The following is a 57,671-nucleotide window of genomic DNA, read 5'->3' as shown; positions in this document are numbered from 1 at the left end:
AGAGAAGTTGAGCATCAGAAAAAAGTTATAGAAAAACTCAGACAGTTTAACCGCGAAAAATCCATAAAGCGGGCGGAAAGTCGCGAGAAAATGTTAGATAAAATGGAAGTTGTAGAGCGAATTGATGATTCTGTAAATACTATTAACTTCAAACTCACTCCCGCTAAGATTAGTGGAAATGACGTACTGCACGTAGAAGATTTTTCTAAGTCATTTGACGATGTCAGACTATTTTCACAAGTCAACTTTGATATCAGACGCGGAGAAAAAGTTGCTATAATCGGCAAAAATGGTACAGGTAAGACTACGCTTCTAAAGATTTTATCACAACAAATACTCCCCGATGAGGGATATGCCAAGTTTGGCGCCAACGTAGAGATTGGATACTACGACCAGGAACACAATACTCTGAGTGACCACAAGAGCATTTTTGATGAGATACATGATGCATTTCCGGATTTGGATAATTCGAAAATCAGAAATGTTTTAGCTTCATTTTTGTTTACAGGGGACGATGTTTTCAAGACGATTGACCAACTCTCAGGCGGAGAAAAGGGACGCGTGTCACTTGCCAAGCTAATGTTGTCAAGTGCTAACTTTCTTCTTCTCGACGAGCCTACTAACCACTTGGACATCGACTCCAAGGAAATCCTTGAAAATGTTCTCAAAGAGTACGAGGGAACTCTACTCTTCGTCTCTCATGACAGATATTTTGTTGACAAGGTAGCTACGCGAATCCTTGACTTGACTGAAAATCGCATATTAAATTACGATGGAAACTATTCTTATTATCTCGCCAAAAAAGATGTGGTTGAAAACCGCTATCTAGGCGATACAAGGGGAAATGAGACAAAAAAGGTTTCTGCCGCAAAACTGGATTGGGCCGAGCAAAAAGAGAGAGATTCCAAACTCAGAAAACTTGAAAATAGCTATAAAAAGGTGGAAAAAGAGATCGAAAAACTCGAAGCTGAAATCGAAAAAATAGACGAGGAACTTGCTCTTCCGGAAAATGCATATAATTCCGCAAAGCTCAACGAGCTCAGCGAGAAACGAAGCAGCTTAGAAAACTCGCTGGAAACAGCCATGGAAGAATGGGAAGAAAGTGCCGAAAAAATAGAAATATTCAAAGCAGAATATGGGTTATAAGTTTTCTGTCGAAAAAAGGAGATGTCGCACTAAGACAGTCTAAAAACAGGAAGAGTCCAACCGACTCGAGACGCAATGCATGCGCATTGAAGTCTCTCTCTGGTTGGTCTCTTCCTGTTTTATTGGAAACGCATATTGCTGGTCTTACAAGCTTTGCTTGTAAGACAATTATTATACTTATCTAGTGCTGACATTCCTCCCAAAGACATTAGCAGGATATGCAATTTAGAAGATATCTGACAAAAGGTGCTGCCAGCATAAATTTTGAAAATACAAAATCCTCAAAATTGCTTTTTGATAAGGCTTTTATTAGTGTGCTTATTTTTAGATTTGATGTGAATCTCTCTCCCCCTCTCGGGGCATGCCAAATCCTTCTTTTTCAAATAGGCATGCCCCTCATGCCTTATCAATCGAGTCTTTTCCCCTCTCGGGGCATGCCAAATCCTTCTTTTTCAAATAGGCATGCCCCTCAAGCCTTATCAATCAAGTCTCTCCCCATCTCGGGGCATGCCAAATCCTTCTTTTTCAAATAGGCATGCCCCTCACGCCTTATCAATCAAGTTTTTTCCCCTCTCGGGGCATGCCAAATCCTTTTTTTTCAAATAGGCATGCCCCTCAAGCCTTATCAATCAAGTCTCTCCCCATCTCGGGGCATGCCAAATCTTCTTTTTTCAAATAGGCATGCCCCTCAAGCCTTCTCAATTAACAAAGAATATTAACAAAATTTCCCTAATTTAGTAGACATAAAAAAGGAGCTGCACACTAACGATTTTTAATCGTTAATGCGACAGCCCCTTTTGGAATCGCATATTGCTGGTCTTACTCACGTCGTTCGTAAGACAATTATCGGAATCGCATATTGCTGGTCTTACTCACGTCGTTCGTAAGACAATTCATTAATTAAAATTACATATCATCAATAATTGCTCCGCTGACATCTTCCACTGGTGCAAAGTTGAACAATGGAATATCTGTCTCATCAGATGCAATAGGAGTCTCCTCAACTGCCATATTCTCTACAGCCTTAACCACAATATTCTTAAATGTAGGTGACATCTTCTCTCCTACTTCAGTAACCTCCATATGATTAAGAGGAGTCTTGCTGATTCCACATGCCATATTAGTAATGCATGACAATCCGCAAACTTTCATTCCCATATGTCTTCCGGCGATAGCTTCAACTGCAGTACTCATACCAACAGCGTCACCACCGAGAACCTGACACATCTTAACTTCCGCTGCAGTCTCATACATTGGTCCCTTCATCTGAACATATACGCCCTCACGAAGTGGCACATTGCAAGCTCTGGCTGCATTACGAATGCAATCACAAAGATGTGTATCATAAATATTATCTAGACTAGGGAATCTCTTGCCCCATTCATCGTTATTCTCGCCTCTAAGTGGAGATGGCATGAAACTTCCGATGTGATCGGCAATCATCATAAAATCTCCCGGACGATACATAGTATTAACACCACCGGCTGAATTAGTGAGGAACAATATCTCTGCACCTAACTTCTTCATAACTCGAATTGGAAGAACTACATCATCAATATCATATCCCTCATAGTAATGAACTCTTCCCTGCATAATAACAACTGGAACCTTATTGATGTTTCCGAAAACAAATCTTCCGGTATGTCCGTCTACAGTTGAAACTGGGAATCCATCGATGTCTCCGTAATTGACAGTATCAACTACGTCAATTGTCTCTGCCAATGAACCAAGACCACTTCCCAAAACAAGAGCTACTTTCGGCTTAAAACTTACCTTATCTGCTATCTGATTATAACAACTTTCAACCTTTTCAAAAACTGAACTCAATATCTTCACATCCTTTTACTTATTCTCAAATTATGCATTAAATATGCATGCCTATACATTATTATTTTACAATCTTTTTCGACAATTGTCTACTATATATTTCAAATTTTCTGATTTTTTTTCCAACTCACAGAAATTCTGCAAATATCACATTGCATATATCAAGTCCCCGGTCATTTAATGATATCCTATCTCCTGTCACAGAAAAATATTCCGCGGAATATTTTTCAAAAACACCTGAATATACCTTCTCCGGATAATTCCCAAATCTCCTGAGAAAATCACTTCTGGATATACCATCACACTTTCGAAGACCAAGGAACATATACTCTGACATCATATCTTTCTTTGACAAATGCTCCTCTAGACGGGTAATTGAACTAAAATCTAATGCCTCAAGGTACTCCTGCATATTATCTGTCACCTTCAATCTATCTCGACCTATCAGAGAACTGGCACCGAGGCCAAGCCCCAGATAATCATCTAGATTCCAGTACTTTAGATTGTGCCTTGACCTGAAACCGGGTTTAGAGTAGTTGGATATTTCATATCTTTCATATCCATAATCCCCGAGAAATTGCTTGGTAAAGGCATAAATCTCTCGGTCAGTGTCCTCGTCAACAGGCGGTTCATCCTTATATAGATTATAAAACTCAGTTCCCTCTTCTATGATAAGGCTATATGCTGAGATATGTTCCGGACCAAGATTACAAGCCTTTTTGAGTGTCTTTTCAAAGGTGGACATAGTTTGCCCCGGGATTCCCGACATCAAATCAATATTTATATTCTCAAATCCAGCTTTTCTTGCATCATTAAAGCAAGCTCCCCCCCGATTGGCATCGTGAATTCTCCCCAAGCTGACAAGTTCTGAGTCAATAAAGGACTGTATTCCCATACTAATTCTATTAAAGCCGGCTTGCCTTAGAGCTTTCAATCCATCTCTATTTACAGTTCCCGGATTGCACTCAAGAGTTATCTCCGCATCATCGCTCACGTTATAGCCTGAGAATATATTATCCATGATCTCAATGAGCATCACGACAGGTAATCTCGTAGGTGTCCCACCGCCAAAAAATACTGTATCAACTGTCCTATTCCCATACTTGTGACTCTCATTTTTAATCTGACAGTTCAAGGAATCAACGTATCTACGCATCTGTTCGTCAGTTGTAGAAAACGATAAAAAGTCACAATAAGCGCACTTTTTTACGCAAAATGGTATATGGACATATAATCCGAGTTTATTATTATTCATATTCTATTCTTCATCAAGCTTCAAAACACTCATAAATGCCTTCTGCGGAATCTCTACGTTTCCAACTTGACGCATTCTCTTCTTACCTTCTTTTTGCTTTTCAAGAAGCTTCTTCTTTCTTGAAATATCGCCACCATAACATTTTGCCAAAACATCTTTTCTCACGGCTTTGACAGTTTCACGCGCTATAATCTTGTTGCCGATTGCCGCCTGAATAGGAATCTCGAACAAATGTCTTGGTATCTCAGCTTTGAGCTTCTCGCACATCTTTCTTCCTCGCTCATAAGCAGTACTCTCATGAACAATAAAGGACAGGGCATCCACTTCTTCCTTGTTAATCAACATATTGAGCTTAACGAGAGTAGATGGCTCATATCCCTTGAGTTCGTAGTCAAAGGAAGCATATCCTCTGGAGCGAGATTTTAATGAATCAAAGAAGTCATATATTATTTCATTGAGAGGAAGAATATACTTGAGCATTGCTCTGGTCTCCTCCATGTATTCCATGCCGAGATAGATTCCTCGTCTCTCTTGGCAGAGTGTCATTATAGCTCCCACAAACTCCGTTGTAACCATAATCTCAGCCTCAACTACAGGTTCTTCCATATGTTCAATTTCAGATGGATCCGGAAGGTTCGACGGATTTGTAACTTCAACCATCTCGCCATTGGTCTTATATACGTGATAGACAACGCCCGGTGCAGTTGTCACCAAGTCTAGGTTATACTCACGTTCCAATCGCTCTTGAATAACTTCCAAGTGAAGAAGTCCCAAGAAGCCACATCTAAATCCAAAGCCGAGAGCAATACTTGTCTCCGCCTCAAATTGCAAAGCCGCATCGTTGAGCTGCAACTTTTCCAAGGCATCTCTCAAATCCTGGTACTTGGCACCATCTGCCGGATAAAGTCCACAATAAACCATCGGCTGAACTTTCTTATATCCGGGGAGAGCTTCATCACATGGATTGTCGGCATTGGTAACTGTGTCACCTACTCTAGTTCCCTCTACATTTTTGAGGCTGGCTGTAATATATCCAACCATTCCGGCACTTAGCTCATCACATGGGATAAATTGTCCCGCGCCAAATGTTCCTACCTCAACGACTTCTTCTTCCATTCCCGTCGCCATCATATGGATTCTGTCGCCCTTCTTGACAGTTCCATCGAAAATTCTACAAAAAATGATAACTCCCTTGTATGAATCATAGATAGAGTCAAAAATCAAGGCCTTGAGCGGATTTTCATCATCACCTGTAGGCGCTGGAATTTTCTTCACAATCTGCTCCAACACGTCCTCGATATTGGTTCCGAGCTTGGCACTAATCCTAGGAGCATCCTCAGCTTCGATTCCAATTACATCCTCAATCTCCTTAATTACTCTCTCCGGATCTGCACTAGGTAAATCAATCTTATTGATAACTGGCATGATTTCCAAATCATGATCTATGGCAAGATAACAATTGGCTAAAGTCTGAGCCTCGATACCCTGAGCTGCATCTACGATTAGAATTGCCCCCTCACAGGCCGCAAGGCTTCTGGACACCTCATAGTTAAAATCCACATGTCCCGGCGTGTCGATAAGGTTAAAGATATATTCTTCTCCATCCTGTGCCTTATATACAATACGCACAGTCTGAGCTTTGATAGTTATACCACGCTCACGCTCCAAATCCATGTTGTCAAGGACCTGAGCTTGCATCTCTCTCTCGGTCAAAAGTCCGGTCTTCTCGATAATTCTATCTGCCAACGTAGACTTTCCGTGATCAATATGAGCAATGATACAAAAATTTCTAATTTTACTTTTATCTATATTTGACATATTTTTGTTGATTCCTTCCATTAAAATATTAAATGGTGGCGCGAAATGCACCTAGGTAACATTGTATCATAAAAATTTCAAATTGTTAATATTTTTATGTAGATTACTTTTGTAAATATTTAACAATTGAAAAATTATGGAGAATAAGTTACAATATCTCTTGTAGTATAGAAATTGGAGGTCATCATGAAAAAATCAAGATTAGCACTTATGATTTGCACTTTTGGTGCAGTTTGTTCCATTGCACTTGCAACACAGTCTGCAGATGCAAAAGTTAGAATTAACAAGAAAGCAGTTAAGCTTTCAGTAGGTCGTTCCGTCAAGCTCAAATTGCGTGGAACCAAGAAGAAAGCCAAGTGGAGTTCGTCCAAAAAATCAGTTGCGAAAGTCTACTCTTCTGGTAAGGTTGTAGCCAAGAAAGCAGGAACGGCAAAGATTTATGCCAAGGTAGGAAGCAAAAAGTACACTTGCAAGATTACTGTTACAAGTTCAGGCAAGAGAGGCAGTATCAAAAATCCTATATCAGCTTATAACAAGAATACCATCACATATTACAATGGTCCAACCAAGATTGGTAAGTTCCAGATTCAGCTATTAGATTTCAAATCGGGATCTAAGGCCAATAAATTGGTTGCCAAACAGGCAAGCAATCCAAAGCCTACAATGAACCAAGAGTATTTGTACTTTAAATTCAAAATCAAGTACATCTCCGGCTCTCAGGTAACACCGGCTAAGGAGTTGTTCGACTATTATCACAATATCTTCAACTCAAGCGGAACTACTTCAGTAACTAATATTGACTGGGGATTTTTCTTCGACACAACCGAAGATTTGAGCAATGTCAAGCTTGCGCCTAACAATACAATTGAGTGTTCCAAGGCAATTCTTGTCAACAAGGGCTATACACCGGTTATATATAGAATTCCAACAGGACCAACTTCATATACTTGGTTTACTACAAGCAAATAAATGAATATTAAAGGGGCTGTCGCACTAAGACAGTCTAAAAACAGGAAGAGTCCAACCGACTCGAGACGCAATGCATGCGCATTGAAGTCTCTCTCTGGTTGGCCTCTTCCTGTTTTATTATACTTATCTAGTGCTGACATTCCTCCCAAAGAAATTGTCTTACAAGCAAAGCTTGTAAGACATTAGCAGGATATGCAATTTAGAAGATATCTGACAAAAGGTGCTGCCAATGTTCTTGCAGAAAGTAAATTCAAAATCCTCAAAATTGCTTTTTGATAAGGCTTGTATTAGTGTGCTTATTTTTAGATTTGATGCAATCATCTCGGGGCATGCCAAATTCTTCTTTTTCAAATAGGCATGCCCCTCATGCCTTCTCAATCGAGTCTTTTTCCCTCTCGGGGCATGCCAAATCCTTCTTTTTCGAATAGGCATGCCCCCTCACGCCTTCTCAATCAAGTCTCTCCCCATCTCGGGGCATGCCAAATCTTCTTTTTTCAAATAGGCATGCCCCTTACGCCTTCTCAATCAAGTCTCTCCCCATCTCGGGGCATGCCAAATCTTCTTTTTTCAAATAGGCATGCCCCTCACGCCTTCTCAATTAACAAAGAATTTTAATAAAATCTCCTAATTTAGATCATAGCGCTGGTCTTACTCACGTCGTTCGTAAGACAATTCACAATCAAACTTTCTTTGAAAGAATATATAATCTGTCATATATGGAGCCCGCATACCCATCGCCTTTGGTTGCAAACTTGATATTGATTTTATCTTTTCCCTTAGTAAATTTCTCAGGAATCTCATAATACTCATCATAAAACTCACCGGGAATTCTATTCTCAATTTTGGCTTCAACAAAAGGTTTGCCGTCAATCAAGATATCAAATACTCTTCCATGATCATTGCTTATATACTTAACCAACAAGAAATTAGGTCCATCTCCATCGACCTTCATATCATATGAAAACCAACCCTCTTTTCCCCAAGCATGGCGAAACATAAGTCCATTAAATGTATATGCGCCGGTATCCTTGCCCTGGATGTTATGGGTGAGCTCATACTGATCATTTCCGATTGGAATAGAATCAATCTGCAAACTCTCGAACAAAGCACGTTTGGCAAGTCTCTCTCTATGAGCTTTAAGAGTATCAGAATCTTCTGTGCACAATTGCCAATATATTCCATACCTCTCCGTATGCTGTCTATAATGCGGACTAAATACCAATGGCTTATCTGTTCCCTTTAAGATAAACGTCATGTCATCTTTTTTTTCAAAATATTCATTGGCATTTGATACAAATTCGGCAACTATCGCCTCTTCACTTCTCGTATCATCGGAACATTTATCTATAATCAAGAAGTCATCTATATCAAAGTTTTTGGTGGCAATAGTTACATCGACTCCCGTCTTACTTGGATTCATATCCTCCTTACCAAGGGCTGCACTTAATACAACCGGTCCGTATTTGAATGCCACAGCCCCCTTATTATCAGGAAGCGTATGGCCAATCACTCTCATATTAGGGCGATATATTAACTCTTCACCCGGATTTAAATCAACTATATAATAGCCATTCTGAGGCTTGATATCAAGGAGATTATCTTCTATCATAATCTCATCTTCAAAGGCCCAATCAGGTTTTCTAAGTCGAAGTTTTGCGGGATAATCCGCTGTAATTCTTGCTTCTCCTCCTTCTATTATGCTGCTGTTTATACTTATTTTTCCATCTTCTGTCTCAAGGTCAGATGAAAAATAACAATTAATATATATACTTTCATCATCATGCAAATAGAAAGTATCTCCCAGCTTTGTAAAGTTCTCCATACCCGTTCCGGTGCAGCACCAGAATGAATCAAAAGGAGTGGAATATACCTTAAAATATCCTGTCGCCATTGGCTGAAAATACATTGTCATGCCTGTCTCAGGATTCTGAGATGACAAAATAGCATTGATAAATGTATTTTCATAGAAATCCATATACTTCTTATCCAGTGTAATTGCAAATAGATTTCTCGAGAGCTTGAGCATATTATAGGTATTACAAGTCTCACAATTGCAATTTGTTCTCTCTCTGTCCAACACAAATGGTTCACCAAAGTGCTCCCACTCGCTGTTTCCACCAGTGATATAGGTGTGATGTTCAACAACCATATCCCAAAAGGCCATTGCCGTCTCAAGGTAAAACTTCTCTGATTCCTTTTGCCCCATTGCAATATAACGCTCTAATGCTCCGACAATCTTAGGAATAGTTGTATTGGCATGCTTACCATTGAGAATATCTTCACCATTATGTATAGGCTCAAGCAATGTTTCCTCATCAAAGGCATGGGCAGCAGCTAGGTGGTTTCCCTTGCCTGTCAACTCATATACTTGATACATGGCTAGATTCATTCCACCATACTCAACTGCAAGGACTGTAGCTCTTGTATCTTCATCCCATTTACTTGTTCTTGAGTAAACCCAATCTCCAAGCTTGTCAAGAATCTCATAGGCGTCCTTGTTGTCAGCCAAAGTGGCACAACCATATAATCCATTTAAAATCTTATCCATTGTATACCAAGGAACCCAGCATGGTTTCTTTTGTTCTACATTGTCGAATAAGGTCTCATCAAATGCAGACAAATATCCACTCTCAAGCTGAGCTTCCTTAAGCCCCAAAACCATGGAGTCGATTTTGGTCTTAATTATTTTATCTTTTGATTTTTTGTACGCTTGGGCGATTGCCATTAGATAGTGTCCTATGCTATGTCCACGGATCTCCGAACTCTCCCAACCTGGATATTTAAGCGCCTTAGGCTTTAATCCCGCAGTCTCATAAAAGCCTGCAAGAAGCCTGTCTGTGTCAAAATCTCTCAGGTAATCTAACTCCTTTTCAAATGCATTTTCCAAATATGCGTCCCTTACAATAACCCTGTCTAAATCATATTCCCTTAACATAAATATCTCCTTTTTTTACCTTCCATATCCTAACAAAGATTAACAGAAAGATTTATTGTATTATTATTCAATTGTATGTTTCCCTTAGCCCCATTGATTATGGTAAACTGCGGGGATTTATGTCCGATATCGGCATCGAGAATTATCGGAGCATTTTTCTCTTCCAAAATAGTCAGCACTGATTCTGCATAAGTATGATCCGTATAGGCTTCACACATGCACGGTCTACCAAAGATAAATCCTTTGCAGTGCTCAAACCACCCTGCCTCATCAAGTTGCCACAGTCCTCTGGCAACAGAATCTGTATCTAACGAAAAGCTCTCAAGATAGAATATAAATCCATCTTGTTTGTATGAATCCACATACTCTCTGGTTCGGTCATACCTGGTTCCGCATATGTTCAAGAGCACGTCCATACATCCGCCAATCAGACGACCTGACATTTCTACAGATTGACTGTAATCTTTCTCTGTCTTACAGATAGTCTTTCCGTCAGTTAACAGTATTGGCTTTGACTTCTTATCGGTTATATATCCATCTGTCACCTTCTCTTTGTCATAAAAACCATCTTCATACATATCGAAGGTCTTCTGGATTATATTTTCACCTGTAATAATTGACCAATTATTCTTGACGGCATCATGCCAAGGCTCCATAGCATAGTCATTAAAGTGATTTCCATAAATCGTTGCTATGTGATAATTGGTGGCAATTATATATGTTAAAAATGTATTGTCAGAAAATCCCTGAAACCACGTTGGATTCGCCTCAATAGCAGACCAATCAAGGAGCGGCATGACTTCCATCAAAAAGTCTCCGCCCTTTGCGGAATGAATAAACTTCACTTCCGGGTCGATAAATCCTTGCATGAGTTGCCTAGCTCTGTCTTCTTTGGAGCTACTTCTTCCGCGGCCGTCATTCTGCTTGACATTTTCAGTAAACTCAACTCTAAATCCCTTGTTTTCGAGGGTTTCCTTGGCTCTATCAACTCGCAACAAATCCATTTCTTTGTAATTCCCACCCGATGGGGCTGTTACGAGTATCTTATCATTATTCTTCAAAAAATCAGGATAAATCATCTTACTTATATACCTTATTTATCTTCTTGCTATTAGCTGTCCAATCAACTAATACTTTCTTTTTCTTGCCATTAAATGAATAACTGACAACTCTCTGCTTAGGAATCTTCCCAGCCTTATACTCCATGGCAAGAATCTTCTTTTTCTTTATTTTGATGGAAAGAGCTTTTCCCAAAACTTTTCCATTTTTTCCGAGTTTGCCATAGACATATATATTAGTATTGCTAGGCTCATTCTTGGCACCAAGTGCAAATACATGTCCGGATTGATAAATAATATCATCAACATTATTTACGATATTAGTCTTGGCACGAGTTTTCACATTGTAACAAAATGCATTTAATCCAGTTCCCGTCTCGTAATCCTTGTTATATATGCCATAATAAATTATTCCATTGCCATATCCACATATAGCAGCTTTGGCTTCTTTGAAAATCTTATCTCTCTTGCCTGTTTTTATATTATATCTATAAAAAGCATTCTTGGCACCTCTGACCTGTGAATAATAAATATACTCCTTATTAGTAACAAATACACCTGTTGTATTCTTGGCGATCTTCTTGACAATCACTTTTTTCTTCTTTTTATATGTTACATTTAGATTATATAATACTATTCTAAGTTTCTGTTTTCCAACATTTCTCTGTCCGAGAATAGATGCATAGTATCTTTTTTTTCCAACCTTTTGGGACATTGTGCTCTTGTACTTCGCCGCATCAGCAGTATTTTCCATTATGAGCGGACAAGCAAGCATCAACATAAATACTATAATTGCAGTTGAAAATATCTTTTTCATTATGATAACCCTCCATTCATCAATTATTCGGATATTTTATTAATACAATTATTTACTCTATTATATACATATTCCGGATCAACACCTATGTTAAATTTTCCGTCTTCATACAAGATGCGACCATTTACCATTGTGAGTTTTACATTGTCCTTACTACCGCTGTAGACAATGCTCTTTGCAGGATTGATTCCAGGAGTCATATTAGGCTTATGTACATCTAGCATTACCAAATCTGCAAGCTTTCCAGGTGCCAATACATCAGCATCATCAAGTCCCATTGCCTTTGCACCTCCCACAGTGGCCATCTTCAATACATCGAATGCATCCAAAACATCAGCTTTTTCTGTGATTGCCTTCTGAAGTCCTGTCACGAGGAACATTTCTCTAAAAATATCCAATGCATTGTTTCCCGCTGGTCCATCAGTTCCAATTGCAACATTAATTCCATAGGATCTAATCTTTTCTATTGGGGCAATTCCACTTGCAAGCTTGAGATTGGCAGCAGGATTCGTCACAACATTGAAATCCTTCTTTCCGAGAACCTCCATCTCTTCTTCTGTGAGATGTACACAATGAAAACCGCCTCCGCCATAATCAAACATTCCAAGATCGTTGAGAAATATTCCGGGAGTTTTGCCATATCTCTCTACGCACTCGTCAACTTCCTTTTTAGTCTCAGAAAGATGAGTAAAGATTGGCGCTTTGTACTTGTGCGCAAGGTTAACAATGCCCTGAAGTGTTTCTTTTTTTGTTGTATACTCAGCGTGAAAACCAAGTTTAAAACTAAGTAACTCGTCATATTCATTGTATTTCAAATAGTCTTCTTCGAGCTGCTCTAGAGTTCCTCCAAAGTCATTTATGCTATCAACCATAACTGTTCTGAACATAGAATCTCTTGACGCTTTTGCAGAAACTTCATTGAAAATATACATATCAAAGTTGGCAGTTATACCACTAGATAAGTACTCCATATTACCAAGAATATTACACCAATATAGCTCCTCAGGATAGTTTTTTATCTTTGCTTCCAAAGGAAATACCTTGTCAAACAACCATTCATTTAAAGGGAGATCATCTGCATAGGATCGCAAAAATGTCATTCCCGAATGTGAATGAGCATTTTTAAATCCTGGAAGAATCAGATTTCCATTGGCATCAATCTGTCTATCCCACTTAACTCTTTCATTGTCACTATTTAATCCATAATTACCATAATCTAAGTAACTCGAATTCTCTCCGTACTCTATGATATTCTGGATTTTGTTGTTTTCAATAATTATCTCACCGAAGATGATCTTGTCATCTTTCATGGTAAGAATATTGGCGTTAAATATTCTTATTCTCATAAGCTACTATGCCTCCGTCTTCTTTGAACTCTGTAAATCCTTTACAATCTGCGTGATTCTCTCACGCTGAAGTTTCATACTTGCTTCATTTACAATTACTCTTGCCGATAATGGGCATATCTCCTCTAACACTTCAAGACCATTTTCTTTGAGTGTGGAGCCTGTCTCAACAATATCTACAATCACTTCTGACAATCCAACGATAGGAGCAAGCTCTACTGAACCATTGAGCTTGATAATCTCCACTGTTTGATGCTTCTGATTGTAAAAATAATTCTTTGCTATATTGGGATACTTTGAAGCAACGCGTATAATCTCATTTTTCTCAAGACACTCTCTGGCAGAAGCAGGGCCGGCAACACACATGCGGCATTTACCAAGTTCAAGGTCGAGAACCTCTAAAACTTTTCTTCCCTCTTCTAAGATAGTATCACTTCCGACAACTCCAATATCAGCCGCACCATATTCCACATATGTAGGCACATCTGAAGTCTTTGACAAGAAGAATTTGAGTTTTAATTCTTCATTGACAAATATGAGTTTTCTAGTATCCTTATCCTTCATTTCCTCGCATGTTATACCTGATTGCTCAAGCAAAGCGAGAGTTTGTTTGGCAAGTCTTCCCTTAGCCAATGCAATAGTAATATATTTCATCTTACACCGTTTCCTTTATTATATATTGATAATCTCGTCATCATTAACAAGAACAACTTCTGCCAAATTTCTCTTTTCTGCATATTTCTTATAATCTTCATTATCAAAATCAGCAGCTTTTCGCATAAGAACAACTTTCTTTCCCTGATTCCTATATTCATTGCTGATGCTTATCGCCTTCTGACGATTATTGGAACGGAACAAGATAAGTATGCCATCTTTTTCTATGGCTTTATTCTTGTTCTGATTGTCAATCGCCTTCATGAGCTGATCGAGAAGCAATGCAAGCCCAACCGCATTAGCTTTCTTGCCAAACTGCTCGATTAGATTGTCATAACGTCCACCGCTAACGATGGCTTCACCGGCTCCATAGGTATATGCCTTGAAAACAATTCCGGTATAATAATCATAATTACTGAGTGTGCTCAAGTCGAATGTGACATTTCCTTCAACACCATAAATAGTCAGAATTTGATAAACTGTCTTCAATCTCTCAAGTGCATCTATTGCCTCTTTGTCATTAACTCTTTCAAGTGCATAATCTATAGTCTCAATTCCGCCAAACAAGTCAGGAAGTTTAATCAAGAGTTCTTTCAACGAAGCCGATATGTCTTTATCAGAGACAAATCTTTCAACCGCAAAAATATTCTTATTGGAAAGCATATCCTTGTATTCTTTTACTTCAGCGACATCGAATCCGGCCTCATTCATTATTCCCTTGATAAAACCGGCATGTCCAACATCTACTGTAAATTCATCTAATCCGGCATTTTTCAATATCTCAACAGTAAGTGCAATCATCTCAGCGTCTGCATCAGAGCTTCCGTCATTTATCAACTCTGCTCCCAGTTGATAAACCTCTGCCAATTTACCATGATATCCATGAATCTGCTTAAATGTGCTTCCACCATAAGAGAGTCTAATTGGCATTTCCTCTTTGCTATAGTACTTGGCAACACATCTGGCAATCGAAGGAGTGATATCAGGGCGCAAAACCAAGGTATTGTTATATCTATCAAAGAACTTAAACATGTCCTTAGAGCCCACAGTTCCTCTCTCTCGATTGAAAATATCAAAAAATTCAAATGTTGGGGTCTGAATATCTTCAAAACCATAATTGTTCATAAGAACTCTAGCGTTGTGCTCAACGATATTTCTGTTCTCACAATCAATGCCATAAGTATCTCTCACACCTTCCGGTGTAAACAATAAATTTTCTTCGTAATTCATCTCTTCCTCCAACAAATTTATCTATAAATAGCCTTTGGTTGCTTTTCTTTAACCTTATAACCGGCTTCCTTAAGCTGTCTCATAATCATATTTTTGTGATCATGACCAAATGCCTCCATCGTGATTCTAAGCTCAACAGCTGAATTTCTGTTGATACTTACGAACTGATTGTGATCAAGGCGAATAACATTTCCCTGTGCCTTGGCAATTACCTCTGCAACGTGCAACAATTCACCTGGTCTATCAGGAAGCTCCACAGAAACTGTAAATATTCTGCCTCTCTGAATCAATCCATGCTGTACAACTGAAGATACTGTAATTACATCCATATTTCCACCACTGAGGATAGAAACCACCTTCTTATCCTTGATATCCATCTGCTTGAGAGCTGCAACAGTCAACAGACCAGAATTCTCAACAACCATCTTATGATTCTCAATCATATCAAGGAAACTTACAATAAGATCATGATCATCAACTGTGATAATCTCATCAATATTCTCCTGAATATATGGAAAAATATTCTTACCAGGCGTCTTAACTGCAGTACCATCTGCGATTGTATCAACTCCAGGGAGAGATACAACTTTTCCCTGCTTGAGAGATTCCTTCATACAAGCAGCACCGGCTGGCTCTACACCTATTACTTTTATATTTGGATTTAGAAGTTTTGCAAGTGTGGATACACCACAAGCAAGTCCGCCTCCACCTATTGGAACTAGGATAATATCAACTGTTGGAAGCTCCTTGATAATCTCCATTGCAATTGATCCCTGACCGGTTGCAACAACTTCATCGTCAAATGGATGAATAAATGTACTTCCCTGCTTCTCAGCTAATTCCAATGCATATTTACATGAATCGTCATATACATCACCGTAAAGGATAACCTCAGCTCCATATGATTTTGTTCTGTTGACCTTAATCAATGGTGTTGTATTTGGCATAACAATCTGTGCATCAACTCCGAACAATTTAGCTGCAAACGCCACACCTTGTGCATGATTACCCGCAGATGCCGTGATCAGTCCGCGCTTTCTCTCTTCATCTGACAACGTACTAATTTTATAGTAGGCTCCTCTTACCTTGTAAGCACCTGTATACTGCATATTTTCAGGCTTAAGATATACCTTTCCACCTGTCTGCGCGCTATAGTACTCGCTGTAAATCAAATTAGTTGGAAGAATTACCTCCTTTACTCTTTCGCTTGCTTCTTCAAATTTGTCCAATGTTATCATTGCTCAATGCCTCCTAATAATCTTTATTCATTATCTTGCTCTGTAGATGTGTCGAACAAAGCCTCTACAAACTCTGATGAATCAAATCTCTGCATATCTCCAACCTGCTCACCAATACCGATGAACTTCACCGGTATACCGAGTTCAGCTTGAATAGCAATGGCAATTCCGCCTTTTGCAGTTCCATCGAGTTTAGTTAGTATTACTCCTGTTATGTCAGCTACTTCTTTGAATTGTTTCGCCTGGACAAGAGCATTTTGCCCCGTTGTTCCATCAACAACCAAAAATGTCTCTACATGAGCATCTGAATACTCGCTATTAATTATTTTATATATTTTATGAAGTTCTGCCATAAGATTCTTCTTATTGTGAAGTCTTCCGGCAGTATCACAAAGTAGCAAATCTGTATTTCTTGACTTGGCCGCATTTGTTGCGTCAAATACAACAGACGCAGGATCTTGTCCCTCCTGTCCTGCTATAATATCGACGCTAGCCCTGTGGGACCACTCCTTTAACTGGTCAATCGCTCCCGCTCTAAATGTATCAGCCGCCGCAAGAAGAACTTTCTTCCCTTCATTCTTATACTGAGCTGCAAGTTTTCCAACACTTGTAGTCTTACCAACTCCATTTACTCCGATAAATAGTACGACTGATTTTCTATTCTCATAATCATAAGCATCATCTGGAACTGCCATCTGCTCCTTGATAGTGTCTTTCAGCAATTCACGACAAGCCTCTGGCTCCTTGACCTTATTCTCTTTGACCTTTTCTTTTAAACTCGCGATAATGTTCATGGAATTCTCAATTCCTATGTCAGCCATAACCAAAAGTTCTTCAATCTCCTCATAGAAATCCTCATCTATCTGAGAAAAACCAGAAAAAACTGAATCAATTCCAGTAGTAAATCTGTCTCTCGTCTTGGCGAGTCCACTTTTTAATTTACTAAAAAATCCTCTTTTTTCACTCATATTTCTGCCTCACTATTCCTCTAATTGCTCCTCAATAAGCTTTACACTTACCAATGTAGATACACCTTTTTCCTGCATCGTTATTCCATAAAGCGCATCCGCAGATGCCATAGTACCATGTCTATGGGTAATGACGATAAACTGTGTATTCTTGGTGAGTTTTTGCAAATACTTTGCATATCTCTTTACGTTGGAATCATCTAATGCCGCCTCGATCTCGTCTAGGAGACAGAATGGAGACGGTTTGAGATTCTGAATCGCAAACAGCAAAGAAATAGCCGTCAATGCTTTCTCACCTCCGGAAAGCTGCATCATGTTCTGAAGTTTCTTTCCGGGTGGCTGAGCGTTAATCTTAATACCAGCCTCAAGTATATCCTCATTCTCAACTAGTTCAAGAGTTCCCTTTCCACCTCCGAAGAGTTCTTTGAACACCTTATCAAATTGAGTCTTAATATCTACAAATTTTTCAGAGAACTGCTTTCTCATCTCCACATCCAAATCCTCGATAATTTTTCTCAAGGCCTCTTCTGATTTGATGAGATCTTCCTGTTGAGTCTTTAATATATTATAGCGCTCACTGGTCTCCTTGTACTCCTCAATGGCATTTACATTTACATCCCCCAATAAGCGAATATTGGTCTTAGTCTCTGCCACCAAACTCTTAATCTTAGTATAGCTATGCTCCATTGGCTGAACATTTTCCTTGGCATTGTGATATGAAATCTCGTATTCATTCCACATATAATTGATCTTGCCCTCGATCTGCTCTTCCAATTTCTCTTTTCTTGCATTAAGTCGGAAAGTCTCCTTGTCAAGCTCGTTAATGGTATTGCCAAGCTTCTCACGTTTGTCAAAGAAGTCTTTTTGTTGCACCATCAATTCTTCTTTCTTGACCTTCGCCTCAGAGACGTCTTTTTCCAACTCTTCGATTTCTACATCGATTTTCTTCATGCGGTTCTCAAAATCAACAATTGTTGATTCCATATTCTCCGCCTGCTCATCTGCGCCCTCATTGGTCTTCTGAATTTTGTCCAGCTCTTCATTTAACTCCTGAAGTCTCGACTCTGCCTTGGCGAGATTGTCCTCATGGAATTCGTTCTTCTGAACATACTTCTCAACTTCCATCTTGGTGACGTTAAGAGCCTCTTGTCTCTCCTTGAAAACAACCTGTTTTTCATCTCTCAGAGCTGTATTAGTGGCAATAATCTCTTCCGCATCTTCACGATTTGTAACAGATTTTTTGATTTTTTCTTCAATCTCATCAAGCAAGTTTTGAAGAGAAATATTCTGCGACTCCAAGTCGCTATTGTCATGGACAATTGTCAAGAGTTCACGCTCTTTATTCTCCTTGATTTCCACTGCTTGTTCATACTTGATTCTGGCAGTATTCTTCTTGATATCAAGGTCCTTCAAAATCTCATTCTTCTTGGAAATCTGATCATTTATCTTCTCAACTTCCTCGTCAATGCCGGCATTTCTCGACCTGTACTTATCAAGATCTGCAGATGCTTTTGTAATTCCCTCTTCTAAGAGTTCCATCTCTCTCTTACGGCTGAGCAAATTGTTGTTATTCTTAAATGCTCCACCCGCCATGGAACCACCCGGGTTAATGAGTTCACCCTCGAGAGTTACTATTCTAAGCCTAAAGTTGTACTTCTTGGCTATTTTCATGGCATTATCTATATGATCCACAAGTATATATCTTCCAATCAAGAATTTGACTACTTCATCATATCTGTCATCTTTCTCAACCAAATCTGACAATCGACCTATGACGCCCTTTTCATCAAAGACTTCTTCCTTGATACTCTTGGGATTGCTGGTTACTGTGGTCAATGGCAAGAAGGTAACACGACCAAATTTCTTCTTTTTAAGGAAATTAATCATATCCTTGGCAACATACTCATCTTCCGTTACCACATTCTGAATATTTCCTCCCAGCGCCGTTTCTACAGCTGTCTCATACTTTTTATCAACATGGATAATATCCGCGACAACGCCGATAATCCCCTTGTTTTCTTCTTTTTTCTCCATTACCTTTCTGATGCTATGACCATATCCCTCATATCTCTCAGAAATATCCTTTAAAGTCTCTAACTTGGATGACTTTAAGTGGTAATCGCGCTGAGCCTCGATAATCTTTTCTCTGTTAGCTTTCTTCTTCTCATTTAACTCAGCTATTTTATTCTCAAGCTTCTTGCACTTTAAAAATTCTTCATCATGTTCTGACTTGATCTTATCAAGAGCCTCTTCTTCCTGCTTCATATTGGCCTCAGCTATGGAGACGTCACTCTTGTTTGCAAGAATTCTCTGATTAATCTCAGCTTTACTAATCTTATTTTGTTCGAGCAGAGATGATAATCTCTGTTTCTCAATATCATACTCAGCCTTTTGATCTTTGTAATCATTGACATTAATGGTCTGAGTCTTGAGTTCATTCTCTATATCTTGTAAAGCTTTCTCTAACTCCCCCACTTCCTTTTGGAGCTCTGTTTCATCCTGGCGCATTCTCGCCACATTGTTGGCAAATGCCTGCTTTTCCTGTAAATACTGCTCTCGCTCATTTGTGGCCTGCTTAACAGCCTCATTGATATCCTTTAAGCGATCTGCATAGATTTTCTTTCCTTCTTTGATTGAGACAATCTTCTGTCTTTCAGTATTAATGTCTCCCTCGATTCTAGTTTTAAGAAGGCGATCCTTGTTAGCTTTGTCTCTCTTTGATTCAATTTCCTGATCAAATTGCTCTATTTGAGATTCTACAGAACTAAACTCTTCCTTGATTTTTTCTTGCTCCGCCTTGTGAGCAAGAAGCTCCTTATCCAAATTCGCAATATTTTCATTGGCCTCTTTCAAATCCTCATTGAAATTCTCATAATCCTGGATAAATAATTGCACATCATACTGCTTCAATTCATCCTTTAATTGCAAGTATTTCTTGGCCTTTTCAGACTGTTTCTCCAGAGGCTCAACTCTCTTCTCGAGCTCGGTAACAATATCATTAACACGAAGAAGGTTCTGTTTCTCAACTTCAAGGCTCTTCTCCGCACTCGCTTTTCTCTTTTTATATTTTACAATTCCAGCCGCCTCGTCAAAGAGTTCTCGACGCTCTTCCGGCTTTCCACTGAGGATCTTGTCAATCTGACCCTGTCCGATAATAGAGTATCCCTCTTTTCCAATACCTGTATCAAAGAACAACTCCTGAATATCCTTGAGTCGACAACTTGTTCCATTGAGTAAGTACTCACTTTCACCGGAACGATAAACTCTTCTGGCCACCTGTACTTCCTCATACGGAACATTTAACTTATGATCTTCATTGGAAATAGTCAGCGCAACATAAGCATAGCTCTGAGGTTTGCGCATCTGCGTTCCCGCAAAGATTACATCTTGCATACTTGCACCTCGGAGCTGTTTGGCACTTTGCTCACCAAGAACCCAACGAACGGCATCAGCTACATTGCTCTTACCACTTCCGTTAGGTCCAACAATTCCCGTTATTCCATTTCCAAATTCAAATACAAGTTTATTCGCAAAGGACTTAAAACCGTGTACTTCTATACTTTTTAGATACATCTATATTCTACTCCGTTTTTGTAAATTTATGAGAGTTTTATATGCTGCCTCCTGCTGCGCCAACTTCTTGCTTCTTCCAATACCGCTACAGAATGCTTTACCATCAATCATGCACATAAACTCAAATTGTTTGTCATTTTCAGGACCGGTCTCTGATAACAACTCATACTTGACGCTATCATATCCAAGCTTCTTGACAAGTTCCTGAAGTGTAGACTTACTATCCTGAAAAAGCTGTTTTTTATCTATATCACTTAAAACATGCTTCATTATAAATGATTCCGCTGAAGAAATGCCGCCATCCAGATACATCGCTCCTATAATCGCCTCTACAACGTCGCAGAGAATCGAAGATCTGTCAGCACCTTTGGACTTTCTCTCTCCTTTTCCAAGCAAAATAAACTTGCCAATTTCAAGCTTTCTTGCCACATTTGCCAAGCTATACTCACAAACCAAGCTGGCTCTCAGCTTAGTCATTTCTCCTTCTTTGTATCCCGGATAATTGTCATATATAAATCTACTGCTGACAAGTTCCAAAACAGCATCTCCAAGATACTCCAATCGCTCATAGTTGCTTATATATGCCATTTTCTTCTCATTGGTATAAGAGCTGTGCATAAGAGCATTTTTGAGCAAATATTTATTCTTAAACTTATATTCGATTATCTCTTGCAATACATCCAAAGTATCCATGGCACTTCACCTCAAATCCATCTAGATTCTACTCACACAAACTATCTTTGATTTTCTGGTTAATTTCCTTTTCACTAAATTGAACACATTGTTTCAATGCCGCTTCAATCTCAAATGCCTTGGAATTACCATGCGCCTTAACTACAAGGCCTTTTAAACCGAGAAGTGGTGCTCCACCCTGGTCGCTGGCTTCAAACTTTGTCTTAACCGCATACAACGCAGGTTTAGCCATAAGAGCGGCCATCTTTCCTCTAAAGTTTTTTAGTAGAGATTGCTTCAATGTCTTGAACATAGTCAGGGCAAGTCCCTCATAGAATTTAAGAATAACATTACCCACAAAGGCCTCGCATACAACTACATCAGCAGCACCTTTGGTAATCTCTCTCGCTTCAACACTTCCAATATAGTTGATATCATCAGCCGCTTCAAGAAGTGGCTTAGTATCCTTGACTAACTGATTACCCTTTTCTTCTTCAGTTCCAATGTTTACAATTCCCACTGTAGGATTGTCGATACCAAGCATATTTTCACAGTAAATTGATCCCATCTTTGCAAATTGTAATAAATGTTCCGGACGAGCATCAACATTGGCACCACAGTCGATTAACAGTGTGAATCCCTTTTCTGTTGGCAAGAAAGGTGCAAGAGGTGGTCTCTTAATACCCTTTAATCTTCCAACCAAAAGCTGTCCACCTACAAGAATAGCTCCTGTACTTCCAGCAGATACTACCGCATCTGCCTCGCCATCCTTGACAAGTTTCATTGCAACAACAAGTGAGGATTGCTTCTTTTCTCTAATTGCCTTGGTAGGCACATCTCCCATATGAATCACTTCTTCAGCATGAACAACTTCAATTCTCTCCTCATCATATTTGTAACTCTCTAATTCATTTTTGATTTCATCTTCTCTACCTACAAGAATTACTTTAATATTGTCTGTAGAATTAACTGTGTTTACTGCACCTTTGACAGTCTCATATGGTGCATAATCTCCACCCATTGCATCTAAAGCAATCTTAACCTGACTCATTGTCTGCTTCCTCCCTCAATTTCAAAAAAATGTCATACTCTAGCGTATGTCTCACATTGTTTAAGCCACTCAGCACAACTCTGAGTGGCTTTATAATCAGAATTTCCTATAGAAAAATGATCTTAATGGTTGAAGTCCATAGTCTCTTGAGCCCATAATCTGCTCTGTACTACCAATAAACAGGACTCCATCTTTCTTCAAGGATTTGTACATATTTCTATATATCATATCCTTGGCATCTTCTGTAAAATAAATCAGCACATTCCTACAAACAACCAAATCGACATCACTTGGAAAACGATCGCTCAATAGGTTATGTTGTTTAAAAGTAACGAACTGCTTTAACCTGTCAGATATTATATATTCACCATCTAAATTTCTGGAGAAATATTTATCAATATACTTGTTTGGCAATCCTTTTATACTTCTTTCGGAATATCTTCCTTTTTTTGCGACTCGAATAATGTCCATGTCTATATCTGTGGCAATAATTTCAAAGTTCCCTCTGGGACACATCTCATTAAATACCATGGCCAAAGTATATGGTTCATCTCCCGTAGAACAGGCTGCGCTCCATATCTTTATACTTCCGCTTGAGTTGTTCTTGATCAACTCCGGAATGACAACAGTCTCTAATATAGACCACTGATTTGGATTGCGATAAAACTCAGATACGTTAATCGTAAGATATGTAGTGAATTCATCGCAGAGTTTGCGATCATCCTCAAGCATTCTCATAAACTCTGCGTATCCACTGCAATTTTTCTTCGACAGAAAACTTTCTATTCTTCGTTTCATCTGCGCTTCTTTGTAACAATTAAGATCTAGTCCAGTATATTTATAGAACTTTACCTTAAAATCCTCATAGGTATCTAGAACCATATAAAAGCGCCCCTTTAATCAAAGACATTAATTATTCAACATCATCGTCATCAGCTGTAACATCAACATCTGCTACTGCAGCATCGTTGTCATCATCTTCCTGACGTCCGTTATCAAGTTCAAGTGCCTTGATACTTAGGCTGATTTTCTTGGCGTCTTCGTTGAAATCAACAATCTTCGCTGTAATCTCCTGACCAACACTCAATACATCTGAAGGCTTCTCGATGTGCTCAACAGCAATCTGTGATACGTGAAGCAACGCATCAATGCCTTCCTCAAGCTCAACAAATGCACCGAAATCTGTCATTCTGGCAACTTTACCGGTAACAACATTTCCCTTTGCATACTTAACGCTTGCATCTTTCCATGGATTGTTAGAATCCAACTTCATAGTGAGTGCAATCTTGCTACCTGATATATCTTTAATCATTACAGATACAACATCGCCTACTTTGAAAAGTGACTTAGGATCGTCTACGCGTCCCCAACTCATCTCTGAGATGTGAAGCAATCCATCAGCTCCACCGAGATCGATAAATGCTCCGAAATCTGTCAAGTTCTTGACTGTTCCCTCAACCATCATTCCTACCTCGATACGAGCAAGAAGAGCATCCTGAGCTTCCTTCTTCTTAGCAATGATAAGCTGCTTGCGATCTCCGATAATTCTTCTCTTACGTGGATTAACCTCTGTAAGAACAAATTCAATTTCCTGACCTTGATATTTGGATAAGTCTTTTTCATAAATATCTGATACAAGACTTGCAGGTATGAATACTCTTCCTTCCTGATAAGATACACTCAATCCACCCTTAAGAGCAGATACAACAGTTCCCTTGAGAACTTCTCCTTTTTCCATTGCCTCTTCGAAAACCTTGTTCATCTTATCTTGTTGTAATCTCTTGTAAGTAAGGAGAACCTGACCTTCACCATCATTCGCCTTGAGAACCTTAACCTTAAGGGTATCTCCAACTTTGACTTCTTTCTCCAAGTCTACATCCGGATTGTTGCTATACTCGTTCTTTGATAGAACTCCATCAGCCTTGTAACCGATGTTCAAGATGATTTCATTCTTGTTAACAAGAATAACACTTCCTTCTACAATGGCGTTGTTGTGAATCGCCTGTGAGGATTCCTCCATTTCCTCTAATAATTCTCCAAAACTTCTTTCTTCTGACATGCCGTTAGAACCTCCTGAATAATGTTTTTTGGGGTTGATGCCCCCGCAGTAATACCTAGGCTTAAATCAGAGTTAATCAACTCAGTATCCAAATCTTTCAAAGTCTGAATAAAATGTGTGTTTTCACATTGACTTTTGCAAATTTCGTATAGTTTCCGTGTGTTAGAACTATTCTTTCCGCCTATGACAACCATAGCATCAGACTCACTCGCTAACTTTTGTGCTTCGTTTTGTCTTTCCGCCGTTGCATTGCATATAGTATTAACAGCAATTATATCATAACCTTTTTTGGATATAATTTCAACTAATTCTTTAAATTTTTTTTGATTAAATGTTGTTTGAGCCACAACACAAACCTTTTTTTTCTCATTTCGAGGCTCGAAAACCTCGATATCCTCGGCACTTTCAAGGGCTTTGCCCTTGTTTTTGCACCAACCGAGAATTCCTTGAACTTCTGGGTGATCTTTACTGCCAATTATCACTATATCATAATCTTCCGCAGCATATTTACTCACCGTGTTGTGAATTTTCTTTACAAACGGGCAGGTGGCGTCAACCACATTACACCCTGATGCCTCAAGTTCATCCTGTACTTCTTTGGAAATTCCATGAGATCTTATGATCACTGTATATCCTCGGAGATTTTCCTTAGCTATATCTTCTTCAGCAATAACTTTTACTCCCTTGGATATCATATCATTTACCACTTCATCGTTATGAATGATTGGTCCCAAGGTACAAACCTTGTTTCCCTTCTCAAGTTCTTGGTAGACGATATCCACAGCTCTCTTTACTCCAAAGCAAAACCCTGCCGTCTTGGCCAATGTCACTTTAGGCATTATCTTCTCTCCTCAGTCAACTCCAAAATTCTATTTACAACTTCATCAATTGTCATATATGATGAATCAACCAGCACAGCATCATCTGCCTGCTTAAGTGGCGAAATCTCGCGATTCATATCTTGTTCATCTCTTGCAATTATATCTTGCTCAATCTTATCAAAGTCACAAGCCACGCCCTTTTCTGTCAACTCCTTGAATCTTCTTGAAGCCCTCTCCTTTGACGAAGCAGTGAGATAAATCTTAAGCTCTGCATCCGGAAGAACAACTGTACCTATGTCTCTTCCGTCCATGATTACATCATTGGACTTGGCGATACTCTGCTGAAGACTTACGAGCTTTTCGCGAACTTTTCCATATGCTGCGACAACAGAGGCATTATTTCCAACTTCCTCATTTCTTATCTCCGTTGAAACATTTTCTCCGTTGAGATATACCTGCTGTGCACCATCTTCGTACTTGATCTCAATATTTATATCATCACACTTCGATTCTACAAGTTCCTTGTCACTAGGGTTCAATCCATTTTTTAAAAAGTAATAGGCAGTAGTCCTATACATTGCACCTGTGTCAAGATATATAAAAGACAACTTCTTTGCTACTATCTTTGCAATAGAGCTCTTTCCCGCTCCAGCTGGTCCATCAATTGCGATATTCATTACTTATTCTCCTCTCTGACTGCCAGCAAGTGCTCCCGTAGACCACGCAATTTGGAGATTAAAACCTCCTGTCAACGCGTCAACATCAATCACCTCTCCGGCAAAATACAGTCCTTTAATATATTTACTTTCCATCGTATGTGGATTAATATCCTTGATACTTACGCCGCCTCTGGTAATTATAGCCTCACGGAACTCTCTGAAGCCGGCAAAGCTAAATTCCATTCTCTTAATCACATTCACAAGGGCAGCGCGTTCTTCTTTGGTAATAGAGTTTACCTTCTTCGAAGCATCAATCCCCGACCGTTTGATGACGACAGGCACCATGCTTCGAGGCAACAATGCTCCCAGAACATTTTTCAATTCATAATTAGGGCGTTCTGAAAAATCTCTCAAAATGCGTTTATCTAGTTTATTGTCGTCGAGAGCAGGCTTGCAATCAAGAATCACCTTGACATCTCTAGCTTTCCCCAAAACACTTGATGCAGATAATACCAAGGGACCCGTAATCCCAAAATGAGTAAACATCATCTCGCCAAAACCACTATAAATGGTTTTTCCGGTTTTGACATCCACATATGTGAGCTCCACATTCTTCATGGATAGCCCCTGCATCTCCTGACAATCTTTTTCCTTTATATTCATCGGCACTAGTCCGGGAATCAAATCAGTCACCTCATGCCCCGACTCTCTCGCAAACCTATAACCATCTCCCGTGGATCCGGTAGACGGATATGATTTACCACCGGTGGCAACGATGACCTGCGGTGCAAAAAGCTCCTTACCGCCACTTGTCAAGACTCCCTTGACTTCACCATCTTCTATTATCAATTTATCTACTTTTGTATTGTACAGTACTTCGACATCGTTCTCCCTACACTTGTTAACCAAGACTTTTATGACATCACTGGACTTATCGGATACAGGAAAAACTCTGTCACCGCGCTCTATCTTGGTAGGAAGTCCCAAACTGTTAAAATACTCTATCGTTTGAAAATTGTCGAAAAAATAATAACTGCTATACATAAACTTCTTGTTGGAAATTATATTATCAAAAAAGCTATCAGGATCACAGGCATTGGTAAGATTGCATCGACCTTTGCCGGTTATATAGATCTTTTTTCCTGCTTTTTCATTGCTCTCCACAATGCATACTTTCCGACCATCTTCCGACGCCTTTATGGCAGCCATAAGTCCCGCTGCTCCGGCCCCAACTATCAAACAATCAAATCTATCCAAAACTATCTCCTACATCTCTATCTTGAACTATAGATCTCATTCTTGCCCAATTCCATGTTATCCGAACGATAAGCTCCCTTATCTGTCCTAAATACAATGGAATCAACATATGATATATTATCCAATATACTATTGGAAAAACAATCTAAAATAAGAGTTTCTACAGTCGATGAAGTACCTTTAATCGGAGCCCCACCGGAATCAAATACAATTATCGCTTTCTTGTTGTCCACAGAAATTTCCTTGATACTAACCTTGACATCAAGATTCTCAATTACTTTATTGAGAATAAATTCCAACGTAATTCTCTTTTGTTCTACATTAATATTAATCGGCTGAATAACTTCTTCCTTGTCGTCAAATGTATATATGGAAATCGCTTTCATTTCCTTGGACTTGTCGGGAGTTTCCACCGGAAAAGTTGCCTGAGAAGCTTGTTGTATATCTTCTGTTGTCAACTCTTCCTCATCATCATACAATGAATAATTACATCCGCCCAGTACAACTACCACCATTAAAACTGTGAGAAAATGTCTAATTTGTTTTTTCAATTTTTCACCTCAAATACTTGTAATGCACTTTTTTACCAACTCTAGCGCCAAGTCAACCGCTCCTCTTCTTATCTCAGATCTTGAGCCACTCAAATTAAGCTTTTCAACCACTACCTTGTCTCGGTAGAAACAGCTAATATAAACTAATCCAACCGGTTTTTCCGGTGTTCCTCCGTCCGGTCCGGCTATTCCGGTAGAACATATGGCAACATCTGCACCTGCTCTCTTAGCTGCTCCATATGCCATCTCTCTGGCACACTCTTCACTCACAGCACCAAATCTCTCAAGAGTCTCTTCTCTAACTCCTAACAAACCCATCTTTGATTCATTGGCATATGTGACATATGATTCGTTAAATACAGCTGATGCCCCCGGAGAATCTATAATAGCACCTGCTATAAGCCCTCCGGTACATGACTCGGCACATGTTATAGTAGCATGTTGTTTTGTCAATTCTTTGACAATCCAATCTTGCAAGCATTCTTTTGTCAATTCTCTAGACATTTTTCTCATCCCTTAGAACATCTCTATTTTTATAAAGGTAATCAACCAATGATATAATTGTCAGCACAAGCGCTGCATATATCAGAACATTTTCGATAATCTCAATATACTTAAACTGGAAGTCAAGAATCAATACAATCGCCATGACCATCTGAGTCGCTGTTTTGACCTTGCCCCAATAGCTCGCAGAGATTACTATATTTTTCTCTGCTGCAATCAGCCTATATCCGCTGATTATGGTGTCTCTGGCAATGATAATTATCGCAACCCATGCAGGCATAGGACAAGTACTGTCTGCCACAAAACAAATCAGCGCAGAATTAACTAAAAGCTTGTCCGCCAACGGATCCATGAACTTTCCAAAAGTCGTTACTAAATTGTATTTTCTGGCAATATAGCCGTCCAAAAAATCAGTTATACACGCCAATACAAACACTGCAGCGGCGTAGTATTCTGAATATTCATATGACTTCCAAAGTAATAAAAACACAAATACCGGAATCATAATAACTCTTAAAGTAGTTAATCTATTCGGCGTATTCATAATCAAGATCTCTCCTCGATATATTCTCCTACTAAATCATATTGATTTACACTTGTAATCTTTACTTTGATAATTGTACCTGACATAAAGTCTTCGAAGCATCTGACAAATACCATTCCGTCTATGTCCGGCGAATCCTTGTATGTTCGTCCAATATAAACATTGTCTTCGGGAATAAATCCCTCTATCATCACATCAAATTCTTGTCCAAGGTACTTCTCATTTGTCGCAAAAATATTCTCCTGACTCGTTTTCATGATTTCATCCATCCATCTCTTCTTAGTGTCCTCATCTACTTTGTCAGGGAAAGTTGCGGCTTTAGTCCCCTCTTCCTCAGAATATGTAAATACTCCAAGTCTGTCAAACTTCATGTCTTTGACAAATTGAACGCATTCCTGATGTTGATCTTCCGTCTCTCCCGGAAAACCAGTGATAAATGTAGTTCTGATGGCGATATCGGGAATTCTGTCTCTCAACATCTGTATCTTCTGAAGGAGCTCAGCCTTGTGCGTCAACCTGCCCATTGATTTTAATATCTCGTCATTGCAATGTTGAATAGGCATATCTATATAATTGCACACCTTAGGATTTGACGCCATCTCTTCGATTAATTCATCATAGATTTCTTCAGGATAACAATACATAAGTCTTATCCATTTCAAATCCTCTAATTCCGAGAGCTTCTGAATCAAGATGTGTAGCGACTTTTTGCCGTAAATATCTTTTCCATAGAGCGTTGTTTCCTGGGCTACAAGAATCAACTCTCTCGCTCCATCTTCCACCAGAGATGCAGCCTCTGTCAAGAGCTCTTCCATCGGAACGCTTCTGTATCCACCGCGCATAAAAGGAATGCTGCAATAGGTACAGCATTTATTACAACCTTCACTTATCTTAAGATATCTTGTATGGGTAACTCCTGAAGGCATACGCCCCGTGAGTTTGCTTGGAAGATACATGAGATTCTTCTTGTTTATCTTGCTTTTTGCGGCATGATCATTGATGATATCGACGATGTCATCATATGCTGTTGTGCCCACCATGATGTCAACCTCCGGCATTTCCTCGGACATTTGATCTGCATATCGCTCTGCAAGACAACCAGTTGCAATAACAAGTTGACACTTGGCACTGTTTTTGTACTCTGATAATTCTATGAGCGTCTCTATGCTTTCCTGCTTGGCATCATGAATAAATGCACATGTATTTACAACAATAACATCTGCTTCTGCCGGGTCGTCTACGATTACGTGTCCGCTCTCTCCCAACAGAAACAGCATCTTTTCAGTATCTACTAAATTTTTATCACATCCAAGTGATACAAAATAAATATTCATTACAAGTTCCCCTGTCACAAACTTACTTTAAATCCTTAGCTGCAATGCAGTTATTCATCAACATTGCGATAGTCATAGGTCCAACTCCTCCGGGAACTGGTGTAATAGCACTTGCCACCTTCTCGACTTTTTCAAAATCAACATCGCCACAGAGCTTTCCATCTTCCTTGCGATGAATTCCAACATCGATAACTACAGCACCTTCCTTGACAAATTTATCATCTACAAACAAAGGTTTTCCGATAGCTACGATGAGAATATCTGCTCTCTTTGCAACTTCCTCCAAATTCTTGGTATGGGAATGACATACAGTAACTGTGGCATTTTCACGCAACATAAGAAGCGACATAGGCTTACCTACAATATTGCTGCGCCCGATAATCACGCACTCCTTGCCGTCTATCTCAACATCACTTCTCTTGAGAAGCTGAATGATACCTGCAGGTGTACATGATACAAATCCAGGCTGACCTATGCTAAGAGCACCAACGCTCTGTGGATGGAAGCCATCAACATCCTTTATCGGAGAAATCGCTTTGATAACTTTATCTTCATCCAAATGTTTTGGCAATGGCAACTGAACTAATATGCCGTCTACATCGTCTCTGTTATTCAGCTCATCTATAAGCCCCAAAAGTTTTTCTTCCGTAGTATCTGCCGGCAACTCATAAGAAAGGGATTTGATCCCGATATACTCACAAGCCTTTTTCTTGTTTCCGACATAAACTGCTGAAGCAGGATCATCGCCAACAAGGATGACTGCAAGTGTCACATCCAGATTCTCCTTCTCAACTCTTTCCTTTAGTTCATCTTTGATTTGTGCGGAAATCTTCTTTCCGTCAATTATCTTTGCCATCTAATATTACCTCTCTATTTTCTATGAATTTTCTACGATTCGGTCTCTGAGTGATTGCATATGCAAATCTGTCCTGTGAATAGTATTGGCACAGGAATGTAATTCATATATAATATTGTCCGAATCTTCAATATCTTTTTTATACTTGAGCTGATGCTCAAGGCTTGCCCAAAAGTCCATCGCTATTGTTCTAATCTGGACTTCTACGCGCATAAGTTCCTTGTGATCCGAGAAGAACACTGGAACTTCAATTATAAGATGCAAGCTTCGATAACCGTTGGCTTTCGGATACTTGATATAATCTTTTCTCTTAATGATTTCAATATCATCCTGCATAGTCAGCATATCCGCAACTCGATATATGTCATCGATAAATGCGCATATCACACGAATACCTGCAATGTCAGACAAATGTTCCATCGCAGATTCAACAGAAACAGGATATCCCTTACGCTTGAGTTTTGATGAGATACTCACAGGTTCCTTGATTCTTGACTCAATAAACTCAATAGGATTTCGCTTCTTAGTTATACTCAATTCATCATTGAGAACATGAAGCTTGGTTCGAACTTCACGAATCGCCCCATTGTACATCATAATCATTTTTTGAAATTCGCGTTCTTCCTCTCCAAAAAGGTGAAACATATCAATTGGAATGTCAGTCAACTCTCTTGGAGAAATCTCAAAATCCTGGTTTAACATATTAACCCCTTCTCACTTTATTTGGTGTGAATCGCCATCTAGGCATAATCCCACAATTTTCATTATAACTTAATTCTACTCTAATGTCAATGAAATGCTCGGCTCAAATCGCCCTTTTCCATATAATAAATATACCACATTTTGGAGAATTTTACAAGGTTGTCAAGGGTGTTATTAAACAAAATATTTTTCTTAATTATTAATACACGCCCACAGAAAATTTCAAAAAAAAATCATTTTAAGCCTTTACTTTTTTTCGACAAGAAAGTATAATTTTACTTATCTGCAACGGGACAACACCAGCCCCCGATGCAAAGCCATATTACTTATAGGAGCAATATTTTATATTATGTTTAGATTATGGGCAAAAACTATAAAAAACAACAGAATAATCAAGGATATCGTTGTGGAGAATGATTCAAGAGAAATGTCTAGGACAAAGAAGGTTTTTGACGCCATCGACAAGATTTGTTATGACTTTGACCTCTCAAAACCCATCTGGCTAGATAATAACATCGAAGAATTCAAGAAGATGGACAAAACCAGATTCTACGATGGAAATTTCATTGACTCCATTGATTTTGATTATTTGGAGATTTACGTTATAGAGGAGGATTACTAAATGAACAAAAAAGAAATTGCGGAGATTCGCAAAGAATTTAATAAAAATGACAATGGAATCACTAGGATTACCGGATGCTATGTCGATTTTGAAAAGAATAAAAGACTTGATTTCAAGGAGGCCTTCTACTCTCTCCCGGACGAGGAGATGCACAAGTATGTAGATATCATGAAAAAGACTCTCTCGGGAACACTTGGAAAGAATCTTCTCAATATGGAGTTCCCAACGGAGGAAGAGACCAGCGAAGATGGCTCTCAAAAGTTTCTCTATGAATTGGTTCAGAGCAAGCTTTGCGACGACGCACTTCTAGATAAGCTATATGATAAAATCATAGAAACATATAATTATGACGGAGAATATCTAATCATCTTGATCCACGACACCTATGATATCCCAACTATCACAAGTGACGGCGTGGAGAACTTTGATGCATCAGAATACGTATATGACTTCATTCTATGCAGCATATGTCCGGTGAAGCTATCAAAGGCAGCTCTCTACTATAATCGTCAGAAAAACAGCATCGAGGAACACATGAGGGATTGGATAGTTCAGGCGCCAGCCAACGGTTTTTTGTATCCCGCTTTTAACGATAGGAATATGGATATTCACAACATCCTCTACTATACCAAGAATTCTGATGAAACAGATATCGAATTTTCAGAAAATATGCTTCGATGCACTCTTCCAATTCCGGCAAAAGAGCAAAAAGAAGTTTTTTCTACAATTGTAGAGGAATCCCTAGGAAGAGATTGTGAATTTGAAATTGTCAGAAATATCCACGATAACCTCGCCGAGATGATTGCCGAGAAGGCCGACGAGCCGGAACCAGTCGAGTTGGACAAAGAAGACATGAAAAAACTTCTCATCAACAGCGGCGCAACCGAGGAATCTGTGGAAAAATTTGCCGAGACTTTCGAGTCTTCTGTAGCTGAAGGGCAATCATTTGTTGCCAGCAATATAACTAACCAGAGAAAATTTGAATTAAAAACTCCGGACGTGACAATCAATGTCAGCCCGGAGCGCACAGATCTAGTTGATACTCGAATCATCGACGGAAAGCCATGTATCGTCATTGAATGCAATGACAATGTCATCGTAAACGGAATTCGAGTAGCCAATCCTGCAGAATAATTGTTTCTAATAAATACCGGCGGAATATTTTTCTTTAATACGGGAAAATATTCCGCTATTTTAATCTCTTTTCAAGAGCTTCTATCACCGTTTCAAGCACTTTAATTCTCGCATAATACTTTGAATTTGCCTCAACGATTATCCACGGTGCACCGGTTGTGGATGTCCTCAAAACCATCTCGTCAACTGCTTTTTCATACTCATCCCACTTGGCTCTATTTCTCCAATCCTCGTCGGTGATTTTCCACTGCTTTTCAGGAGTATTTTCCCTGTCACGGAAACGCCTCTCCTGCTCATCTTTGTCCACATGCATCCAGAATTTCAGAACTATGCAACCACTTTCAACCAGCTGCTCCTCCATATTGTTAATCTCGTTGTAGGCGCGTTTCCACTCTTCTTCTGTGGCAAATCCCTCAATCCTCTCAACGAGAACTCTTCCATACCATGTTCTGTCAAATATAGCCATATGACCTGCTTTTGGAAACTTTTCCCAAAATCTCCACAAATAATGGTGAGCTCTCTCAATGTCATTTGGCGAAGCAATCGGAACAACTTCATACCCCCTCGGATCCATTGCCTGCGTGAGACGCTTTATAGCCCCGCCTTTGCCTCCTGCATCCCAGCCCTCAAAGGCTAAGACTACGGGCACTCTCTGGAGATACATCTTGTTGTGCAGGACCCCAAGTCTTTTTTGGAGTTCCTTGCGTTTTTTGCGATATTCCTCACGAGTGAGAGTCTTGCTCAGATCAATGCCATTTAAAATGCCATTGCGGAAGCTGTCATCAACACTCTCGCCTTCACTTTGCACCGGTTTCGATCCATTCTCTGCCCTCTTGACAGCCTCTTCCATGCGTTCAACTAACACAGAAGCAATCTTGCAAGAGGCATAATTCTTATCTGTTGCCTCTACAATTGTCCAAGGGGAGTAGGACTTGTCCGTATGGACGATTATCTCATCATAACGGCTAACAACCTGATCATAGTCTTTGTTGTTTTTTAGATCTGACTTTGTAACACGCCACTTGGTATCCTCTGATGCCAGCAGATTATCAAGCCTTTTCTTCTGAGTCTTCTTGCTAATCAGCAAAAACAACTTAATTATCAGCACTCCATCATCTGTCAACATTTTTTCAAAATCATTGACCGCTTTCTCTGAAATCTTTCCATCAAAAGCCCCTTTATACCAGCTCTGGTCAAAGATATGAATCCTTCCTTTTTCAGGAGTTTTGGTGAAGAACCTCCACATATAAGGGCGCATCTTCTCGTCTTCACTCTCCTTCCCCGTGGTATAAACTTTGAAACCACGAGGATCGAGAAATTGAATTGTCTTATTGATCATAAATCCCTTGCCTGCGGCATCTATGCCGTCAAATAGCAGAATAACCGGAATGCCACACTCCTTGCACTTGCGCTGGAGTTCTCCCATCTTGATAATAAGACTCTCCATCTTCTCATCATATACATCCTTTGTCATCTTCTTAGTGACATCAATTTGCTCCAACAAATCAATCACCTCTCAATCAAACTTTTTCAACTCTTTTCTAACAACAAATAACATGGTAGTCATACATGCACAGCCGCCTATAATATTGGATATCGGCTCTGCAATATATACTCCATCTATCCCCATCCCCCACAGACGCGGCAACAGTATTGTCAACGGAATCACTATGATAATCTTTCTGAAAATCGAGAAGAAAATCGCATTCTTGGCCTTTCCAACTGCAACAAACGTTGTTTGACCGACAAATTGAAAGGACATGAAAAATATTCCGGAAAAATACAATTTCATAGCAATTATTCCATCTTCTAAAATCCTCGGATCACTGTTAAATACTCTTATAAATACTCCAGGAATTAGCATAATCAAAACCCAGATAAACAGCGTATATCCTAAGGATAACACCGTGCAAATAACAATTGTTTTCTTGACTCTCTCACCTTTCCTCGCTCCATAATTATAACCAATCACCGGTTTGGCTCCGTTGGAAATTCCGGTTATTGCAATATTTACTATCTCTCGCACTGAATTTATAATAGTCATAATGGTTATGCTGAGGTCGCCCCCATAGTGCTTAACTGATATATTGCATACCGCTTGAACCAAAGAATTGCTCACCTCCATAACAAATCCAGCGAGCCCCAGAGCGACAATACGCCCAACATTTTTAATTTTCAATCTCATTCGAGAAACTATCATCGGATATGCAGTTTTGTCTCCCAACAAAAACTTTACCACCAACACAAATGAGCAAATCTGCGCAAGAACTGTTGCCAATGCAGCTCCACCGATTCCCATATTCAGAAGAAATATAAAAACAGGATCCAGTATAATATTAATTACAGCTCCCGCAATCACAATCATCATGCCCTCTTGGGCAAATCCCTCGGCATTTATAAACTGTATCATTCCATTTCCAACCATAGAGAAAAATGTTCCGAATACATAAATCGAGAAATAACGATTGGCATAAACAAACGTGCCCTCGCTAGCTCCAAATATATGAAGAATATCTCTCTTAAACAAGAAAAACCCAATTGTAAGTACGATTGAGGTTATGGCCAAAAGAGAAAAAGTCTGGTTCTTCAAATCCAATGCATCATCCTTCTCTCCTGCACCTCTTGCAATAGAGAAAAGTGGAGCTCCTCCCGAAGCAAATAGATTGGTAAATGCGGCTATAATTGAGATAATGGGAATTACAATTCCTATGCCGGTTAAAACTCGTCCGTCCGCCCCATTTAAATGACCTATATATATGCGATCTACAATGTTGTACAACAATTGGATGAAATAGGCGATGGACAGGGGAATTGACTGCTTCAAAACATGCCTCATCAAGCTTCCCTGAGAAAAATCATTACTTATCATTTTTTTCATAATTTAAGTTTATATCAAATACTTATTTTTGTCAATTTGACTTGCTATGAAGATGATAATATGATATAATGAACAAGTGTTCGGTGACGAGCACTTAGATTTAGAGAAAAGAGGAGTTTATCATGTCTTTTGATTTTAATACATGCAATGAGGAACAAGTTAAAGCAATCAAGCATTTTGAAGGTCCCTTGCTCATATTGGCCGGGGCCGGTTCGGGTAAGACTCGTGTGCTGACTCATAGGATTGCCTACTTGATAGATGAGTATTGCGTGAGTCCATATCACATCATGGCCTTGACATTTACCAACAAGGCTGCTAACGAGATGCGCGAGCGCGTTGATAAGATTGTCGATTTCGGCGCCGAAGCTATTACTGTCGGAACATTTCACTCAATCTGCGTGAGAATTCTCAGAAGATATATTGACAGACTCGGCTATGATAGAAGTTTTAACATATATGATGCCGACGACCAGAAAAGCCTTATGAAGGACATCATCAAGAGGCGAAATCTTGATCCGAAGAAGTTTAAGGAGAGAACATTTCTCTCTGCTATTTCTAATCAGAAAAATATTCTCAAAACTCCAAAAGAGTACAAGGCTGAGGTCGCAAAGGAGTTTAACAAACGCATCTACGGTGATATATATGAGGATTATCAAAACAGACTTGAGCAAAACAACGCCCTTGATTTTGACGATTTGATCATGTTGACTGTCAAACTTTTTGAAGAGAATCCGGATGTGTTAGATATGTATCAAGAGCGCTATCAATTCCTGATGGTGGATGAGTACCAGGATACCAATCATGCGCAATTTCGCCTAATTCATCTTCTGGCAAAGAAATATGGCAATCTCTGTGTCGTGGGTGATGATGATCAGTCTATATATAAGTTCAGAGGGGCTAACATCAGCAACATCCTCGATTTTGAGAAGTTTTTTCCAGGAACAGAGGTTATAAAACTCGAACAGAATTACCGCTCAACTAAGCATATATTAGATGCCGCCAATAATGTCATCGCCAACAATACACATAGAAAGGCAAAGGCACTTTGGACAGACAAGGGCGAAGGTGAGCCTATCAAACACGTGATTTACTTCAATGAGTACGAGGAGGCCGCAGGCGTGGCAGATGATATCTCTCATAAGATATCTCAGAATGGATGTAGTTACAAGGACTTTGCCATTCTCTATAGAACCAATGCCCAGTCACGTCCCTTCGAGGAAAAACTAGTACTCGAGGGAATTCCCTATAGGATCGTTGGCGCCATCAACTTCTACTCTCGCAAGGAAATCAAGGATTTACTCTGTTACCTGAAGACAGTCAACAATCCGAGTGATGATATATCTGTCAAGAGAATTATCAATATTCCAAGACGTGGTATCGGCGCTGCCAGTATAAGCAGAATCAGTGAATATGCTGAACTTCACGGCATATCCTTTTACGATGCACTCAAAGATGTAGATTACATTGACGGCTGCTCCAGAGCCGCCCGGGGGATTAATTCCTTCGTTGGATTGATAGAAAATGCCAAGAAAATTGCAGAAAGCCCATCCTGCTCTCTCATCGAGCTTTTTGACTATATTACAGAGGTCACGGGATATATCAAGGATCTTGAAAATGAGGATTCAGTTGAGGCAGAGTCAAGACTCGAAAACATAGAATCTCTTATCAATAAAATTAAGCAATATGAGGATGATATGGAAAATCTAACAGACGAAGAAGCCACTCTTAATGGTCTGTTGGAGAATATCGCACTTATATCAGATATTGACAATGTCTCAGAGGATACTGAACAAGTTCTACTCATGACTCTTCACAGTTCTAAGGGACTTGAATTTCCTAATGTATATATCTGCGGTATGGAAGATGGCATATTCCCGAGCGGACAATCTATGTATAATCTGTCTGACGAAGATTTACAGGAGGAAAGGCGTCTATGCTACGTTGGAATCACTAGAGCCATGGAAACTCTAACCATCACCAGCGCCAGACAGAGAATGCGAAACGGAGAGACCTGCTTCAATCCACCATCTAGATTTATCAATGAGATTCCTAGACATCTTCTGACTGAGAAGAATAACTCCGGAATGCCTACAAGCAGTAGTTCATCTTTCACGGATCTCTCTTCTTTTGGAGCAAGTCAAAGCAAAAAGCCGAGAAACAAGTACTTTTCCACAAAGCCTATGACCATGGATAACAATCCATTTATCAAAAAAGGTGCGGACTTGGCAAGCTCTTCAAAACCGGATTATGATGTAGGGGACAAAGTCTATCATATCAAATTCGGGACAGGAACTGTCACCTCCATGAAACAGCTTGATAGCGGGGATTATGAGGTTGGCGTTGAGTTTTCAAAATCTGGACCAAGAAAACTCAGAAGCAGTTTTGCAAAATTACTAAAACAGGAATAAATATTGATTATTTTTTGTGAATATTTTATAAAAAACTATGGATTTTTAGCTTGATTTATGATAGAATATATATTGTAAGAGATGACAAATAAGAAAGGTGGTAAGTGTATTTATGTACAACGTTAATAAACTTTTAGACAATATGAATGCTGAGAGAATTGCTAAGATTCTTAAGCGCGATGACGAGAACCAAAAATGCAAAACCAAGTTATTCTGGTTCTTCGGTATTTTAGGTGTTATCGTTGCCGTTGCAGGTGTAGCATTTTTAGTATATCGTTACGTAGTGCCAAAGTATCTTGATGATTTTGATGGCGATTTTGATTATGACGAGTTTGATGATTTCGATGAAGATATCGATGATTTCGTTACAGACAGTGTAGTAGATGAAGATACTACACCTGATGAATAAGGTTAATTAATTGTTTTTGTTTTCCTCTTTTTCAACAATGGTTGTAGAGATATGACCATAATGGAGATTGTTCTCTGGAATAGCGGCATAGCTTAGAGTTTATCTAGTCTATGCCGCTTATTCTATCTTGTTTTTTCATTACTCTTCTAATACTTTTTATGATTGGTTTATATAGCAGAAATAACAAAGCTGCCGTGGACAGTCCATAGATAACATTGAACATTAATCCTGCCCCATATACAGCAATCAGGGCCTCCTTAGTAGACATGCCCGTCATATAATAAAGTGTATTTATATCCACTATTCCACCATATAGAATTACAATGGACAAAAATCCATATAGAGAAACCTTCCAAGGCTTCACATCCTGGCTTTTAAATATTATACCTGCAAAAAAACCAACAACCCCCAGAGCGAACATCTGAAATGGTGTCCAAGATCCCTGGCCAAAGTAAAAATTGGACACAAAGGCACATAGCATGCCGGCAAAAAAGCCAGTCTCGGGTCCCATAGAAACTCCAGCTATAATCACAAATACTGCCATTGGCTTTACCTGCGGTAAAAATGCCAGTGATATTCTCGAAACAACACCAATACTGCAGAGCACTGCCACAAGCATTATCTCTGTAACTTTGGGTTCTTTGCGCTCGTACTGGATCATAAAGAATATAATACTTATGAGAACCATGGCAACACATATTAGATAATACATCTTGCCCCCCAGTTTCAAAAGACTATAAGCCAAAACTCCTATGCTCAAAAGTACCAAAACAATCTCTAGGATGATCCTCTTTCTAGCATCTCTCTTTGTACCATCACTCACTTCAAACTCTCCCCTTTATCCTTCTAATAATCTTGCTTCTCACCGTCGTAAAAAACTTATTGTCAAGAAAAAAATCCATACATTCCATCGGTGCAGATAATTCTCTGTTAAAACACATAGATATCTTGTCACATACTTTGGCAACAACTTCAACATCGTGAGAAACCATTATAATAGTCTTCCCTGCATCCGCTTGCTCTCGAACATATTCTATGAATTTATTCTTCCAAACCGGGTCAAGTCCCTTAGTTGGCTCATCAAAAAGAATAATATCACTTTTGCTATCCCATATGGTTGCAAACGCTATCCTCTGCATCTGTCCTCCACTCACGTCATAAGGATGCCTACTGACAAGGTCTTCAATCCCCCAAAATTCCAAGGCCTCTCTATCCTTGACAATTTGAGAAACTTTATCCGATACAAACATATACTTGGGATCCTGTGGGATATAATCAATTTTTAGTCCCTTGGGAATCTTCCCATTATATGGCTTGAGCTTGCCAAGAATAATCTTTAAAAGCGTGGATTTTCCACTGCCATTGCCCCCCACAATACCATAAACTACTCCCTCATCAAAGCTCGCACTTGCATCTTCAAAGATATCCTCATCTTTTTTTCCATATCTAAAATATATATTCTTAATAGCAAATCTAGTTCCACCGCTCTTATACTCTCTTTTCCCCACTTCCAAATCAAACTTTGATGCGAGTCTCAGAGCATCCTTCACAGTCGTCGGGCAGTTTTCTGCCATTTTTCCTGCATCCTCCACGTAATCTCGGAACATTTTTACATATTCAGGAAAATATTCTGCCAAATCATATAAATCTTTATTAGTACAGATATCTCTCATCACCTGATTTACTTCACCAAAGATTTTGATTTTTCCATCTTCTATGGCCATGATCTTATCTGCCATTCCGAGAACTTCTTCCAATCGCTGCTCTACAACGATAACAGTAATTCCAAGTTCTTCATTGATCCGCTTGAGAATAGAGAAAAACTCCACTGCCGCCATGGGATCAAGCTGTGCAGATGGCTCGTCCAAGAGGAGGACCTCGGTTCCGCCCACCAAAGCTGCAGCAAGGTTAACTAATTGCTTTTCTCCACCGGAAAGCGAGATAGTATCCCTTTCCATCCAACTCTCGATGCCAAAGAAATTGGATATCTCGGCAATCATACTCCACATTTTATCTTTGGCGACACCCTGGTTTTCTAACGAAAAAGCAATCTCATGAATAACTTTATCCGTAGCCATCTGTGCACTGGGATTCTGCCCCACAAAACCATAATCCATATTCTTTTTCTTTAGATAGTTCAAAAGCGTAGACTTACCGCTTCCTGAAGCACCAAAAACCAAGAGAAAATCTCCCTTTTCTATCTCGAAACTCACCTTATCCAAAGCAGGCTTGTCACTATCCGGATAACAATATGTTATATTCTCGAATTTTATAAACTGTTCCTCAGCCTGTGGCCTTACTGAATGACTACTCATGACTTAACTCCTTATCTGTTTAATTGCAAATTTCCACTTGATTTCTTTAGTAATATTGATGATAAAAGGAAGTATAAATATTCCTCCCAACAGACCATATGTCGATAATCCAAGTCCATCAAAGTTCATATCTAGATATGGATATATATATATATGCGTCTGTGAATTCTTATAAAGCACAATGCTCAGTATACTTAGCGTAACAATAATCAACGCAAATATTATATCTTTTTTTACAAAATCCTTTGAGTAGATACTTGTTCGCTTTCCACCCTTTCCGTATCCGCGATACTCCATGGACATGCCGGTATCTACCGCCTCCTCCAGTGACAAGGCAGTTATAGTATTTATAAGTGGAATTCCCAGATGATTGTTCTCTCGAAGTTTGCCATATAGCCATTTTATCTTTTCTACAAACATTAAAACTGTAGAAAATGACATTGCTATTCCAGGGAAATGTTTTCCCAAAACAGTCATTATCTTTCCAGATGACATCAACTCATTGTATCCCCCAAACAGAAGAAGGGTTCCCACAAGAATCAAACCGAGATTGGTGCCATATATATAGCTTTCAAGCATTATTTTCTGTCCCAAAACAGTAAGAAAGATGGTCATGCCCCGACCATTTATCACTGAATTGAGGACGGCAATTATCTCGATGAGAATAATTCCCTTGAGAACAAATTTAACTCCTTTATTAACTCCCTTATAATATATATATGAAAAAATCTGACTTAAGAAAAAAACAAGACTTACACCTAAGTCAAAATAATATACGTTGAGAAATACCGCAATAAAGTAGTATAGCATAATTATTGTCGGATGAAACTTTCCAAAATAATTCAATCTTCTTACCTCTAATCGTCTAAACTCTATACATCAAACTGCTTTTTACAAGTATAGAAAAGCTGAACCTTATCCTTGTCCTTTACGTTAAAACCACTGCATCCAACATTGGGCAAGACTCCATTAACACGGTACATCCAACCGCTCTCATCTCCGCAATCGAACTCATACAAGTTACTTATTCCCTTTATGTAGTAGGTTTTGTACATGGGAACCATCTCATAATCAAGCTGGATTTTTTCTCTCTCACACACTCTCTTGACAACCGAGAATACCGTGTCACCTTGCTTTATCTCCACATTACCTGAGAAAATGTTCCCATCCCCAGGAATAACCTTAGTGATATTGGGTTTAGCCAAATCAAGATACTTGAATACTTCAGAGCAATCAATGCTAAGCTCACAAGTCTTCGCTTTGGTTTCTTCTGCGCTTTTTTTACTAGATATACGGTTATCAGAAACTTTATTTGAATCTAAGTCAACATTCGGGGATGCTTGACTATCCTTTGCCTTGGAAGCAGGTTTTTTAGCCGAATTTCCCTTGGCATTTTTATAGCCATTATCCTTATTGTCAGCATCTTTTTTGACTTCACCTGAATTGTTAAGGGCCCCGACCTTTTTAGTCGTAGCCCTATCTTCTACCGTTTTTTTCTTGTTTTTTTGGGTTTTATCCTCTTTATTTGGCTTCTTATCATGTTTTTCTACAGAAGTAGTCTCCTTCTCCACTGGGGCCACAATACTCGTACCAGTGACAGTCTCTGTAACAAAATCAGCTGGTTTAGTATCTACCTTTTTGGTATCATCCTCGCCACTAAAGTGAATAAGACAAAAAGTTGCAAACAATGCAACAACACAAAAAATAACAATCTTTTTTCTTGTATCCAACATGCGGAAATATCCGTCCTTTCGATAATGCTTTTAAACACAAGTATAATTATAACAAATTAGGCATATATCGTCAAGAAAGTGCATTTTCAAACTCTCTTCATTGTGTTATAATAAGAACACCTTCACTTGAGAAGGACAAGAACAATAACGGAGGAAACTAACATGAAACTACCTAACAGACTTATTAGCACTGTCCTAACCGCGGTTGTGGCCACTACAATGGCATTTGCTCCTGCATCCCAAGCCGCTTCGGACTGCGATTATGTGACTAAACATATCACCACAGCACAAACACCTGATAAAGGCTTTGTAAAATGGTCCGTGAAATTCAGAGAAACAACAGGAACAGCTTACAACTCCACACCCTGCTTTACAGCATCAAACATCTATATATATAGCTATAAAAGCTTATATTGCCTTGATTATAATGGCAATATTCTCAAAAAGCTGGATTTAGCAACCGAGATGAATTCCGCTTGTAAGATGATCCTACAGGATGATAGTTTATATATTCCACTCAGCAAGGGAAATATTGTATGTATTGATATCGGAACATTTTCTCAAAAATGGACATTCAATATGCAGGAAGGTCAATCTCTATGCAATATTCTATATCATGAGGGAATGATTTACACCGGAGTAACCAATGGTGCCGGAACTGAAGGAGCTTTTTATGGAATAAATGCTGATACCGGGAAAGAAGCTTGGAGGTACTCCTGCGATGAGGATCCCTGCGGATTCTATTGGAGTGGGGCTGCGACTGATGGAAAATACATAGTATTTGGTGGCGACAATGGTAAGATAGTCATCCATGATGCAACGGAAAATATTCTCTATGATGTAAAGGATATCGAAGATACTCCCCTTGTGGACACTAAGAAAATTCGCTCAAGTGTCATATATGATGCCGAAAGCGGATGCTTCTATCTCAATTCGACTGCAGCAAATATATATAGATTTTCTCTTGATGGTGATGGAAAGATAACTGATTTAATAGGTGAGTCTCTAGGAGAGAACAAGCTAAGCAATGCCAATTGTACCACTGCTCCTATAATATATAAGAATAAGATTTTCACCTGTAGCTATCAAAATTCTGAGGGTTGTATAACAATTTTAAACAAAGACTTTAGCCAGAAAAAAGTTATTCGAAGAGAAGGGAATCCCTTGGCAGATATCAAGTCCACTCCTCTTATCTCGGAAGTAAATAATTCTTCCGAACATAAGATATCAATTTACTTTACACAAAACTTTCCACCTGGCGGAATATATAGTTTAACTTATCTTTATGATAAAGAGCAATATTCTGAAATCAATACAGTATTTGAACCAGTCAATGACAAGCAATTCTGTATATCAGATATAGCCGCAGATGAGAGTGGAAATCTATATTACTCCAATGACAGCGGAAGATTTTTCTGTATAAGACAGCGAAAAGATGGAGATGTGGATCCTACACCTAGGCCAACAGTAACACCAGCCGCATCGCCCTCTCCCACTGGCAATCCTTCAATCGCAAAGAAAACTTCGATAGCCAGTGACAAGATGAATAAGGTCCTTAAAAAGTACAAAAAATCTGGCTTAATTAAACCACCAAAGAGGATTAAGTTCATTAGCAAAAAAAAGAGTGGAAAAAAACATATAGTTACATTTAAGTGGATTAAAGGTAAAAAAAGCAAGAAAACCCTTATTATCCTACTTCGAACGACTAAGACCACTACTTATTATAAAAGCTTTATTATAGCCGGGAAAAAGAAAACAATCAAGCTATCCAAAGGTAAGTATAAAGTTTACTTCTATGGCCTAAACAATAAAAAGATTTCTTCAAAAAGAGTATATAAAAAGGTCGGTATCGCATGATACCGACCTTCTTCTATATAAAGTAAATTATTATTTTTTAACTTTAACTTTCTTCACCTTAGTGTACTTAGAATATACAGTCTTACCATTGATCTTCTTGTATGTTCTAGCCTTGATGAAGTATACATTCTTCTTCTTAAGCTTCTTAAGAGTTATTGTTGGCTTGCTAGCCTTCTTGCTCTTAGCTTTTCTGAACTTCTTGTTAAGTGAGTAAGTTACCTGATACTTAGCACCCTTAACTTTCTTAAGCTTGATAACAATCTTCTTGCCCTTCTTGTTCTTAGCTGACTTAATCTTTGTAGCAGCAACCTTATTTGAATCAGCTTTTGCTGATGAAGGTGCTGGAGCTACAGTTGCAGCTGGATCTGAAGGATTGAGATCGCTCTGTCCACCAACAGTTACTGTAATCTTAGCAACTACGTTAGGATTAGCAACAGACTTAATTGTGATAGTAGCCTTTCCTACTGCATTACCAGTTACAACTCCACTTGGAGAAACTGTTACGATAGACTCATCTGAACTTGTATATGTTACACTCTTATCTACTGCGTTTGCAGGAAGAACTGTAGTAGCAATTGTTCTTGTATCACCAATTCTTGTAAGCGCAATATCATTAGCAAGGATTGATGTTACAGTTGTTGCATGTCCACTAACAGTGATTGTATAATCAGTCTCTGTTGTTCTACCACCAGCTGTATATGCAAGAACGATCTTAGCCTGTCCTTCACCAACAGCAGTTACAACACCATTAGAATCAACCTTAACTACAGACTCATCTGTTGATGTCCACTTGCTCTTTCCAAGAACATCTGTAGCATTGATTGGCTCATACTTCTCTACCTTAAGAGCAAATTTGTTACCAACTTTGCACTTACCTGATGTATCTGAAGTTCTCTCAAAATCAGTATCTGACTCTTTGAGACCCAATGCAGTTACTGCAGTAGCTTCAACTTTCTTAATTGTGAAAGTGATTGTAGCCTTGTTTCCAGCTGCATCTACAGCTGTTACAGTGATAGGCTCATCGCTGTACTTCTTAGTTGTAATTGCTCCTGTAGTAGGATCAATTGTTGCAAACTCACCAGTTGTATCACTGATTGACCACTTAAGGTTCTGTGGTACACCTGCGTTCTGCATATTTGAACGTGCATTGATAGGAACATTTTTCTGCTTTCCATCAATTACATAGTCACTATTTACCATCTTACTTGAAATTGCATCATCAAATCCAAGTGAGAATGTTGATGTCATAACGTCCTTATTTACATAGAGAACGAATGTCTGTCTATTAGCTTTATTAACTGTACCATAAGCTGTTACAGTAACGATACCAGCGTTCTGTCCACAAATCTTGAACTGGTTAACGCTTGAATCAAGTGTTGCATTAGCAACATTCTTATCTGAAATCTCATACTCGATGTATGGGTTATCTTTTCCGATATTGTCTGCAGCTACATATCTTGTTCCATCTTTCTTGTAGAATCCAGGAAGAACTGCTTCACCCTTTCTGATATGTACAACTTCGCCTTCACTAAGTGCATACCAAGTATCAGCATTCTTGCTAATCTTGTACTCATTTAAATCCTCGATAGCAGCTGAGCTTGATACAAGACGAATTACATACTCTTTCTTGCTGATAATATCTGTACCCTTTGTACACTGAACAACAATCTTCTTGTAACCGATACCCTTAAGAGTAAGTTTTGAATTGTCTTTCAATACTGAATCTGTTCCAACTTCGCCTTCACCGATTACAGCGTTGTTGAACTTCTTAGCTACAGCAGCTGAACCAAATACCTCATTGTCAAGGTCTTTGAGTTCATACTTGATTTTGTATGTAGCATCCTGTGAATCAAAACTTAAAGTTTTTGATGTGAAGAATGAACGTACATTTGGCACATTTGCTACTGTTGCATTTGCAAGGTTAAGATTTCTACCATTGCTCTCGAAGTAGTAAACATCTGTTTCCTTGTCTCCAAGAACTTCCTTCTTAACAGTATAACTTCTATCTAAAATGAAATCATCTGCCTCGAAGTCAAGTAATGCTTCTGTGAAACTTGCAGTAACATCAGTGTTGAACTTAAGAGTAAAGTCCTTTGAATAACTTGTTCCAGCATTGTCTGTATCACCATGTACAGTATAGTTTACTGTAACAGCAGGAACTGACTTGAACTCGCCCTTCTCTTCTGTATCTACAGTTACATATGTATTATTTGGACCAGATGTATTAATAGTTACTGTAGCAAATTTCTTGCCATCAACGTCATTGATATCATAACGAGTTACTGTACTACTTGAATATGAAGGATCAATTGCTACACCATCCTGGTTAAGAGAGAACTCAACCTTCTCTACACCATCATGTGGAAGTGTAATATCACCATTTGTTACAAAGTTGAAAGATGCATGCTGATTCTTACTCATATTGTAAGTTCTATTAGCAGCTTCCTTCTCTGTTGTCTCAATACTATCAACTCTCTTGAGCTCATTAACGACAAGCTTCAAATCCTGGTTAGTGAACTTTGTAGAATCTTTTCCTACTGTACACTGGATTGTAGAAGCCTCGCTACCTGTCTTAGCTTTTGTAGTGATGCGTGAGTTATTTCTATTTGCACGTCTGCTATCTGATAGCTCATAGACCTGAGACTGAGCTTCCTCAAATGTAATCTCTGTATCATTGATATATGTTGGAGAAAACTTTACAGGAATCTCTTCTCTATATACATAACCATCGATGTACAATGTCTTCTCGTCATCTGAAACTCTCATCTGAGCTGGATTCTCAATTGCATTCTTGTCATAAGAAATGCTCTTAACTTTTGCTGCATCCTCGTCACCTTTAACTTTGATTTCGATTGTTGCAGTTTTGTCATTTGATACGTTTTCTGCAATTGCTTTTACTGTGTAGTTACCACCTTTAGTGTTCTTGTCGATTCTTACTAAACCGGATCTGTCAACTGAGATAAGTCCATTAGAAACAGAATCTCTATTAGAATCACCCTGAGCTTCAACTTCCCATCTACAGTCTACTGAACAGTGTAGCTGGAAATTGACATTTCTCTTTGCAACTACAACACCATTCTCAACTTTAATATCTGATGGATTTGATGTTGGCACCAGACTTGTGTCAATGTAAACACCATTGTTTACAGAGTCTGTTGGATCATAAACAACTTGAGCCTTTTTTGCATCTGCTACATTTGGCGCTGCTACAGATGTAAGCGCTAATGCTGAAGCCAATGCAAATGCCACGATTTTCTTGGTTAACATGTAATACCTCTTTCTACGCATATTGCGTTATTTTTTTCATTTCCAAATCAATCCTCTTCATATAAGTATATTCATTCATGGAAACGTAATTGTATATTATCACTTTTAAAATGTTTTGTCAACCCCCGAAAATAGGGAGTTTGTGTCATAAATATGTCAGATTCTGTGTCAAAATTGAAAAGTACTTCTGTCGGAATATTTTTAAATATACATTGAATAATTCTATTAATTGTGATAGACTTTATAGGAAAGAATTACAGAAATGGGGGGTCATAATGCCAATTAAAATACCTAATTCTCTACCAGCGACAGAGATTCTAGAAAATGAAAATATATTTGTAATGACTGAGAACAGAGCTATGCATCAGGATATACGTCCTCTAAATGTTCTTATTCTCAATCTCATGCCGACAAAGATTATCACTGAAACTCAGCTTTTGAGGAAGCTATCCAACACTCCGCTGCAGATTGAAGTGGAATTTTTGAAGACAGCCAGCTATGTATCTAGCCATACGGACCCAACACACCTTGATACGTTCTATACTACTTTTGATCAAATCAAAGACAGAAAATTTGATGGTATGATTATCACAGGTGCGCCACTTGACTATATAGACTTTGAAAATGTTGATTATTGGGAAGAAGTATGCACAATCATGGATTGGTGCAAGGCCCACGTTCACTGTACTATGCATCTTTGTTGGGGAGCATTTGCCGCTTTCTACCATTATTATGGAATCAACAAGAGAGATGCTGACACAAAGCTGTCCGGTGTATATGAGCATGAAGTTGTCAAGAAAAAGTCTCCGCTCTTCAGAGGATTCGATGATATATTCTATGCTCCACAGTCAAGAGCGATGTATGTAACCGAGGAAGATTTGAAGGAACATCCTGAGCTTGAGGTCATGGCCGTATCCGACAAAGCAGGCCTTACAATTGCAAAAACTAAGGACAGCCGCCACTTCTTCGTAGCTTGTCACGCAGAGTATGACGCAGATACATTGGCGCTTGAATACTTCAGAGATCTAGAGAAGGGAATGAATCCTACAATCCCTTACAACTACTTCCCTAATGACGATCCAAGCAAGGCGCCTATCGTAAGATGGCGTTCAACCGGCCAACTTCTTTTCTCAAATTGGCTCAATTACTATGTATATCAAAGTACTCCTTATGACATTTCGACTGTCCAATAATTATTAAAAATATTCCGTCCGAAGCACCTCATCGGTCGCTTCGGATGGTTGAATACCACATTACATCCGTGATTCCTCTATTATTTACTCTAGATTGTCGAAGAACACCCTCTCTTATCATTCCGACTTTTTCCATAACACGTCCGGACTTCGGATTATCCGTGTCATGACAGGCAGCAACTCGGTTAAATCCTACATCATCGAAGAGAAAATCCATAACTCGCTTCAAGGCTTCAGGCATTATTCCTCTTCCCCAATACATTCTACTCAGAGCATAACCTATTTCTGCAGATTTTACACTCTCTTTGAAATCCACGACTCCAATAGATCCTATAACATTATTGGTAGACTTTTCAACAATTGCCCAGTTCATGTAAAACTTATCGGAATATTTTTTCTCCCAAATAGCAAGAATCTTTTTGGTTACTTCAATGTCAGTGTGATATGGCCAGGTCAGGAACTCGGAAACCAACGGATCTCCGGCCCAGTTGTTATACATATCTGAAGCGTCACTTACTTCAAACTTTCTCAATATTAATCTCTCTGTTTCCAGCTTCTTAGTTCCTAAACCATTCATAACCGATTGTCCTCCTATATTTATACCGAAAACTTATATATTGTAGTGGAATTAAATTCCTGTCCGGCTCTCAATATACATTGCTTAAAGTTTGGTTGATTGATTGAATCAGGGAAAAACTGTGTCTCAAAGCACATTCCAGATCGCGCGCCATAAACTGCCCCTTCTTTTCCCGTGCCACTCACATAATTTCCCGTGTAAAACTGCAATCCGGGAAGATCTGTGTATACTTCCATCTTTCTTCCAGACGTATCTTCCGTAATCTCAGCAACTTTATCAAAAACACCATCTTCCTTATCTAGAACAAAATTGTGATCATATCCATTGGAGTTCTTGATATACTGATTATCAGATTTCAAACCATCTCCCACAAGTGCTGGATTTCTAAAGTCAAAAGGCGTCCCCTCTACACTCATAAGCTCTCCCGTTGGAATAGAGTTCCTGTTAGTCTCAGTTATGGCATTGGCCTTAATCATAACCTTGTGATCTGTGATATCCCCATTATTGTGCCCCTTCAAATTAAAATATGAGTGATTGGACAAATTACAAAGTGTATCCTTGTCAAGAGCTTTGGTATTATACTCAATCTTTAATTCATTTTCATTGGTCAATCTATATGTGACTTTCACATCAAGATTTCCCGGGAATCCCTGTTCTCCATCAGGACTAAGTCTCGAAAATGTCACACAGTCCTCGCCGATTTCCGCATCATACATTACTTTGTAATATCCCGGACTGCCGCCGTGTAGATTGTTCCTTCCGCCATCATTTTTCTCAAGCTTATACTCCTCACCATTTAGTTCAAAGTATGCAAATGCTATTCTGTTGGCATGTCTCCCAAGAAATGCTCCAAAAAAGTTAGGATTGCTCTCATATGAAGCCAAATCATCATAACCTAGCACGACATCATCGATTTTCCCGTTCCTGTCGGGAACTTTTACCGATTGAATAATTGCCCCATAATCAAGAAAAGACACCGTCATATTGTTCTCATTTGACAACGTATACTTTGAAACCTCCTTGCCATCACTTGTTTTTCCAAATGTCTCTTTGGAAACTGTAATCGGATTCTTGGCGATATCAGGTGATGACGTTGGTGTAACAGTACTCAGGCTTGGTGCCACAGTGCTGATCGGCGCCTTGGTAACTACTGAACTTGTATTAACAGCCTTTGGCGCAGCCGTCGGAATTGCTTCTTTGACCGGAACGCTTATTTTCACCTTAGTTATTAGCTTAAAACTTTTAGTTTTCTTGCCCTTGGCAGCCTTAACCGTAATTCTTATCTTGGCACTGCCCTTTATCCCTTTTATTGTAACAGCTTTTTTAGAAGACTTAATCACCTTGACATTCTTGGAATTAGAGGACTTTGCCTTGACTTTTTTTATCTTATAACCATTGGCTTTTATCTTAATACTTTTCTTGTTTCCACTCTTTACAGTAAGACTTTTCACTGCGCTCGGCTTCTTGGCAGCACAGACAAATGTTCCGCCACCGCAAGATGCCAGCATCGCCAATGCTAAAACTGCAGAGATACTCTTCTTTGTACTTATTCTTTTCATCACTTCAAAATCTCCTTTATCCCTTAGTGTTTTCTTTGTCATTATAATGACCTCCTTAAATAAAAGACTCTAAGCGCATACTAGTGGATTATTCCACATTAGCATGCGCTTATTAATTATATCATAATATTCATAAACTAACAAGAATTATCAATGGCTTTTACCCCCTCTTTCTATAATCCTCATCCACCTCTTTTCTCCAGCTTCCCTTTGTCAACATTTCTCCTGCATCTTCCATATCATCTGATTCCATAACAGAAGAAACGGCCATGGCAACACTTGCGAAAACTCCCTTTGTCCCCACTGAATCATGAACATAATTCACGGCTCTATCTGCCTTAATCCCAAATCTGTCAGCCTCTGCAATGCTATCAATATTGGCACCTATAAATATAAACTCCCATCCGTATCTTTCCTGCTGACGCTTAATCATTTTATTAATTCTCCCGTAAGAATACATTCTGCTTGCATTTTCCATGCCATCTGTTGTAATGATAAATATGGTCTTTTCCGGTCTGTCCTTTTTCTTAGCATCTCTGTGCAATGTTCCGATATGATGAATCGCAATTCCAACTGCATCCAAAAGCGCTGTACATCCGCGCACATAGTAATCGCTCTCTGTCATCTTTTCAAGTTTGTTTATTGGAACTCTGTCATGCAATACCTCAATCTCATCATCAAAGAAAACAGTTGATACGACTGCCTTTTCACCTGTCTTTTTCTGTTTCTTAATCATCGAATTGAAACCTCCAATTGTGTCAGCCTCAAGCCCGCTCATTGAACCGCTTCTATCCATAATATAAACTATCTCTGTAAAACCTTTACTCATAATAATTACCTCCTTAATTGGTATGTATTTCTTGTTTCTGAGATAATCATACTATAGTCGTGGCTAAAAATGGTCGCCCCAGAGGCGACCATTGTAATTTGAAACGCATACTGCTGAATTTACTTACTTCTAGTATCCGCTCAACGAATCCAAGCCATAATCAAATAACACAATGTCAATCTTTAATACATTGTAATCTTTGTTGCGAATAAAATACTCTACAATCTTATCAGTCTGAGAAATAGGCGAAAGCGCATATCCAGCGATCTTTAGAAAATCTACTGTTTCATCTAGGTTGAGTCTAAGTCCAACTGCCAGGGCAAGCATCTTTTCCTTGGAGGGTTTAATCTGTCCCTTCATCAATTTCGAGAAATATTGCTTAGATATATTGGCTGTAGCATATACTTCAGAATTCTTCAGTCCTTTTTTATTAATTAGTTGCTGTAAATGCTTCTCAAAGGAATCTGTATATATGCTCTTAAGTTCATCGTCTAATGATTGTGCCGGAACAGCATCATCCTCATCAATTTCTTCGTCCTCGAGCACGACAGTATTTCTAGACAAAACACTTCCTCTACCAGCTCTCGGAAAATCTACCACACTTCCAAGCATTCTGGCATTATGATAAACCCCTTCTTCCTTCAGGGTTGCATCTACATACTGATCGTCAACAAAGCTTTTCACATCGCCGAATATTTTTCCTGAAATCTTTACAGAATCTTGTTCAAAAACTACAAGGATAATATTCATCTCATGCTCTTCCAAGAATTCTGTAAACGACTCTATTGCAATCTGTAGGCCGAGTTCCTTGGGGAATGCATATGTTCCCGTCGCAAGAAGAGGAAAGGCAATGGATTGGCAATTATTCTTCGCAGCCAGATTAAGCGCTTGCATATAACAAGTGCGTAAACAATCAGATTCACCGCTGTCACCGTTATTCCATACGGGACCACTCACGTGAATTATGTACTTTGCATCCAAATCAAAAGCTTCTGTAACGGCAACAGTCCCGGGCGGCATCTCACCTATCTCTTTTCTTGCCGCCAAAAGTCTATCCTTGCCTGCTGCGTTGTATATAGCAAAATCCACACCGCTACCAATGGCAACGTGTGGATTTGCTGTATTTACTATTGCATCAGCTTTGATCTTTGTAATATCATTTCTAATAATATTAAATGGCAACTCCATCAACTCCTTGAAATGATCAGATAGAGATATTCTCTCCCTTAAGACCTACATATGCACCATCTTTTGCCTCTGCTGCATCCGGATGAGCGATAAGCCATTTATTTCTAGCCCAAAGCATCTTGTCCTCAGAATCAATCTCTGTAACTTTGTCTATATCAGTATTTGTTCCCTTTGGAAGGACAACTGCTACTCTAAATCCAGAATCTTCAACCTGGCATGGAGCATAATGCAATGATGTAGCATAAACCTCAACAACTGCTCCCTTTGGTGCGCGGAAGGCAACTACATCTGCAGTATCTAATTCACCATTAACGATTTTATCCTGCTTAGCAAGAAGAAGAACAAAATCAGATGAACCGATATTAATCTCGCTATCTCTGTGATACTCCAAGCAGTTGAGTGCTTTATTGTGTCCCCAACACATTCCGAGCTGAATAGGCATTCCGCCATATGCATTATTTCCTAAATCATTCATAATTGCACACTTCTCGAGAGAATCAATGCCCGGCTCATATGCCACTCCGTTCTCAGGTAGCTCAATAGCGTCCATAGCTTTTAATAGTTCTGTTGTATCATAACCTGTAAGAACCTTTCCATATTCTGCAAACTTTGCGTCTGTAACATCATAGATTTTCAATTTCAAAATCCTCCATATTCATTATATTTGTAATTGCTTACATGAATAATGATACCACATTTATCGTGGTTTTTCAATTGACTATTTTCTAATATTCTTAATCAAATTTCCACTCTTTTCCATCCATCATCTTTGCCATTTCTGCTCTCGCTTTCTCCTGTCCTTCGATGGCCTGCTTTAAGCTCTTTTTATACATATAGTTACCATCATCCACAACCATACTGTACAAAAATCTCTCCGCGCTTTGATAGCATGCCAATGCGGTTCTTGTATTCTTTTCCGTTCCTTCTCCGTTTAAATACATGTTTCCAAGTCTAAGCAACACAGGACCAGCAACATACGACTCAGCCTCTTCAGTCATATTTTCTATGCAGCGCTCATATATGACAAATGCCTCTTTGAGGTTTTTCTTAACATAGTAGCCGTTATAATACATATCTCCAATCTTATATAGAGAAATCAAATGTCCATCAAATGCTCCCAATGCGAAGTAGTGAAAAGCCTTTTCATAATCAACTTCTCCATCTCGTCCATAGTAATAGCAATATCCGAGGTTCTCTTGAGCTTGTCTGTTGCCATTTGCCGCAGCCATATTATAATACTTCATCGCAATTGTGAAACTCTGCTCAAATCCTCTGCGACCATCATAGTAAAATGCTCCAAGACTATTCATTGCATCATCATTTCCATCTGCAATCTCAGCCAAAAGAATCTTTTCCATAAACTGAATTATCTCATCAGTCCAAGGTTCCGGCTTGTCAGATTCAGCTATCGTATAGCATACCGTCTCCGCTCCGTCCCTAAATCTTTCATCTGTCTCAAGCCAATTTTCAAGATAATAGTATGTTTCCGGATATCTGTCTTTGTCAAGATTCTCAAATACATCCTCAATATCCATATATAGTACACTTATATCCATGATACACCCTCCTCACGTATTCTATAATCATAACTAAGTTTACTTTGCAAATCAAAAACCACCTTCTTGATAAGCCTTGGCAATATAATATGAAGGCTCGTAAAACGCACTGCAATTATAATTGTCTATCACATCACATAGTTCGTTATTATATACTCGAACAATCCCATCAACATAATCTTCTTTGGAATCCATTGTATCAACTATTAATCTTTGATACACTCTACCCATTTCAAGTTCTGTTGGAATTCTCTCAGCAAGTTCTCTATCAACGTCTGTGATATCAAAATCACCATATTCAAGATTATAATCTCTAATCCAATCATCTTCGACTTTCAATGGGTTTTCTGAATGAAGCACGTTGGCAACACTAATCAAATGGTATAATTCTTCCTTGCCAATAGTGTTTACTACATAGCGATTTCTTTGATGAATATGACGAGCCACTCTCTCAATCATATAACATATAAAATACAAATCATCTTCTTCTATATCTTCATCGGGGAAATACTTGTTCTTCATAGTTTTTCACTTCCTTCAAATCTGAGAGTTTTTAGGGCAGCTTCCGTGCAATAAACAATTTGATGTGTAGGATGGTTGAACTTTACAAGCTCCCAAAAGGCTCTTTTAGAAATACGCCCCTTAACATACTCTTCCACGAAATTCCACATTTGATCGTCAGCCATAGGTCCCTCAACAATATCAAAATCATGTGGTGTTCCCATTCTACATTCCACTACAAATGCAAGCCATTCTTCTGTCATATCTGAAAAAACTTTTATCTTTAATTCTGTGTTTTCACTATAATAATATCGATTAACAACAGAATCTCCTTTTCTAGTCAGAGCCCAACGTCTTGCTTGTTTTTCCAATTTAGTACAATAGAACCCATATCCAAAATCTTTGTAAAAACCATTTTGAAGATTTTGTGGCTTGATTACTTCTACATTACTGCCATGATAAACAATAATCTCCTTCATTTGCACACACCAGCTTTCTCCGTAATCACTACTTTCTAAAAATATTATCATTTCACATGGAAATTATATCAAAATATCGCTTTCTTTGCAAGTTTGCTATATCTCCATCTCCATATAATGCTTTTATACTAAACCCCCTGATATATTTGAGCACATTGAAAAAGGATTGACCTTTAGTCAACCCTTTTTCCTTAGATTAATTCTTAATTTAATTTCTTCATCACAGCACAAACACTCATACTATTCATCATCATCGTATGAAGTATATGTAAATCCACCCTCATCGAAAACAGCATAAAACCTTGATCTTGTATAACCACCAAAACCATTCATAGCAGAATAATCAATTCCAATTCCATGTTTGGTATAAACCAAACTATTAACCAGATTCGAAATTCTGAATTAATAACCATAACCTCCCAAATAGAATTCCACATCATCAAATGAGTCATAACAGTTAAACTGTTTAGATATCGTAGTTCCAGGTAACAACTCACAATCGTCATTATCAAAGTAAGCATAATCATAATCAACTAAAGCTCCATTTTTTAAAAATAATACATAACATTCTGCAAAACGAGCTGTAAGTAAACCATTATTAGTTACTTGAAATATTACTCCATCTTTTATATTGTATTTCTTATATGACATTTTATCTATTACGCTTTTATAAGATGTTTCTGAAGTATCAATAGCAGTATCATATCTTAATATTGTTTCATCTGTTTCAAATGCTTCTTTGATTACTGTGGTACATCCTGCACCCAAAGCCTCAAATTCTCCTTCAGTAGTCGAAATCATTCTATCATCTATCCCATATGCAATAGTTGAAGTATTTACTCTTAATGTCTTTTTGGTATTATTCCTAATAACCATAAAGTGATATGTATACCAACCTATACTGTCAGGCAAGGTATAATCTTTAATAATCTCTATTTCGTTTATATTATTGACCTGCTCATTATGAAATTGTCAATATTGGTTGGCAGATTTCTTTGGGAAAATTTATCACTATGCCGCAACGGGCTGTGAATCATAGTATTTCCTGCGTTTAGCTGCAGGAGGGAGTCCTCCGTTAGCAGAGCAGATCCTTCGGTTGTTCCAATAGGACATGAAGTACCTCCAGATAACTGTTTTTAACTCTTTGACAGTCATAGATTTGGTATCATATCTATCGTAGAGAAGCTCCGTTTTGAACCTTGCCCACATACTCTCGCATCGAGCATTATCATGACAGCGACCACCGTCACTATTCATACTTTGAACTACGCCGCATTTTTTGATAGCATCTCGATATTCCTTGCTGGTATATTGACTCCCAC

At 38.8% G+C, this 57,671-nt stretch carries 51 protein-coding genes (1 of these 51 running past the window's edge); 8 read left to right on the top strand and 43 right to left on the bottom strand.

Annotated features, from left to right (window positions below):
* Positions 1 to 1,146 carry the 3' portion of an ABC-F family ATP-binding cassette domain-containing protein gene (locus L877_RS0108680; protein WP_026835731.1) on the top strand. 795 nt of this gene lie to the left of the window's left edge, so 1,146 of the gene's 1,941 nt are visible here — the last part of the coding sequence; its start codon lies off the left edge, out of view; its stop codon occupies positions 1,144 to 1,146.
* A 906-nt stretch (positions 1,147 to 2,052) separates the two neighbouring features.
* Here L877_RS0108680 and L877_RS12785 read toward each other — a convergent pair.
* From L877_RS12785 to lepA, 3 genes are all read right to left on the bottom strand, one after another.
* Complete coding sequence (locus tag L877_RS12785; protein WP_341349147.1) at positions 2,053 to 2,982, bottom strand: purine-nucleoside phosphorylase; 930 nt, start codon at positions 2,980 to 2,982, stop codon at positions 2,053 to 2,055.
* 118 nt (positions 2,983 to 3,100) lie between these two features.
* Entirely contained in the window at positions 3,101 to 4,228 is a 1,128-nt protein-coding gene (gene hemW, locus L877_RS0108665) for a radical SAM family heme chaperone HemW (protein ID WP_026835730.1), read from the bottom strand.
* A 3-nt stretch (positions 4,229 to 4,231) separates the two neighbouring features.
* Positions 4,232 to 6,046, bottom strand: coding sequence for a translation elongation factor 4 (gene lepA, locus L877_RS0108660; RefSeq protein WP_026835729.1), 1,815 nt, complete (start codon positions 6,044 to 6,046; stop codon positions 4,232 to 4,234).
* A gap of 186 nt (positions 6,047 to 6,232) precedes the next feature.
* Here lepA and L877_RS13605 point away from each other — a divergent pair, with 186 nt between their 5' ends.
* On the top strand, positions 6,233 to 7,015 hold the full coding sequence (locus tag L877_RS13605) for an Ig-like domain-containing protein (protein ID WP_026835728.1): 783 nt from the start codon (positions 6,233 to 6,235) through the stop codon (positions 7,013 to 7,015).
* A gap of 679 nt (positions 7,016 to 7,694) precedes the next feature.
* On the opposite strand, the gene L877_RS12775 is transcribed toward L877_RS13605, so the two are convergent.
* The 22 genes from L877_RS12775 to L877_RS0108545 all read right to left on the bottom strand — a co-directional run bounded on the left by L877_RS12775 (position 7,695) and on the right by L877_RS0108545 (position 31,844).
* On the bottom strand, positions 7,695 to 9,950 hold the full coding sequence (locus tag L877_RS12775; RefSeq protein ID WP_051437773.1) for a glycoside hydrolase family 127 protein: 2,256 nt from the start codon (positions 9,948 to 9,950) through the stop codon (positions 7,695 to 7,697).
* A gap of 29 nt (positions 9,951 to 9,979) precedes the next feature.
* Positions 9,980 to 11,029 (bottom strand): S66 family peptidase, encoded by a 1,050-nt coding sequence (locus L877_RS0108645; RefSeq protein ID WP_026835727.1) that lies wholly within the window; start codon positions 11,027 to 11,029, stop codon positions 9,980 to 9,982.
* Between the two features lies 1 nt (position 11,030).
* Positions 11,031 to 11,825 carry a hypothetical protein gene (locus tag L877_RS0108640; protein WP_026835726.1) on the bottom strand — a complete coding sequence of 265 codons (795 nt, stop codon included), beginning with the start codon at positions 11,823 to 11,825 and terminating at the stop codon, positions 11,031 to 11,033.
* Positions 11,826 to 11,848: 23 nt separating this feature from the next.
* Positions 11,849 to 13,171 carry an amidohydrolase gene (locus L877_RS0108635; protein WP_026835725.1) on the bottom strand — a complete coding sequence of 441 codons (1,323 nt, stop codon included), beginning with the start codon at positions 13,169 to 13,171 and terminating at the stop codon, positions 11,849 to 11,851.
* A 6-nt stretch (positions 13,172 to 13,177) separates the two neighbouring features.
* The gene (gene hisG / locus L877_RS0108630; protein ID WP_026835724.1) at positions 13,178 to 13,825 is read right to left on the bottom strand and encodes an ATP phosphoribosyltransferase; all 648 of its coding nucleotides are present in this window, start codon (positions 13,823 to 13,825) and stop codon (positions 13,178 to 13,180) included.
* Positions 13,826 to 13,843: 18 nt separating this feature from the next.
* On the bottom strand, positions 13,844 to 15,055 hold the full coding sequence (gene hisZ / locus L877_RS0108625) for an ATP phosphoribosyltransferase regulatory subunit (RefSeq protein WP_026835723.1): 1,212 nt from the start codon (positions 15,053 to 15,055) through the stop codon (positions 13,844 to 13,846).
* 17 nt (positions 15,056 to 15,072) lie between these two features.
* Positions 15,073 to 16,293 (bottom strand): threonine ammonia-lyase, encoded by a 1,221-nt coding sequence (gene ilvA, locus L877_RS0108620; RefSeq protein ID WP_026835722.1) that lies wholly within the window; start codon positions 16,291 to 16,293, stop codon positions 15,073 to 15,075.
* A gap of 23 nt (positions 16,294 to 16,316) precedes the next feature.
* Positions 16,317 to 17,261: a signal recognition particle-docking protein FtsY gene (gene ftsY / locus L877_RS0108615; RefSeq protein ID WP_026835721.1), complete on the bottom strand. Its 945-nt coding sequence runs from the start codon at positions 17,259 to 17,261 to the stop codon at positions 16,317 to 16,319.
* Positions 17,262 to 17,273: 12 nt separating this feature from the next.
* Positions 17,274 to 20,834, bottom strand: a complete 3,561-nt coding sequence (gene smc, locus L877_RS0108610; RefSeq protein ID WP_026835720.1) for a chromosome segregation protein SMC — start codon at positions 20,832 to 20,834, stop codon at positions 17,274 to 17,276.
* Positions 20,835 to 21,527, bottom strand: coding sequence for a ribonuclease III (rnc, locus tag L877_RS0108605; protein WP_026835719.1), 693 nt, complete (start codon positions 21,525 to 21,527; stop codon positions 20,835 to 20,837).
* Positions 21,528 to 21,555: 28 nt separating this feature from the next.
* Positions 21,556 to 22,557, bottom strand: a complete 1,002-nt coding sequence (plsX, locus tag L877_RS0108600) for a phosphate acyltransferase PlsX (RefSeq protein WP_026835718.1) — start codon at positions 22,555 to 22,557, stop codon at positions 21,556 to 21,558.
* Between the two features lie 96 nt (positions 22,558 to 22,653).
* On the bottom strand, positions 22,654 to 23,439 hold the full coding sequence (locus L877_RS0108595) for a CheR family methyltransferase (RefSeq protein ID WP_026835717.1): 786 nt from the start codon (positions 23,437 to 23,439) through the stop codon (positions 22,654 to 22,656).
* A 31-nt stretch (positions 23,440 to 23,470) separates the two neighbouring features.
* Positions 23,471 to 24,616, bottom strand: a complete 1,146-nt coding sequence (rpsA, locus tag L877_RS0108590; RefSeq protein ID WP_026835716.1) for a 30S ribosomal protein S1 — start codon at positions 24,614 to 24,616, stop codon at positions 23,471 to 23,473.
* Complete coding sequence (ispH, locus tag L877_RS0108585; RefSeq protein WP_034785485.1) at positions 24,583 to 25,455, bottom strand: 4-hydroxy-3-methylbut-2-enyl diphosphate reductase; 873 nt, start codon at positions 25,453 to 25,455, stop codon at positions 24,583 to 24,585. The genes rpsA and ispH overlap by 34 nt, the downstream gene beginning before the upstream one ends.
* Positions 25,455 to 26,114 (bottom strand): (d)CMP kinase, encoded by a 660-nt coding sequence (gene cmk, locus L877_RS0108580; protein WP_026835714.1) that lies wholly within the window; start codon positions 26,112 to 26,114, stop codon positions 25,455 to 25,457. The genes ispH and cmk overlap by 1 nt, the downstream gene beginning before the upstream one ends.
* 3 nt (positions 26,115 to 26,117) lie before the next feature.
* Positions 26,118 to 27,353: a BaiN/RdsA family NAD(P)/FAD-dependent oxidoreductase gene (locus L877_RS0108575; protein ID WP_278244194.1), complete on the bottom strand. Its 1,236-nt coding sequence runs from the start codon at positions 27,351 to 27,353 to the stop codon at positions 26,118 to 26,120.
* A 17-nt stretch (positions 27,354 to 27,370) separates the two neighbouring features.
* A complete protein-coding gene (locus L877_RS0108570) occupies positions 27,371 to 27,904 on the bottom strand; it encodes a hypothetical protein (protein ID WP_026835712.1) in 534 nt (177 codons plus the stop codon).
* Positions 27,905 to 27,913: 9 nt separating this feature from the next.
* Positions 27,914 to 28,408 carry a CinA family protein gene (locus L877_RS0108565; protein ID WP_026835711.1) on the bottom strand — a complete coding sequence of 165 codons (495 nt, stop codon included), beginning with the start codon at positions 28,406 to 28,408 and terminating at the stop codon, positions 27,914 to 27,916.
* Complete coding sequence (gene pgsA, locus L877_RS0108560; RefSeq protein WP_026835710.1) at positions 28,401 to 28,952, bottom strand: CDP-diacylglycerol--glycerol-3-phosphate 3-phosphatidyltransferase; 552 nt, start codon at positions 28,950 to 28,952, stop codon at positions 28,401 to 28,403. Before pgsA ends, L877_RS0108565 begins: the two co-directional genes overlap by 8 nt.
* Positions 28,953 to 28,954: 2 nt before the next feature.
* Positions 28,955 to 30,286 (bottom strand): 30S ribosomal protein S12 methylthiotransferase RimO, encoded by a 1,332-nt coding sequence (rimO, locus tag L877_RS0108555; RefSeq protein WP_026835709.1) that lies wholly within the window; start codon positions 30,284 to 30,286, stop codon positions 28,955 to 28,957.
* A 22-nt stretch (positions 30,287 to 30,308) separates the two neighbouring features.
* Complete coding sequence (gene folD, locus L877_RS0108550; RefSeq protein WP_026835708.1) at positions 30,309 to 31,142, bottom strand: bifunctional methylenetetrahydrofolate dehydrogenase/methenyltetrahydrofolate cyclohydrolase FolD; 834 nt, start codon at positions 31,140 to 31,142, stop codon at positions 30,309 to 30,311.
* 21 nt (positions 31,143 to 31,163) lie between these two features.
* Positions 31,164 to 31,844, bottom strand: coding sequence for a GTP pyrophosphokinase (locus tag L877_RS0108545; protein ID WP_026835707.1), 681 nt, complete (start codon positions 31,842 to 31,844; stop codon positions 31,164 to 31,166).
* A gap of 349 nt (positions 31,845 to 32,193) precedes the next feature.
* On the opposite strand from L877_RS0108545, the gene L877_RS0108540 reads away from it, so the two are divergent.
* Together L877_RS0108540 and L877_RS0108535 are read left to right on the top strand one after the other, a co-directional pair.
* A complete protein-coding gene (locus L877_RS0108540) occupies positions 32,194 to 32,466 on the top strand; it encodes a hypothetical protein (RefSeq protein WP_026835706.1) in 273 nt (90 codons plus the stop codon).
* Positions 32,467 to 33,600, top strand: coding sequence for a DUF4317 domain-containing protein (locus tag L877_RS0108535; RefSeq protein ID WP_026835705.1), 1,134 nt, complete (start codon positions 32,467 to 32,469; stop codon positions 33,598 to 33,600).
* 55 nt (positions 33,601 to 33,655) lie between these two features.
* Here the strand turns inward: L877_RS0108535 and pap are convergent, their stop codons facing one another.
* On the bottom strand, positions 33,656 to 35,113 hold the full coding sequence (gene pap, locus L877_RS0108530; RefSeq protein WP_341349146.1) for a polyphosphate:AMP phosphotransferase: 1,458 nt from the start codon (positions 35,111 to 35,113) through the stop codon (positions 33,656 to 33,658).
* A 3-nt stretch (positions 35,114 to 35,116) separates the two neighbouring features.
* A complete protein-coding gene (locus L877_RS0108525; RefSeq protein WP_026835703.1) occupies positions 35,117 to 36,478 on the bottom strand; it encodes an MATE family efflux transporter in 1,362 nt (453 codons plus the stop codon).
* A 122-nt stretch (positions 36,479 to 36,600) separates the two neighbouring features.
* Between L877_RS0108525 and L877_RS0108520 the strand changes: the two genes are divergently transcribed.
* Complete coding sequence (locus tag L877_RS0108520) at positions 36,601 to 38,886, top strand: ATP-dependent helicase (RefSeq protein WP_026835702.1); 2,286 nt, start codon at positions 36,601 to 36,603, stop codon at positions 38,884 to 38,886.
* Between the two features lie 112 nt (positions 38,887 to 38,998).
* Positions 38,999 to 39,295 carry a hypothetical protein gene (locus tag L877_RS0108515; RefSeq protein ID WP_026835701.1) on the top strand — a complete coding sequence of 99 codons (297 nt, stop codon included), beginning with the start codon at positions 38,999 to 39,001 and terminating at the stop codon, positions 39,293 to 39,295.
* Between the two features lie 103 nt (positions 39,296 to 39,398).
* Here the strand turns inward: L877_RS0108515 and L877_RS0108510 are convergent, their stop codons facing one another.
* The 4 genes from L877_RS0108510 to L877_RS13600 are packed head-to-tail and all read right to left on the bottom strand — an operon-like array spanning position 39,399 to position 43,343.
* On the bottom strand, positions 39,399 to 40,118 hold the full coding sequence (locus L877_RS0108510; RefSeq protein ID WP_026835700.1) for an ECF transporter S component: 720 nt from the start codon (positions 40,116 to 40,118) through the stop codon (positions 39,399 to 39,401).
* Position 40,119: 1 nt separating this feature from the next.
* The gene (locus L877_RS0108505; RefSeq protein ID WP_026835699.1) at positions 40,120 to 41,610 is read right to left on the bottom strand and encodes an ABC transporter ATP-binding protein; all 1,491 of its coding nucleotides are present in this window, start codon (positions 41,608 to 41,610) and stop codon (positions 40,120 to 40,122) included.
* 3 nt (positions 41,611 to 41,613) lie between these two features.
* Positions 41,614 to 42,456 (bottom strand): energy-coupling factor transporter transmembrane component T family protein, encoded by an 843-nt coding sequence (locus L877_RS0108500; protein ID WP_026835698.1) that lies wholly within the window; start codon positions 42,454 to 42,456, stop codon positions 41,614 to 41,616.
* Between the two features lie 26 nt (positions 42,457 to 42,482).
* Positions 42,483 to 43,343 carry a DUF4430 domain-containing protein gene (locus L877_RS13600; RefSeq protein WP_051437772.1) on the bottom strand — a complete coding sequence of 287 codons (861 nt, stop codon included), beginning with the start codon at positions 43,341 to 43,343 and terminating at the stop codon, positions 42,483 to 42,485.
* A 162-nt stretch (positions 43,344 to 43,505) separates the two neighbouring features.
* On the opposite strand from L877_RS13600, the gene L877_RS0108490 reads away from it, so the two are divergent.
* Positions 43,506 to 45,200: an outer membrane protein assembly factor BamB family protein gene (locus tag L877_RS0108490; RefSeq protein WP_026835697.1), complete on the top strand. Its 1,695-nt coding sequence runs from the start codon at positions 43,506 to 43,508 to the stop codon at positions 45,198 to 45,200.
* Positions 45,201 to 45,230: 30 nt separating this feature from the next.
* Here L877_RS0108490 and L877_RS13595 read toward each other — a convergent pair whose 3' ends face one another.
* On the bottom strand, positions 45,231 to 48,467 hold the full coding sequence (locus tag L877_RS13595) for an Ig-like domain-containing protein (RefSeq protein WP_051437771.1): 3,237 nt from the start codon (positions 48,465 to 48,467) through the stop codon (positions 45,231 to 45,233).
* Positions 48,468 to 48,742: 275 nt separating this feature from the next.
* Here L877_RS13595 and metA point away from each other — a divergent pair, with 275 nt between their 5' ends.
* The gene (metA, locus tag L877_RS0108480) at positions 48,743 to 49,660 is read left to right on the top strand and encodes a homoserine O-acetyltransferase MetA (RefSeq protein ID WP_026835696.1); all 918 of its coding nucleotides are present in this window, start codon (positions 48,743 to 48,745) and stop codon (positions 49,658 to 49,660) included.
* A 28-nt stretch (positions 49,661 to 49,688) separates the two neighbouring features.
* On the opposite strand, the gene L877_RS0108475 is transcribed toward metA, so the two are convergent.
* The 11 genes from L877_RS0108475 to L877_RS0108425 form a co-directional block, all read right to left on the bottom strand.
* Positions 49,689 to 50,237 carry a GNAT family N-acetyltransferase gene (locus L877_RS0108475; RefSeq protein WP_026835695.1) on the bottom strand — a complete coding sequence of 183 codons (549 nt, stop codon included), beginning with the start codon at positions 50,235 to 50,237 and terminating at the stop codon, positions 49,689 to 49,691.
* A gap of 20 nt (positions 50,238 to 50,257) precedes the next feature.
* The gene (locus L877_RS0108470) at positions 50,258 to 51,838 is read right to left on the bottom strand and encodes a galactose-1-epimerase (RefSeq protein ID WP_341349145.1); all 1,581 of its coding nucleotides are present in this window, start codon (positions 51,836 to 51,838) and stop codon (positions 50,258 to 50,260) included.
* A 118-nt stretch (positions 51,839 to 51,956) separates the two neighbouring features.
* Positions 51,957 to 52,625, bottom strand: coding sequence for a vWA domain-containing protein (locus tag L877_RS0108465; RefSeq protein WP_026835693.1), 669 nt, complete (start codon positions 52,623 to 52,625; stop codon positions 51,957 to 51,959).
* A gap of 129 nt (positions 52,626 to 52,754) precedes the next feature.
* On the bottom strand, positions 52,755 to 53,807 hold the full coding sequence (locus tag L877_RS0108460) for a macro domain-containing protein (RefSeq protein WP_026835692.1): 1,053 nt from the start codon (positions 53,805 to 53,807) through the stop codon (positions 52,755 to 52,757).
* Positions 53,808 to 53,829: 22 nt separating this feature from the next.
* Positions 53,830 to 54,450, bottom strand: coding sequence for a DUF4867 family protein (locus L877_RS0108455; protein WP_026835691.1), 621 nt, complete (start codon positions 54,448 to 54,450; stop codon positions 53,830 to 53,832).
* A gap of 97 nt (positions 54,451 to 54,547) precedes the next feature.
* Positions 54,548 to 55,369 carry a tetratricopeptide repeat protein gene (locus L877_RS13590; RefSeq protein WP_051437770.1) on the bottom strand — a complete coding sequence of 274 codons (822 nt, stop codon included), beginning with the start codon at positions 55,367 to 55,369 and terminating at the stop codon, positions 54,548 to 54,550.
* Positions 55,370 to 55,420: 51 nt separating this feature from the next.
* Positions 55,421 to 55,891: a hypothetical protein gene (locus L877_RS0108445; protein WP_026835690.1), complete on the bottom strand. Its 471-nt coding sequence runs from the start codon at positions 55,889 to 55,891 to the stop codon at positions 55,421 to 55,423.
* A complete protein-coding gene (locus L877_RS0108440) occupies positions 55,888 to 56,400 on the bottom strand; it encodes a DUF3990 domain-containing protein (RefSeq protein WP_341349144.1) in 513 nt (170 codons plus the stop codon). The genes L877_RS0108445 and L877_RS0108440 overlap by 4 nt, the downstream gene beginning before the upstream one ends.
* A gap of 189 nt (positions 56,401 to 56,589) precedes the next feature.
* The gene (locus tag L877_RS14490; protein ID WP_278244193.1) at positions 56,590 to 56,724 is read right to left on the bottom strand and encodes a hypothetical protein; all 135 of its coding nucleotides are present in this window, start codon (positions 56,722 to 56,724) and stop codon (positions 56,590 to 56,592) included.
* Between the two features lie 27 nt (positions 56,725 to 56,751).
* Positions 56,752 to 57,225, bottom strand: a complete 474-nt coding sequence (locus tag L877_RS0108430; RefSeq protein ID WP_034785481.1) for a hypothetical protein — start codon at positions 57,223 to 57,225, stop codon at positions 56,752 to 56,754.
* A 135-nt stretch (positions 57,226 to 57,360) separates the two neighbouring features.
* Positions 57,361 to 57,671: integrase core domain-containing protein (locus tag L877_RS0108425; protein ID WP_026835687.1), on the bottom strand; the 311-nt coding region annotated here is incomplete at its 5' end.

Source organism: Eubacterium xylanophilum ATCC 35991 (genome assembly GCF_000518685.1).
Classification (GTDB): Bacteria; Bacillota; Clostridia; order Lachnospirales; family Lachnospiraceae; genus Eubacterium_F; species Eubacterium_F xylanophilum.
The sequence above is the reverse complement of the archived record's forward strand: the minus strand, read 5'-3'. Positions and strand labels throughout refer to the sequence as shown.

Coding starts and splice junctions, on each gene's coding strand:
- hemW (WP_026835730.1), bottom strand. CDS start 4,228: ATGAATAATAATAAACTCGGATTATATGTCCATATACCATTTTGCGTA.
- lepA (WP_026835729.1), bottom strand. CDS start 6,046: ATGTCAAATATAGATAAAAGTAAAATTAGAAATTTTTGTATCATTGCT.
- L877_RS13605 (WP_026835728.1), top strand. CDS start 6,233: ATGAAAAAATCAAGATTAGCACTTATGATTTGCACTTTTGGTGCAGTT.
- L877_RS12775 (WP_051437773.1), bottom strand. CDS start 9,950: ATGTTAAGGGAATATGATTTAGACAGGGTTATTGTAAGGGACGCATAT.
- L877_RS0108645 (WP_026835727.1), bottom strand. CDS start 11,029: ATGATTTATCCTGATTTTTTGAAGAATAATGATAAGATACTCGTAACA.
- L877_RS0108640 (WP_026835726.1), bottom strand. CDS start 11,825: ATGAAAAAGATATTTTCAACTGCAATTATAGTATTTATGTTGATGCTT.
- L877_RS0108635 (WP_026835725.1), bottom strand. CDS start 13,171: ATGAGAATAAGAATATTTAACGCCAATATTCTTACCATGAAAGATGAC.
- hisG (WP_026835724.1), bottom strand. CDS start 13,825: ATGAAATATATTACTATTGCATTGGCTAAGGGAAGACTTGCCAAACAA.
- hisZ (WP_026835723.1), bottom strand. CDS start 15,055: ATGAATTACGAAGAAAATTTATTGTTTACACCGGAAGGTGTGAGAGAT.
- ilvA (WP_026835722.1), bottom strand. CDS start 16,293: ATGATAACATTGGACAAATTTGAAGAAGCAAGCGAAAGAGTAAAGGAG.
- ftsY (WP_026835721.1), bottom strand. CDS start 17,261: ATGAGTGAAAAAAGAGGATTTTTTAGTAAATTAAAAAGTGGACTCGCC.
- smc (WP_026835720.1), bottom strand. CDS start 20,834: ATGTATCTAAAAAGTATAGAAGTACACGGTTTTAAGTCCTTTGCGAAT.
- rnc (WP_026835719.1), bottom strand. CDS start 21,527: ATGGATACTTTGGATGTATTGCAAGAGATAATCGAATATAAGTTTAAG.
- plsX (WP_026835718.1), bottom strand. CDS start 22,557: ATGAGTCAGGTTAAGATTGCTTTAGATGCAATGGGTGGAGATTATGCA.
- L877_RS0108595 (WP_026835717.1), bottom strand. CDS start 23,439: ATGGTTCTAGATACCTATGAGGATTTTAAGGTAAAGTTCTATAAATAT.
- rpsA (WP_026835716.1), bottom strand. CDS start 24,616: ATGTCAGAAGAAAGAAGTTTTGGAGAATTATTAGAGGAAATGGAGGAA.
- ispH (WP_034785485.1), bottom strand. CDS start 25,455: ATGCCTAAAGTGACATTGGCCAAGACGGCAGGGTTTTGCTTTGGAGTA.
- cmk (WP_026835714.1), bottom strand. CDS start 26,114: ATGAATATCGCAATTGATGGACCAGCTGGAGCGGGAAAGAGCTCTATT.
- L877_RS0108565 (WP_026835711.1), bottom strand. CDS start 28,408: ATGTCTAGAGAATTGACAAAAGAATGCTTGCAAGATTGGATTGTCAAA.
- pgsA (WP_026835710.1), bottom strand. CDS start 28,952: ATGAATACGCCGAATAGATTAACTACTTTAAGAGTTATTATGATTCCG.
- rimO (WP_026835709.1), bottom strand. CDS start 30,286: ATGAATATTTATTTTGTATCACTTGGATGTGATAAAAATTTAGTAGAT.
- folD (WP_026835708.1), bottom strand. CDS start 31,142: ATGGCAAAGATAATTGACGGAAAGAAGATTTCCGCACAAATCAAAGAT.
- L877_RS0108545 (WP_026835707.1), bottom strand. CDS start 31,844: ATGTTAAACCAGGATTTTGAGATTTCTCCAAGAGAGTTGACTGACATT.
- L877_RS0108540 (WP_026835706.1), top strand. CDS start 32,194: ATGTTTAGATTATGGGCAAAAACTATAAAAAACAACAGAATAATCAAG.
- L877_RS0108535 (WP_026835705.1), top strand. CDS start 32,467: ATGAACAAAAAAGAAATTGCGGAGATTCGCAAAGAATTTAATAAAAAT.
- L877_RS0108525 (WP_026835703.1), bottom strand. CDS start 36,478: ATGAAAAAAATGATAAGTAATGATTTTTCTCAGGGAAGCTTGATGAGG.
- L877_RS0108520 (WP_026835702.1), top strand. CDS start 36,601: ATGTCTTTTGATTTTAATACATGCAATGAGGAACAAGTTAAAGCAATC.
- L877_RS0108515 (WP_026835701.1), top strand. CDS start 38,999: ATGTACAACGTTAATAAACTTTTAGACAATATGAATGCTGAGAGAATT.
- L877_RS0108505 (WP_026835699.1), bottom strand. CDS start 41,610: ATGAGTAGTCATTCAGTAAGGCCACAGGCTGAGGAACAGTTTATAAAA.
- L877_RS13600 (WP_051437772.1), bottom strand. CDS start 43,343: ATGTTGGATACAAGAAAAAAGATTGTTATTTTTTGTGTTGTTGCATTG.
- L877_RS0108490 (WP_026835697.1), top strand. CDS start 43,506: ATGAAACTACCTAACAGACTTATTAGCACTGTCCTAACCGCGGTTGTG.
- L877_RS13595 (WP_051437771.1), bottom strand. CDS start 48,467: ATGTTAACCAAGAAAATCGTGGCATTTGCATTGGCTTCAGCATTAGCG.
- metA (WP_026835696.1), top strand. CDS start 48,743: ATGCCAATTAAAATACCTAATTCTCTACCAGCGACAGAGATTCTAGAA.
- L877_RS0108475 (WP_026835695.1), bottom strand. CDS start 50,237: ATGAATGGTTTAGGAACTAAGAAGCTGGAAACAGAGAGATTAATATTG.
- L877_RS0108470 (WP_341349145.1), bottom strand. CDS start 51,838: ATGACAAAGAAAACACTAAGGGATAAAGGAGATTTTGAAGTGATGAAA.
- L877_RS0108465 (WP_026835693.1), bottom strand. CDS start 52,625: ATGAGTAAAGGTTTTACAGAGATAGTTTATATTATGGATAGAAGCGGT.
- L877_RS13590 (WP_051437770.1), bottom strand. CDS start 55,369: ATGGATATAAGTGTACTATATATGGATATTGAGGATGTATTTGAGAAT.
- L877_RS0108445 (WP_026835690.1), bottom strand. CDS start 55,891: ATGAAGAACAAGTATTTCCCCGATGAAGATATAGAAGAAGATGATTTG.
- L877_RS0108440 (WP_341349144.1), bottom strand. CDS start 56,400: ATGATAATATTTTTAGAAAGTAGTGATTACGGAGAAAGCTGGTGTGTG.
- L877_RS0108430 (WP_034785481.1), bottom strand. CDS start 57,225: ATGGTTATTAGGAATAATACCAAAAAGACATTAAGAGTAAATACTTCA.